The sequence below is a fragment of the Aurantiacibacter zhengii genome (assembly GCF_003584125.1).
Classification (GTDB): domain Bacteria; phylum Pseudomonadota; class Alphaproteobacteria; order Sphingomonadales; family Sphingomonadaceae; genus Alteraurantiacibacter; species Alteraurantiacibacter zhengii.
This window is the reverse complement of record NZ_QXFL01000001.1, coordinates 511,661-568,101: the sequence shown is the minus strand read 5'-3', so window position 1 is coordinate 568,101 and position 56,441 is coordinate 511,661. Positions and strand designations below refer to the sequence as shown.

The following is a 56,441-nucleotide window of genomic DNA, read 5'->3' as shown; positions in this document are numbered from 1 at the left end:
CGGATCACCACTTCGCCGTTTACGGCAACGGGGCGGTCCTCGATGCGGTGCAGGCCCAGCACGGCAGACTGTGGCGGGTTGATGATCGGCGTCGACATCAGCGAACCGAACACGCCGCCATTCGAGATGGTGAACGTGCCGCCGCGCATGTCTTCCATGGTCAGCTCGCCTTCCTTGGCGCGCTTGCCGAAGTCGGCGATGGCAAGCTCGATCTCGGCAAAGCTCATCTGGTCGATGGAGCGGACCACAGGCACGACCAGCCCGTTCGGCGCGGAGACCGCTACCGACAGGTCGACGTAGTCGTGGTAGACGATCTCGTCGCCATCGATCTGGGCGTTGACGGCGGGCACGTCCTTCAGTGCCAGTGCCGCAGCCTTGGCGAAGAAGGACATGAAGCCCAGCTTGATGCCGTGCTTCTTGGCGAAGGTATCCTTGTAGGCCTCGCGCGCTTCGATCACGGCGGTCATGTCGCAATCGTTGAAGGTGGTCAGCAGCGCCGCTTCTTCCTGCGCGCCCTTCAGCCGCTTGGCGATGGTCTGGCGCATGCGCGTCATCTTGACGCGTTCCTCGCGGCGCTCGCCCTTGGCAGAAGAAGCCGGGGCAGGCGAGGGGGAAGGGGTCGGGGCAGGCGCGCTATCGCCCGAGCCTTTGGACCCTGATTGCTTCGACTGGGCAGCGGCCAGCACGTCTTCCTTCGTCAGACGGCCATCCTTGCCGGTGCCCTTGATGGTTGTGGGATCAACCCCGTGTTCCAGCACCGCACGGCGCACGGCGGGGGACATCGTGGGCGCATCGCCGCCCTTCCCGGCATCCTTGCCGCCATCGTCGGGCAGCTTTTCCATTTCCTTGGCGCTTTCCTTCGCCGCGGCGTCGCTTTTGGCAGCGGCGGGCTTGGACGAAGACTTTCCTTCCGCGCCTTCCTCGATACGTGCGATCACGGCGCCCACTTCGACGGTTTCGCCCAGCTCGACAGTGAATTCCGCCAGCACGCCATCGACGGGCGAGGGGACTTCAACGGCCACCTTGTCGGTTTCGAGGCTTGCGATCGGCTCGTCGGCCGCCACGGCATCGCCGGGCTTCTTCAGCCACTCGCCAACGGTGGCTTCGGTGACCGATTCACCAAGCGTGGGGACTTTTACTTCGGTTGCCATGCGGTCGTTTCCTTGGCTCTCTAGCTCTTAGTTCGTGTTGCGCGTCTTGCGCGAAGCGGCAGTCTTGCCCCGTTCCGAAAGACCGAGTGCGACCGAGACCAGCGCTTCCTGCTGGGCCTGGTGGCGCTTGGCATAGCCGGTGGCGGGCGATGCCGCTTCCTCGCGCCCGGCATACCGGGGGCGCATGCCATCGTGGCCGGCGGCGGTCAGCGCATCCTCGATGCGGTTCTGCACGAAGAACCACGCGCCGTTGTTGTGCGGCTCTTCCTGGCACCAGACGACTTCCTCCAGGTTGGTCATGCGCTTCATGCGCACGGCCAAGGGTTCGCCGGGGAACGGATAGAGCTGCTCGATGCGCACGATGGAGACGTCGTCCACGCCTTCCTCGTCGCGCTTTTCCATCAGGTCATAGGCGACCTTGCCCGAGCACAGCACCAGGCGACGTACCTTGCTATCCTCGATCTCCGTCTCGTCGGAGAGGATGCGGCGGAAATGGCTGTCGGTCTGGAACAGGCTTGCCTCGCTCTTCGCCTTGGGGTGGCGCAGCAGGCTCTTGGGGCTCATGATGATGAGCGGCTTGCGGAACGGACGCAGCATCTGGCGGCGCAGCACATGGAAATAGTTCGCCGGGCTGGTGATGTTGCACACCTGGATGTTGTCGTTCGCGCACAGTTGCAGGAAGCGTTCAAGGCGGGCCGAGGAGTGCTCCGGTCCCTGTCCTTCGTATCCGTGGGGCAGCAGCATTACGAGGCCGTTGGCACGCTGCCATTTCACCTCGCCCGCGGCGATGAACTGGTCGATCATCACCTGCGCGCCGTTGGCGAAATCGCCGAACTGCGCTTCCCACAGAACCAGCGTCTTGGGATCGGCCAGGGCAAAGCCGTATTCAAAGCCCAGCACACCGAATTCGCTGAGCGTGGAATCGTATACCTCGAACTTGCCGTGGGGCAGGGCGGCGAGGGGCACGTATTTCTCTTCGCTGTTCTGATCGACCCAGATCGCGTGCCGCTGGCTGAAGGTGCCGCGACCCGAATCCTGTCCCGACAGACGCACGCCGAAGCCTTCGGTTACCAGACTGCCGAAAGCCAGCGCCTCTGCCGTGGCCCAGTCGAAGCCTTCACCGGTTTTGAACATCTCGCGCTTGGCATCCAGCACGCGGCCCAGCGTCTTGTGAATGTCGAGATCGTCGGGGACGGTCGTCAGGGTGCGGCCCAGGCTGTCGAACAGCTTCTTCTCGATGCCCGTTTCGGCATTGCGGCGCGCGGATTCCGGATCGGCAGGCTTGTGCAGGCCGCTCCAGCGTCCGGCGAACCAGTCGATCTCATTCGGCTTGTAGGTTTTGGCCGCCTCGAACTGTTCGTCGAGGTGGGCGATGAACTGCGAGCGGATTTCGGGAGCGGTGCCTTCTTCCAGCACGCCTTCGCTTTTCAGCCGCTCGGAATAGATTTCCGAAACGCGCGGATGGCTCTTGATCTCGTCGTACATCAGCGGCTGGGTGAACTTGGGCTCGTCGCCCTCGTTGTGGCCGAAGCGGCGATAGCACCACATGTCGATCACGATGTCGCGCTTGAACGTCTGGCGATACTCGATGGCCAGCTTGCAGGCGAAAGTCACCGCCTCCGGGTCATCGCCGTTGACGTGCAGGATCGGGGCCTGCACGCCCTTCGCCACGTCGGACGGATAGGGGCTGGACCGCGCGAACTTGGGGCTGGTGGTGAAGCCGATCTGGTTGTTGATGACGAAGTGGATGCAGCCGCCGGTGTTGTAACCGCGCACGCCGGAAAGGCCGAAGCATTCCCACACTACGCCCTGACCGGCAAAGGCTGCGTCACCGTGGATCAGCACGGGCAACACCTGCTCGTGATTGTCCAGATCGTCGCGGAAGGCCTGCTGGGCGCGGGTCTTACCCAGCACGACGGGGTCAACCGCTTCCAGGTGCGAGGGATTGGGCACCAGGCTCATGTGCACCTTGATGCCGTCGAACTCGCGGTCCGTGCTGGTGCCGAGGTGGTACTTCACATCGCCCGAACCGCCGACATCGTCGGGGTTGGAACTGCCGCCGGAGAATTCGTGGAAGATCACCTTGTAAGGCTTTGCCATCACGTTCGCGAGCACGTTCAGCCGGCCGCGGTGAGCCATGCCGTAGATGATCTCGCGCACACCCAGCGCGCCGCCGTACTTGATGACCGCTTCCAGCGCCGGGATCATCGATTCCCCGCCGTCGAGGCCGAAACGCTTGGTACCGACGTATTTCTTGGCGAGGTACTTCTCGTACTCCTCGCCCCGGATCACCGCCTGCAAGATCGCCTTCTTGCCTTCCGGCGTGAACTGGATGGTTTCCTCGGGGCTTTCGAACCTGTCCTGCAGGAACCGCCGTTCCTCGGTATCGGCGATATGCATGTATTCCAGGCCCACGTGCCCGCAATAGGTGATGCGCAGCGCGTCATAGAGGTCGCCGACCTTGACCCAGTCGAAGCCGAAGGCACCGCCGACGTAGACTTCCTTGTCTTCCTGCCCGGCAAAGCCGTGCCATGCGAGCGACAGCTCTTCCGGCTCGGCCGTGTGCGACAGGCCCAGCGGGTCGAGCTTTGCCGCCAGGTGGCCGCGCACGCGGTAGAGGCGGATCAGCAGCATGGCCTGAATGGAATCGCGCGCCGCCGCCTCGATCGAAGCGGCATCGGTCGGCTTGCCCGCCTTGGCAGCGGACTGCTTGACCACTGCGACCATGTCGGTCGGGTCCATGGCCTGCGACCAGCCGCCCGCATCGTCGGTCAGCGGCCAGCGCGGGTTGCCCCACGACGGGCCCGGCTGCGCGCCTTCCTGTGGCGGCAACTCGGGGAGGAAATTGTCAGGCTCTTTACCCATCATGGGCCTCGCATTTCTTGAACCGCTATGCCCTGAACGGGCAGGTGGTTACGCCAGTTCCTTCAGCAGGGCATCCAGCGTGGTGCCAAGCTCGCTGGGGCTGGGGGAGACGCGGATGCCCGCATCTTCCATTGCCGCGATCTTGCTTTCCGCATCGCCCTTGCCGCCCGACACGATGGCACCGGCATGGCCCATGCGCCGTCCCGGAGGGGCGGTGCGACCGGCGATGAAGCCGACCATCGGCTTGCGGCGGCCCTTGGCAGCTTCCTGCTTGATGAACTCGGCAGCCTCTTCTTCCGCGCTGCCGCCGATTTCGCCGATCATGATGATCGACTTGGTGGCATCGTCGTCGAGGAACATGTCGAGCACGTCGATGAAGTTGGTGCCGTTGACCGGGTCGCCGCCGATGCCGACAGCGGTGGTCTGGCCAAGGCCAACCGCCGTGGTCTGGTGCACGGCTTCGTAGGTGAGCGTGCCGGAGCGGGAGACCACGCCGACGCTGCCCTTCTGGAAGATCTTGCCTGGCATGATGCCGATCTTGCACTCTTCCGGAGTCAGCACGCCGGGGCAGTTCGGGCCGATCAGGCGCGACTTGGAGCCAGTCAGCGCGCGCTTCACAGTCACCATGTCCATCACGGGAACACCCTCGGTGATGGTGATGATCAGCTCGATCTCGGCCTCGATGGCTTCCAGGATCGCGTCGGCCGCGAAGGGCGGCGGGACGTAGATGCACGAAGCGGTCGCGCCGGTGGCTTCCTTGGCCTCGCGCACGGTATCGAACTGCGGCAGGCCGAGGTGCTCGGAGCCGCCCTTGCCGGGGGTGACGCCCGCAACCATCTTGGTGCCGTAATCCAGCGCCTGCTGCGTGTGGAAAGTGCCGGTGTTGCCGGTCATCCCCTGCGTGATGACCTTGGTATTCTTGTCTACGAGGATGGACATAATCTTCCTTCGGCTAAATTAAGAGTGCAGCGGCAATCGTAGGGCATGCGACGACTACTAAGTAAATTACCAGAAATTCTAAAGTCCGACCCCGCCATCGCTTACGTTCGAATATGCCGAGTAGTGGTGGAACAAGCAGGACAAGGACGAAAGACGGTGCAAGCCAAAGTATGCCATAAGCAAAGGCGAACGAGATGATGGCGCCTAACCCGTAGATGAGGACCGCATCCTTGTGCGAAGAGGGTCCTATTCGTTTGGGGTAGCCAGACTTCGCCATCACGCCAGCGAGCTATCCAGCCCCTTGCAGGCTTCGAGCAGTTCCTTGACCGCATCGACGCTGACCTGGAGGTTGTTCTTCTCTTCGTCCGAAAGGTCGATTTCGATCACGCCTTCGATACCATCGGCACCGATCACGGCGGGAACGCCGACGTATAGGCCATCAACATCATACTTGCCTTCCAGATAGGCGGCGCAGGGCAGCACGCGCTTCTGGTCACCCAGGTAGGCCTTGGCCATCGCGATGGCGCTGGTGGCGGGCGCGTAATAGGCGGAGCCGTTGCCGAGCAGGCCCACGATCTCGCCGCCGCCCTTGCGGGTACGGTCCACGATCTCGTCGAGGCGGCTTTCCTCGACGCCCTTGATCTTGGCCATGTCCTTTACCGGAATGCCGTTGATGGTGGAGTAGGAGAGCACGGGCACCATGGTGTCGCCGTGGCCGCCGAGCACGAAGGCGTTCACGTCCTTCACCGAGGTGTCGAATTCCCAAGCGAGGAAGGTGGCGAAACGCGCGCTATCCAGCACGCCAGCCATGCCCACCACCTTGTTATGCGGCAGGCCGGAGAATTCGCGCAGCGCCCACACCATCGCATCCAGCGGGTTGGTGATGCAGATCACGAAAGCGTCGGGGCAGTTGTTCTTGATGCCTTCGCCGACGGCCTTCATCACCTTCAGGTTGATGCCCAGCAAGTCGTCGCGGCTCATGCCCGGCTTGCGCGGCACGCCTGCGGTCACGATCACCACGTCTGCACCGGCAATGTCGGCGTAGTCATTGGTGCCGGTGATCTTGGCGTCGAAACCTTCGATCGGGCCGCACTGCGACAGGTCCAGCGCCTTGCCCTGCGGCATGCCCTCGGCGATGTCGAACAGGACAACGTCGCCCATTTCCGCTTTCGCTGCGAGGTGGGCCAGGGTGCCGCCGATCATGCCGGCGCCGATAAGGGCGATCTTCTTGCGAGCCATGGAAACTCTATCCTTCTCGGGCGCCTTCAGCCTGCCTTTGGTGACTGCCCAGCGCCCACGCGGGACTCGCCACCTGGATTCGATATGGCCGCCCTAGGGCGCTGGAAAAAGCATTGCAACAGCCAATAGGCATTTGTTTTTGCAAACAGTTCGCAATAGCAATAGACGCGCGGAATACTACCTACGATCTCACCACAAGACGCGTGGCAATGCCAGCGGTTCCCCGCACTTTCATGGCAGGGAAACGCTATCGCGCGTCAACGGGAGTGGAGGTATTGGTGCGGAGCGAGCTTTCAGCCGCCAGCCTGCACCGGCAGGTCGATGCGGCTGGCCATGCGCCGATCCAGCGCACGGCAGATTTCCAGCCACCATTCGAAGCTCTGTCGGTCACCCGCATCGGCGGCAGAAAGGGCCTGCTGGCGCGCATGGTCGGCAGCTGCAAGGCCATGCTCGGCAAAGTGGCGCAGGGCCGCGTGCAGGTGCGTGCTCGCCACCCGCTTGCCCCGGTTGTCGTTCGCGGGCTGGAATCGCATGGCCCGCGCCTGCGCGCGCGGCATCCGGCAAGTGGTACGCTTGAGAGAGGCGGCAAAACGGATGGGCATGGGCTGGCGAACTTCCGAAGTTTCTGGTCTTGGCCGCGACGGGCGACGCACACTCCTATGCCACCTGCGCGCTAAGCGAAGGTTGGAAGGGATGGTTTCCGAAACATTGAGGGTGGGCGCAAAGCCCGGTCAGGGCCGTTCGATCCAGCGCCCGCTGTTGGCATATTCGCTGCGTACCGCGCCGGCCTTGGGCAACCGGTTGGCGGCAGACGGAGCGGGCTGGGGCGCTACCCCAGCGGCATTGCCACCCGTCGCCGATGTTTCGGAGACGTCAGGCACGGCGGACAGCGAACTCGCCTGGGCCAGCGCTACCGGGTCCGGACCCTGTGCCTGTGCAATGGCGGCAGGGGCTGCCCTGCCGGGTTGCGGTTCGCCGCCGCCATAGCGGAACGTGAAAGCGGCAGGCTCTCCCGCCGCGCCCGGCCAGCGGTAGAACACGTGCGCGCCGATCACCGTTGTGCGGGAGAGGCTGGGCGCCCAGTAAGGGTGCACGGCCAGCGTGTGATAGTGGGTGGATAGGCCGACGGGGTCGTAAACCGATCCCGCCAGCGCGGCGCGGGCAATGCGGCTGGCGCGCTCCCACCCGCCGCGAGACGGGCGACGCGCCAGCGATCCGTCGCAAGTGAAGGTGAACTGGCAACCCGTCCGCCGCGCCGAACCCTGGTAGACCACGCCGCATACGGTATCGGGCCAGGCGCTGTGCGCCACGCGGTTCAGCACCACCTGGGCCACGGCGCGCTGGCCTGCGTCGCTCTCGCTGGCGGCCTCGTAATAGATCGCGGTGGCCAGGCATTCCTGCGCGCGGACGATATCGCTGCCGCTGCCCATGGCGACCAGCGCGGCAGCGGCAGGGCCGATACCCGGCTGTGCGGGCTGGGCAAGGTCTGCTGTCCCGGTTGCGGTGCCTGCTGGCGTGAAAGCGGGGGCGGCGAGCGCCGGCGCATCCTGCAGGTAGTAAAAGGCCGACCCGGGAAAGCTCTCGCCGGGAGTCTCGAAGCCGAGCGGTTCCACCGTGCTGGCGGGCGCCTGCGGAATCTCGGGCTCGAACGCGGTTTCAGCAGCGATCGCGGGTACCGCCAGCGCGGCAGCCAGCACGCCCAGCCGGCGCAGGATCAGCGCGCGGCGCGACTGGCGCGCGCGGCGACGGCGGGCAAGCAACTGCTGCGGGGTTGGGCGGGAGGCGGTCTGGTCCACGCCCCGCCCATACCGCCAAGTGCTTGCCCAAACATCAACGCGATAAGAGGCGTTCCAGACAGGGACGCCGCTTACCTGACCGTTAACCATGACAACAAGCGCCATTGCATCTGCGAACACTCGCGCATAATGAGGCGCCGACGTCACGGGTTGTTCGTGAAAGCGAACCTAAGAGGGAAGCGGGTGAAACACCCGCGCTGCCCCCGCAACTGTGACCGGGGAGCGACCCGCTCTGTTGCCACTGTCGCTAAGTTATCTTGGGGGCGGGAAGGCGAGCGGGAAGCATCGATCCGGGAGCCAGGAGACCTGCCTGAGACGGTCGCTTACGCTATCGGGCGGGGTGTACCGAAAGCCAGCGGGAGAGCGCATTTCCGCGCTCCCTCCGTCACAAGCGACAGTTTCGCTTTTGATGGAGGAATTGTGTACAAATATCTGTTTTTCGGCGTTTCCCTCGTTGTTCTCGCGCGTCCGGCGTTCGCCCAGGACGAGACCAGCATCACCGTAACCGCCACCGGCACGCGTATCGAGGTGGAAGATACCGGCCAGGCCGTAACCGTCATCGGCGAGGCCGAGATCGAGGCGGTGCAGGGAGCGGACCTGACCCGCGTGCTGGAACGCGCGCCCGGCGTCACCTTCACCCGTAATGGCGGCACCGGCAGCTTCACCGGCGTGCGCCTGCGCGGTAGCGAGGCCGAACAAGTGCTGACCGTGATCGACGGTGTGCGCGTGTCGGACCCTGCGGCACCCACCGGCGGATACGATTTCGGCAACCTGCTGGCGCTCGATCTGGACAAGCTTGAGATCCTGCGCGGCTCCAACTCCACCATCTGGGGCTCGGACGCGATTGGCGGCGTGATCGTTGCCTCCACACGTGCGACCAGCGGTCTGCGCGCCAGCGCCGAATACGGCGCACGCGACACCGTCAGCACCGTGGTATCGGGCGGATTGAGCGATCCCGATACCGGCTTCCTCGGCCTGTCCGGCACGTGGTTCAGCACCGATGGGATTTCCGCCGCCGAATCAGGCACCGAGGCCGATGGCTTCGAGCAGTGGGCGCTGAACGGGCATGCGCGTTACTATTTCAACGACCGCTTCGAACTGTTCGCCCGCACCCGCTATGCCGAGGGCGAACTGGAACTGGACGGATTCCCCGCGCCGAACTTCACGCTGGCCGATACCGACGAGGTGCAGGAAACCCGCCAGTGGACCGGCTCTGCCGGGGCAGTGCTGGATACCGGCGCGCTGTTCGTCTCTGCCGCATACAGTTTTTCGGACACCGACCGTGACAACCTGGATGGCAGCGGGGCGGAGACATTCACCAGCCAGGGCCAGTCCGACCGGCTGGACCTGCGCGGCGAATGGCGGCCCATCGGCCCGCTGCTGCTGAATTTCGGGGCGGAGAACGAGTGGGCGCGTTACACGACCCTGTTCGATACAGGCGAGGATACCCGCAGTACCGGTGCCTATGTCCAGGCGGGGATCGAATACAACGCCATCTCCGGCCACATCGGCGCACGGGTGGACGATCATGCCGACTTCGGCACGGCCGTCAGTTTCGGTGCGGATGCCAGCTACGAGCTGTCCCCCGGATGGCGGCTGCGCGCCAGCATTGGGGAGGGGTTCAAGGCGCCCAGCCTGTACCAGCTGCATTCCGAATACGGCAACCTGTCGCTCGATCCCGAACAGAGCACCAGCTTCGACCTTGGGCTGGCCTACGGTGAGCGGACACTGTCCCGCCAGCGCGTTTATGGCGCAGTGACCGTGTACCAGCGCAATACCGATAACCAGATCGCGTTTGTCAGTTGCTTTGGCGAGACGACCGGTATCTGCACCAACCGTCCGTTCGGCACATACGACAATATCACCCGCACCCGCGCGCGCGGCGTGGAGGCGGAATTGTGGGCGCGGCCTGCCGACGGTGTGACGCTGGGCGCGATCTATACCCTGACCGATGCCGAAAACCGCGAAACGGGCCTCGCGCTGGCCCGCCGCCCGCGCCATGCGGCGACCTTCACCGGGGAGTTCTCGCCGATTGCAGCAGTGACGCTGGGCGCAGACCTGCGCGTGGTCTCATCCAGCTTCGACAATGCCGCGAACACGGTGCGCTTGGGTGGTTACGAGGTGATGACCCTGCGCGGCAGCTGGCAGGTAAGCGAGCAGGTGCAACTGTTCGGCAGGGTCGAAAACCTGTGGGACGAGCAATACCAGACCGCTGCCGGGTACGGCACGGCGGGCACCGGCGCACATATCGGGGCGCGGCTGGCGCTTTGAGCGGTTCGCTTCCTTCGTCATTCCGGCGAAGGCCGGGATCCGGGCTGGCTTCACGCTGGTGGCTCTGGATTCCGGCCTGCGCCGGGATGACGGTGAGCGGCTGCGGGAGTGCAAACCCGCACTCCGAAACCGATCGTCCCAGCATTGTCAGCCTGAACCCCTGCGCCGACGCCATCCTCGCGGAAATCGCTGCGCAGGGGCAATTGCTGGCCATTTCTCACTACAGCCACGATCCGCAGGCAAGTTCCATGCTGCCAGAGCAGGCGGCGCAGTTCGCCAGTACCGGTGGCACGGCAGAGGAAGTGCTGGCCCTGGCGCCAGACGTTGTGGTGGCCGATATCTTTATCCAGCCGTCCACCCGCCGGGCGCTGGAGCAGGCCGGTATCGATGTCGTCACCATCGGCATTTCCAGCACGCTGGAAGACAGCCTTGCACAGATCGACCTGCTGGGCGAAGCGACCGGCAACAGCGTCGAGGCAAAGCGCCTTTCCGACGAAATCGCCGCAAGCTGGGAAAGTCTTGCCTGGCAGGGAGAGCCTGTCACAGCGCTGCTCTGGCAGCAGGGCGGCATCGTGGGCGGTGAAGGGTCGCTCGCCAATGCGCTGCTGGAACACAGCGGCTTTGCCAGCCTTTCTGCCGCGCGCGGACTGGGACAGGGGGCCTACCTGCCGCTGGAGAACGTGCTGGCCGATCCACCGCAGGTGGTCATCACGGCAGGGGACGAGATCGCTTTCAATCATCCGGCCATGACCCGCAGCGTCGCCCATTACGACCTTCCCTCCTCATTGCTTTATTGCGGTGGGCCCACCATCCCGCGCGCCCTTGCGCGGTTGACCGAGATCAGGCGGCAGGTGCCATGAACCGCGCGAGCCTGATCTTCGCCGCGCTGGTGGCGATTGCTGTTCCTCTGTCTCTGCTGGCGGGCCGCATATGGGTCGATCCTGATGTGACACCCAATGCGGTTCCCATCCTGATGGAACTGCGCATGCCGCGTGCGGTCCTCGCAGTGGTGATCGGCGCGGGGCTGGGCGCGGCGGGCGCGGCGATGCAGGGATACCTGCGTAATCCGCTGGCCGACCCCGGACTTTTCGGCATCGCTCCCGGCGCGGCGCTGGGTGCGGTGATCGCGCTGTATATCGGTGTGGGCAGTGCGATTCTGTTGCCGCTGTTCGCCCTTGTTGGCGCGGGCGGGGCGATGGCCTTGCTGGCGCTGATTGCCGGGCGCACGGCGAACCCGGCGCACGGCATCGCGCTCTTCACGCTGGCGGGCATGATGATCGCCAGCCTGGCGGGCGCGCTCACGTCGCTCGCGATCAGCCTTGCGCCCAACGCCTTTGCCATGAGCAGCATCGTTACCTGGCTTATGGGCGCGCTGACGGACCGCAGCTGGGCCGACGTCATGCTGGCCGCACCATTGACGCTGGCGGGCCTTGCCGCGCTGTGGCTGGCGGGCCGCGATCTTGACGCGATGACCCTGGGCGAGCCTGCGGCGCGGTCGCTGGGTGTATCCCCCGGCCGCCTGATGGCGCTGCTGGTGGTGGGCACCGGGCTGACCGTGGGCAGCGGCGTCGCGGTGGCCGGGATCATCGGTTTCGTCGGCCTGATCGTGCCGCACCTTGTCCGCCCGCTTACCGACAAGCGTCCATCCAGCCTGATCGTGCCGAGCGCGCTGGCGGGAGCATTGCTCGTGCTGGTGGCGGACGTGGTGGTGCGTATCCTGCCGCTGGTGACCGAACTGCGCCTCGGCATCGCGCTTTCGCTGATCGGCGCGCCGTTCTTCCTGATGCTGCTGCTGCGCATGCGGAGGGCGGCGTGATGCTGGAAACACGTGCAATCGCCATTGCCGACCGGCTGGACAGCGTCACCACTGCGCTGCATCGCGGCGAGATCACCGCCATCTGCGGTCCGAACGGTGCGGGCAAATCCACCCTGCTTTCGGCGCTGGCGGGCCTGCTGCCTGCCGACAAGGGCGAAGTCCTGCTGGAAGGTACCGTGCTTTCCGCCCTGCCGCCGCGAGACCGCGCCAAGGCCATCGGCTACCTGCCGCAATCGGGCGAAGTCGCATGGGATGTGTCGGTCGCCAATCTCGTGGCGCTGGGCCGCCTGCCGCACGGTGACCAGGGCAAGTTCGCCGTCGCCAACGCGATGGCCGCAACCGCCATGTCGGACTTTGCCACGCGCCCGGTTTCCACCCTGTCGGGCGGCGAGAAGGCCCGCGCCCTGCTCGCACGGGTGCTCGCCGGCGAACCGCGATGGATATTAGCCGACGAACCTCTCGCCGCGCTGGATCTCTCGCACCAGCTCGGCCTGCTGAAAGTGCTGCGCGCGCAGGCCGACAGCGGCGTTGGCGTGGTGCTGGTGGTGCATGACCTCGCCTTGGCGATGAACCACGCAAACCGTGTGCTGGTGCTGGATTCAGGACGCCTGAAAGCAGACAGCGCCCCCGAGGAGGCGCTGTCGCTAGATATCATTCATGAAGTCTGGGGCGTGAAAGCACGCTGGCTGGGTGAACCGGGCCAGCGCGCTCTGGTCACGCAGGACTGAGCCACGTCCCCGTCTATCAGGGCGAACGGGGGAGGGAGAACAAATCTCCCTCCCGACATTCAGTTAGACAGCGCCTTCTGCACCATCGACGCCGTCGACATCGTCATCTTCCGGGATCAGGCCGCGTGCTTCCAGCAGCGGCTCGACACGCGGGTCACGGCCGGTGAAGTCGCGGAACATCTGCTCGTAGGTCTTGGAATGACCCTGGCCCAGGAAGGTGTTCACGATGTGGTCGCCCATCTCGCGGGTCATGCCGCCATTGGCCGCCACGTAGCTGTAGGCATCGTGGTGCAGCATCTCGGTCCACGTGTAGGCGTAGTAGCCTGCATCATAGCCGTGTTCGAAGATGTGACGGAAGTACGGCGTGCGGTAGCGCGGCGGCACCAGGTCGCTGCGCAGGCCGATGCGTTCAAGGGCTTCGCCTTCGAAGGCCATCACGTCGGTCGGCGCGGGCTGGTCCGGGTCGAGCGAGTGCCATTCCATGTCCAGCAGCGAGGCGGCGATGATCTCGCCGAAGCTGTGGCCCTGGTTGAACTTGCTCGCACGGTCGATGGCCTGCACCAGCTCCGCCGGGATCACTTCGCCGGTCTCGTTATGACGGGCGTAGCGTTGCAGCACTTCGGGAAGCGCGGCGAAGTTTTCGTGGAACTGGCTGGGGAATTCTACCCAGTCGCGCGCGGTGTTGGTGCCCGAAAGTGCCGGGTACTGCTGGTCGGCAAAGATGCCGTGCAGCGCGTGGCCGAATTCGTGGAACATCGTGGTGACATCGTCCCAGGTTGCCAGAGCCGGCTGGCCGGCGGCGGGCGGGGCGATGTTCAGCGTGTTGGTGATGACCGGCTTCAGGCCCAGCAAATGGCTCTGCTCGACGAAGTTGCTCATCCACGCCCCGCCGCGCTTGCTCTCGCGCTGGAACGGATCGAAGTAGAACAATGCCTGTTCCTCACCATCGTGGAAGACCGTGTAGACCTTCACGTCGGGGTGATAGGTTGGGATGTCGGTGCGTTCTTCGAAGGTCAGGCCGTAAAGCTGCTCGGCCATGTAGAACACGCCGTCTTCCAGCACGTTATCGACCACGAAATACTGCTTGATCTCCTCGTTATCGAGGGCGTAGCGCTCCGCACGAACCTTGCTGGCGTAATACTGCCAATCCCAAGGGGCGAGCGTAAAGGTTTCGCCGTCTTCCTCCAGGCGGGCCTGCAGAACGGCAGCTTCGCGCTCCTGCGTGGCGCGCAGGGCGGGGACCATCTCTTCCATGAAGCCGATGGCGGCATCCGGATCGGACACCATGCGATCGTACATCTGCCAGGCAGCGTGGCTCGGCTCTCCGAACAGCTGGGCGCGGCGATTGCGCAGCGCGATCACTTCCTGGATCAGCGGTAGCGTGGACGCTTCGCCCGACTGGTTGCGGGCGATGCTCGCCTTGTACAGCATTTCGCGCACATCGCGGTTGTCGAGCTGGGCGAGCTGCGGCACGCCGGTGGTGTTGCTGACGTTCAGCATGAACTCGCCTTCATGGCCCGCTTCGGCAGCGGCAGCGGCGGCGGATTCGATCTGGCCGTCCGACAGGCCCGACAGCATTGCCCGGTCATCCACGAAGATCGCGGCGTTGTTCTGCCCCGTCGTGATGCGCTGGGAAATCTGCGAGGACAGCGACGACAGCCGCTCGTTGATCTGGCGCAGCTCAGTCTGCGCGGCATCGCCCAGCAGTGCCCCGCGGTGAACGAACTCGTTGTAGGTGGTTTCCAGCAGCATGGCATCTTCCGGCGTCATGCTCATCGCGGCGCGGTTGTCGTAAACCGCCTTCACACGGGCAAACAGTTCCGGGTTCAGATAGATGCTGTCGGTCATCGCGGCGACCTGCGGGGCGAGTTCCTCGTCCGTGGTTGCGATGGTATCGTTGATGTTCGCGGAAACGATCTGGCTGAACGCGCCGTAGCTGCGCGAGAAAACCTGGCCCGAACGCTGCATCGCCACCAGCGTGTTGTCGAAGGTGGGCGGATTGGGGTTCTCGGCAATCGCTTCCATCTCGGCCAGCTGAATGGCGATCGCTTCCTCAATGATGCCCTGCCAGTCGCCGTCCGACACGCGGTCGAACTGCGGGGCGTGCATGAACAGCGGAGAAGGCTCTGCGAAAACGCTGGTCGCTTCGGGGATCTGCGGGTTGTACTCGGCGGTGCCGGGCAGGACATCTGTGGAGGTCATGTCGCCGTTGTCCATCGTTGTGCAGGCGCTGGCAAGCGCGGCGATCATGGTGGTGGCGAGAAGGGTGCTCTTGCGCATTCGGGCGTCTCTTCCTTTTGAAATTATGCAGCCCGCCGGATGGCCGGGCCCTGTTGTTTCGAGTGAAACTTGGCGCATAGTCCTACAGATTGAACCTGCCAAGAGCCTGAACGCACTCGTCAGGACGAGGTTTCCGCCTGTTCAATGGAAGCTCTAGCCGCTTCCGACAGCGCCTGCCGATTGATTGTCACGATGCGCGGCCTGCCGCCCGGTTCCCCGGGACGGAGCCAGAGCGCGCCGAGCTGGAAGAAGCCGCCCTGGTCGGGCACTACGGTCATGTCACCAAGGTCGAGCCCGCGCATCAGCGCAAGCATTTCGGGCGAGAACACCTCGGCAAAGTCGCGGCTGGCGAAATCGGTTTCGCGCAGGTCGCGGCGGTTGCCCTCGGCATCGATGTACAGCAGCGGTACGTCCAGTGCGCCCAGCAATTCCTCGCGGCTGTCACGCGCGGCGGCATCGCGCAGGGCCGAAAGGGTCGCTTCGTACTGGCTGGCGCTGGTGCCGGTCGCGCAGGATATCAGCCCGCCCTCGGCAAGGTCGTTCGCGCGGTCGAATTCACGGTCCGGCGCGGCCTGCTGTTCCCATACGACGACCAGGCAATCGCGGTCCTCCCCTGCGCGGACGACGGCCGTGCCCGCCTCTGCGGGGATATCGAAGTTACCACCGATTTCGCCGGATGCGTCGACGGGTGGCCCTTCCTGTGCCGAACACGCTGCCAGCAGGGCGGACGCAGGCAGCACAAGACCCGCCAGCGCGGCAACGATACGGGCCGGGGCGGGTCTTGCAATTCTGTTGGACTGACGGTGCGTCATGGCTGGCAAATGGCCGTTCGAAAGTGTTGGTTCAAGCCTGTGATCAGATGCTCGCACGGCCACGGGTATCTACCTCGATAGCGCGCGGATCTTCATAGGCGGCGTTCATGAAAATCGACTGGCGACGTTCGGACCGAATTTCGAGCCCCCGGGCGACCTGGCCACCGGCTGTGGTGTAATTCAATTCGTCCGCCATTCCGTCATAATTGGCGGTCTGAATCGCGGCGTTGAGGCCGGGGCTGCGCCTTTCCGACACGTTGCCTTCGCCGACGTTGTAGACGAGGTCAACCAGGGCATCAAACTCATGCTGGTACAACGGCAAGTCGCCGACGAGACGCTTTACGCCGCTTTCAGCCTTGCGCAGGTCGGCTTCAAGGAAGTGCAGCGCCTGATCGTATGTAATGCGGTCGCCGACCCTCAAGCCGTCGCTCGGTCGTACCAGGTGGCCGACGCCGACGGTAGGATAGCCTGCAACGTCACGGTAGACGGTGAGGCGAACGCCCTCTTCTTCCGCCAATGCTTCCTTCAGCGTGTCGCTCACTTTCAGCTGTAGGGCGTGAACGCGGGTCTGGGTCGGATCGATATCCTCGAAGCTGATCTGGTACTGCGGATCGAAGTGCGAAATATCGACAGCGCCTGTACTGAAGCCCATCACGGCGGCGGACATTGCCAGCGCCGTCTTGCGCTTGCGCATCCGGCCGCGCAGGTCATCACCTTTTGCGGCGCGATACTTGCGGCGCATCCGCTTGACAAATTCGCGCACCATCTGGCCGCGCATCCAGCTAAGTGCGGGCTGCAATTCCTTGCTCGCGTCCGATTTACTGGACGGCGAGGGGGTGGCAACACTTTTGCTTCGTGCGGGTCTGGGTGGATGGGTTGAACCATCGCGCGGGTTTTGCCGCGGGGCATGCGCGGCAATGGCCTGTGCGTTAATGGGGTTCTCGCTCGGTGCGGTGTTCGACATGCGAATCCTGTTGTGCCTGTGGCAACCGGCGCAGGTCGTAAAAGTAAAGCGGGCGGCGGTTGCCGTGTATCGTTTCACCCAATCAACGGACCGGCGGCGCTTTCGGTCCACGGTTCATCCGATCAGGCCCACGCTTCGCAAGTTGCTAAAGACCGCGTTTCGCCAACATGACCGTCCGCGAAACTTTCGAAATGTATGGCGCAACTCACTGAAACTTCGTAATTTCCGAATAGAGCGCACCGTTGGGTGTCAGGTCACTTTCAAACAGCGAAAAGCCATCGACTTGCCATGGACCGAGGCTTAGCGCGCCATTCGCATGAAGCCAATCGCCAATGGGCGCGCTGCCGCTGTTCAGCCGGGCGAGCGTGATGTGCGGGGTGAACCTGCGGGTCTCGGGCGCCAGCCCGGCGCGGCGGCAGGCCATTTCCACGCGCATCTGCAGCAGGTCCAGTTCCGCGCTGGGCGCCACGCGTGCCCAGATCGAACGGGCACGACCTTTTCCCTCGAAATGGCCGACGCCGGTTATGTGCAGGGGGAAGGGGACAAACAGCACGCTTTCCAGTGCGGCGGTAAGGTCGGATGCCATGTGGCGATCGACCTCTCCCACAAAGCGCAAGGTGACGTGCAGATTGTCGGCATCCTGCCACCTCGCACCGGGCAGGCCTTCCATCGTGTCGAGCAAGGCCTCGGCCACGTGTTCGGGCGGACGAAGGGCAACGAAAAGGCGGCGCGACGACATACATGGCACATGGTTATCGCGGGCGGGTTCGTCCAGCATTGCGGAAGCCGTACAGATACCTTCGACAGGCGCGCTGCCACAGGAATGACGAAGCCACGACAGCAGAGTAGCTGTCGCGGCTCCATCAATTAGGTCGGCGCGGTAACGCAACCGGGACTTCGACCGGGCAAGCGCTAGAAGCTGATGCCGGCACCCGCGCTGAAGCCACCCTCGCCGTGGGTGTCCACCGTGGCACCCGCTTTCAGGACACCCCGGCCTTCGTTGAAAGTGGTCGAGGCTCCGATGGCGAATGCGGTCTCGCCGCGATAGTGACCGATGGCACCACCGAACATGGAACGTCCGGGCTCCATCGTCTGCGGAATGCCTGCCACGGCCATCGCACCGGCGGTTCCCGCAAAGGCTTCTTCACGGAATTCCTCCAGGTCGAAGGCGACGTCGCTGATCTGCGCCGACAGCAGGCCGAACTGCTGGTCGGTGTAGCTTATCGAGTCGGCCAGCACATCGGCCATTCCCGCCTGCAACTGTCCCAGGTTGACTGCGTCGGTTGCAGCCGTTCCTGCGGCAAGGTTGTGCAGGGCCACGGGCTGACCGCCATTTGCACCCACCAGCGTCACGTCGTTGGTGATCGTGCCGCCGTTGCTGACCGTCGGATTGTCGGGGTCGGAGTATTGCACTGCCACCACCGTGCTGCCGGACAGGTTGTTGTTGATGGTCTCGATATCGGCCGTGTTCTGGTCGATGTCTGTGCGATTATCCGCCACGGCCGCATTGGTTGCAGCAAGCTGCGATCCGTTCACGGCATCGGTCGAACCTGCTGCAACATTGCCAGCGGCGACATTGGTGACGCGCACCGGATCGGCAGTCGCTCCCACGAATGCCACCGTATTGGTGGGCACATCGCTGGGTACTGAGGGATCGGCGTTGGCAACGTAGGTCACCGGCACATTATCCAGCCGTGTCTGGATGTTGGTGATGCTGCCTTCGTTGACGGTAACCCGCTCGTCGATACTTGCGATATTGGTGGTGTTGTTGGTGACCCGTGCATCCACATCGGCCAGGTCTCCTTCAACCACGGTTACCCGATCATCGATGTTGGCGATGTTGGTCGTATTGGTGGTAACCGCCGTATCGAGGTTGGCAATATTGCCCTCGTTGACGGTGACCCGCGCATCGATATCGCTCAGATCTTCCTCGACGATGGTAACCCGGCCATCGAGATTGGCGATATCGGTGGAGTTGTCGGAAACCGCCGTTTCGAGGTTCGCGATGTCACCTTCATTCACCGTCACACGTCCGTCCAGATCGTCGATGGCATCGCTGTTGGCGTCCACCTGCTGGTTCGTCGCGAACAGCTGGCTGCCGTTCACGGCCTCGTCTGACGTTGCGCTCACTTCACCATCGGTAACATTGGCGATGGTCGTTCCGCCAGCACCGTCCAGCGTGACCGAGGTGCGTGTCGCATCGTCGTAGGTCACGCCAAGCGCATCACCGCTTGTGTTGATCGCGGCAATGGCATCGGTGTTGGCCTGGATTGCGGCCGTGTTGATATCCACCTGCTGGTTGGTCGCAAACATCTGGGAGCCGTTCACCGCGTCGCTGGACCCTGCATTCAACGCGCCATCAGCAACATTGGTGACGGTCGTACCATCGGCGCCGCCCAGCGTCACGCTGGCCTGGCTCGCATCGTCATATTGAACCGCGGTGTCCTGAAGATCGGCAATGTCGGCGCTATTCACAGCCACATCGGCCTGGATGTCCGCGATGTCGCCGGTGTTCGCCGCAACATCGGCCTGCAGGTCGGATACATCCATCTGCAGGTCGTCGATGTCGGTGGTGTTGACAGCTACATCGGCCTGAATGTCCGCGATGTCGCCAGTATTCGCCGCCACATCGGCCTGCAAGTCGGACACATCGGTCTGCAGGTCGTTGATGTCGCCGGCGTTTACGGCGACAGACTGGTTGGTGGCGAAAAGCTGTGAACCGTTTACCGCCTCATCCGAAGTGGCAGAGACTTCGCCGTCCGCGAGGTTGGCGATCGTCGTGCCATCAGTGCCACCGAGGGTGATGGCTGCCTGCGTCGCATCGTCATATTCTACGACGTTTCCAAGCGAGGAGTCCAGCGCCGCAACTGCGTCAAGCGCGGCCTGAACCTGTCCCACCGTGGCCGCATCCGTGGCCTCGGTACCGGGTGCGACATTGGTGATCTGGCGCAGGGCACCGGCAGAACCGACCGACACCGATCCCACGGAATAGAACGTGCCCGTAAGGCCGGGAGCGGTATAGTTGGCAAGCGGACCGCGGTCGGCGACGGAGCCCGCACCCAGGGCGACGGAATTCACACCGGATGCCATGACACTTGCGCCTTCGCCAATCGCGATTGCTCCGGTTGCGCCAGCAGCCGTAGTGGCTCCATTGCCAAAGGCGATTGCGTCGATTTCGCCGGCACTCGCTATCATCCCATTCTCGCCCAGGCCGGTGATCTGGTTGCCGCCAATGGCGATCCCGCCTTCTTCGTTCAGGGTGATGGCGTCGGCGGTAAGGTTGCACTGGTCCGACGGGGCGATGAGATTGCCATTCGTATCGAGCACGGTGAGGCTGATCTGTTCGCCTGCGGCAATATCACCCAGGATATCGTCGATTTCGAGATCGAGATCGGTAATGTCCAGTGTATCGCCCGGCCCGAAGATAGCGCCTACCAGCGGCAGGGCACCAACCACGGCGTCGATTTCCAGAATGTTGTCGGTAAGAGTGGAGAGTCCGCCTACCAGCGGGTCGTTTGCTGCATCGACGATATCGGTGACAGCAGATGGATTAAGCGAGATCCCCGTGCAGACGTCGACAGCGGGTTGCAATGCTTGGGCCTGGACAGGCGCCGAGAGCAAGGGTGCCTGGCAAGCGGCAATGGCGATTGAACTGACCAAGGCCGTACGGCCGATATAGTTTTTGTTCTTCCTCATTTCGCATCTCCTGGATTCCCGCCCAAGATCTGCGTTCCCACCTCAAAAGCTTCGCTCGAAAGGTTAAAAATTGGTTAATCCCGAAGGGACTTCTTTACGGAAAAGCCATTTAGAAGAGTGCCTTATTGCGAAAAAAGGGCGGAAAACCGTACGTCTCCGGGAAAATGTCGTTGAGCGAAAAATATGGCCGTCATGACTGGAAATGGTGCGAAAATGACCTTGACGAACGAGAACATTTAAAGAACATGGTGATCGCACACGACCGCGTGGCTTCGTGGCCCTTGGTCCCACTGGACTCCTGTCCCCCCACTCCCCACTTGGACGGCCTATGGCTCTCACAAAAATCTCCGTCAAAGGCGCGCGCGAACATAATCTCAAGGGGATCGACATCGATCTCCCGCGTGACAGTCTGATCGTCATCACCGGCCTTTCCGGCTCCGGCAAGTCGTCGCTCGCGTTCGACACCATCTATGCCGAGGGGCAGCGCCGCTACGTGGAGAGCCTGTCGGCCTACGCACGCCAGTTCCTGGAGATGATGCAGAAGCCCGATGTGGAGCATATCGACGGGCTGTCGCCCGCGATTTCCATCGAGCAGAAGACGACCAGCCGCAACCCGCGCTCCACCGTGGCGACCGTGACGGAAATCTACGATTACATGCGCCTGCTGTGGGCGAGGGTGGGCGTGCCCTATTCGCCTGCCACCGGCCTGCCGATCGAGGCGCAGACGGTGTCCAACATGGTCGACCGCGTGATGGCCTTGCCCGAAGGCACGCGCCTCTACCTGCTTGCCCCCGTGGTGCGCGGCAGGAAGGGCGAATACCGCCGCGAACTGGCCGAATGGCAGAAGGCGGGTTTCACCCGCGTGCGCATCGATGGCGAGATGTACGCAATCGAGGACGCGCCTGCGCTCGACAAGAAGTTCAAGCACGATATCGAAGTGGTGGTGGATCGCCTCGCGGTGAAGGAGGGGCTGGAAACGCGCCTTGCTGACAGCTTCGAACAGGCGCTGAAACTGGCCGAGGGGCTGGCCTATGTCGACTTGGCCGATGGCGTTGTGCCGGGGCGCGAGGATGAGGCCGACAGCGGCGGCAACCTGAAAGGCGCAGGCATCCCTGCCAACCGCATCGTGTTCAGCGAGAAATTCGCCTGCCCCGTCAGCGGCTTCACCATCGAGGAGATCGAGCCGCGGCTGTTCTCCTTCAACGCCCCGCAAGGCGCCTGCCCGACGTGCGACGGCATCGGCGAAAAGCAGCTGTTCGACCCGCAACTGGTGGTGCCGAACGAGGAACTCAGCCTGAAGAAGGGCGCCGTGGTGCCCTGGGCCAAGAGCAATCCGCCGTCGCCCTATTACATGCAGGTGCTCGGATCGCTGGCCAAGGAATACGGCTTCGACCTGACGACGCCGTGGAGCGAACTCTCGCCCGAGAACCGCGACGTCATTCTCTACGGCACCAAGGGTAAGCGCGTGCCGCTCACTTTCAAGGACGGGCGCAAGGAATACACCGTGCAGAAGGCGTTCGAGGGGGTGATGGGCAACCTCAACCGCCGCATGGCGCAGACCGAAAGCGCATGGATGCAGGAGGAGCTGAGCAAGTTCCAGACCGCGCAACCGTGCGAGACCTGCGGCGGCGCGCGCCTGAACGAGAAGGCGCGGGCAGTGAAGATCCCCGGACCCGACGGCGTCACCGACATCAGCCAGCCCACCCGCTATTCCGTGGCGGACGCGCTCAAGTGGTTCGAGGCGCTGCCCGGCCACCTTACCGACACGCAGAACCAGATCGCCAAGGCCATCCTGAAGGAAATCGTCGAGCGGCTGGGCTTCCTCAACAACGTCGGCCTCGACTACCTCAACCTCGACCGTACCAGCGGCACGCTGTCGGGCGGGGAAAGCCAGCGCATCCGCCTTGCCAGCCAGATCGGCTCCGGCCTGTCGGGCGTGCTCTACGTGCTGGACGAGCCGAGCATCGGCCTCCACCAGCGCGACAACGACCGGCTGCTCGAAACCCTCAAGCGCCTGCGCGACCTCGGCAACACCGTGATCGTGGTGGAGCATGACGAGGACGCCATCCGCACGGCGGACCACGTGGTGGACCTTGGCCCCGGCGCGGGCGTGCACGGCGGCGAGGTGGTGGCGCAGGGCACCCTGAAACAGGTGCTGAAGGCCAAGAACTCGCTCACCGCCGATTACCTGACCGGTCGCCGCAAGATCGAGGTTCCGCAAAAGCGCCGCAAGGGCAACGGGCACAAGCTGACGGTCCATGGCGCGCGGGCGAATAACCTGAACAACGTGACCGCCAGCCTGCCGCTGGGCACCTTCACCTGCGTCACCGGCGTCAGCGGCAGCGGCAAGTCCAGCTTCACCATCGACACGCTCTACGCCTCTGCCGCGCGCACGCTGAACAACGCCCGCGTGGTGGCCGGCGCGCACGACAGGGTGACGGGGCTGGAATACTGCGACAAGGTGATCGAAATCGACCAGTCGCCCATCGGCCGCACCCCGCGCTCCAACCCCGCCACCTACACCGGCGCCTTCACCAATATCCGCGACTGGTTCGCAGGCCTGCCCGAAGCGCAGGCGCGCGGGTACAAGCCGGGCCGCTTCAGCTTCAACGTGAAGGGCGGCCGGTGCGAGGCGTGCCAGGGCGACGGCCTGATCAAGATCGAGATGCACTTCCTGCCCGACGTCTACGTGACGTGCGAGGAATGCGGCGGCAACCGCTACAACCGCGAGACGCTGGAGGTGAAGTTCAAGGGCCACTCCATCGCCGACGTGCTGGACATGACGATCGAGGACGCGGAGGAATTCTTCAAGGCCGTGCCCCCCATCCGCGACAAGATGCACATGCTGAACGAGGTGGGCCTCAGTTACGTGAAGGTGGGCCAGCAGGCCACCACGCTTTCAGGTGGTGAGGCGCAGCGCGTGAAACTGGCCAAGGAACTGTCGCGCCGCAGCACCGGCCAGACGCTGTATATCCTGGACGAGCCGACCACCGGCCTGCATTTCGAGGACGTGCGAAAGCTGCTGGAAGTGCTCCACCGGCTGGTGGACCAGGGCAATTCCGTGGTGGTGATCGAACACAACCTCGACGTGATCAAGACTGCCGACCACGTGCTGGACCTGGGTCCGGGCGGCGGCGTGCGCGGCGGCGAGATTGTGGCGCAGGGGACGCCGGAGGAGGTTGCTGGCGTGGAGGGGAGTTATACGGGGGCTTATTTGAAGCCGATGTTGGGAGGTTAGTAGGTCGGAGCGGAATGAAGCAAGGTGCTGAGCACATACGTTGCAGAAGTGCGGGGGCGGAATGCTTACTGGTGCCTTAGTGCCACAGATAAAACCCCATCATAACAGTCATCCTTCTCGGACTTGATTCCAAATGTTTTTGTGGCAGATGCGTCAGAGAATACAGGGAGAGGCATTTGTCGACCTCAAAATATGCTGAAACACTACCGGGGGAGTGTCCGCCAGAAGACGCTGTCAGTGAGCCGCTGGAACGCGTGTACCGGCTTACAAAGAGTGAAGACCTTTCCGAGACTGATTTTCACTCTCACGCTCAACTGGGCAGGGTCAAGACTGCTCAATACAAGGTTACAGACTGCCAGTGGGCTTCGTGCTCCCTTTTTACGACACCAGATGCCGCTTTGGCGATCAAAGGTTTGCGCCGTCGCCATCCTTGGATCACGGAACTTTCAATTCCAGCAGCCGCAGGTAAGCATAAGCTTCGTGGGGAACACGTCGATTTTTGGCGATACGCAGACTTCGACGTTTTGAGCGCCATCGAAAGTCATCGAAAGCACGATAATGACGCGTAAGGCGCTTCCAGGCAAAGTTATCCAAATTTTGCTTTGGTATGATATTCCCGAAATCCTACTCGTTGAGATAGGCAAGAACGAATTCGTTCTTGCTGTTGCCTCGGGCTGCTCTGATGATCCGGAAAACGCGTACTATGGAGCTTCTTTTTCGCAGCGACAGTTGATCGAGTATCAAGATCAAAAATTTGATCTGAGATATGCGCTCTCTAGGCCAAAATCACGGCGCTACTGGAGGTTCGAATACAGTCCCGATGATCCTAGTGTCACGGTCGAACCAATCATTTCATCAAACGAAAGCTTGAAAGCAACGATCCCTGATGCGGGAGTGTTCGCGAGAGTTCATTCAAAAATAGAAATAGTCGACAACTTCGTTCCTGACAGTGAAGAGCGTTTCCAACTGGATGGCAATTGGGAACTCGGTGAGTTTTCGCAACTGTACGGAAAAATGGAAGATGTCTATTATATCTTAAACGATATACGTCGATGGAAGCTACTTAGCCAAGGGTCGTCCCAAAAGACCGCAATTTCGAGCGCGTTCGAGAAACCTTGGCGTGGCGGTGGAAGCTACAGAAGTTTCTACGCAGACGTAGCTAACGACAATCAAGAATATAGTGAACTACGTATGGGGGGGATAAGTTATCACTCTCCGGGGTACGTCACCATTAAGGCAAAGCGAGTTGCATTTGATCAATTCTTGCAAAGTCTTGAGCAGTACAGTGAAAGTGTAAAACTAAGTAAGAAAGCTTATAATAAGCTGTACAGTACCATGTCTCAGAATCAGCTTCTTGGTGCACACCGACAAAAGGTTCTCACTGATGCCATTCGTGATCGGATGGTTAAGCGTTCTGAAGAATTATCGTCTTTTCTCGACGGAGTTTCTTACCAGTCTTTGGTCGAGATGGCGCAGGGCGATAAGGTGGTAGCTTCGAAGGTGCTACTGAGTATCTATCGCCGCATAGAGAGCCTGTATAAATTCTTTGACGAGGGACGAATTGCGCATCCGGATATTGAGTTGGGAAATTGATTACCAATAGGTGTATCCTAAGAGCGCGCGATCTGAGAAATTCGCAAATCTCTGAGCTGCATGATCGGAGATTCTGACCAGCTTTGGGTGCGCCAGACAAGCAAACCCTCAATCACCAAGTCCACCAAACTCAGCCTCCGGCACCTCCCGCCCCATCGTCCAGTTCCCCTGCATCCGCACTTTCGGGTTGGGCGCGCACCAGATTTCGCCGTTTTCGTCCAGCGCCGTCACCCAGATCAGGTGGTGTTCGGGTCCGTAGTCGATCACGCCCATGGCGAGGCCCTTGCCGCGGTCGACGATGAATACGGGCAGCGGCGGGTTTAGCTGGGTGAACATGGCGGGGGTCCGTCCGGTTTTCGCAAGAGTGGTGGAACGGAAACGCGCCAGCCTCGCGCATGGGCCGCGTCTTGCTTTTTGCTAAGTGCGCCGGGGTGACGGTCGGGGATATGAAGGCGCTTTCCTACTGGCGCGGCGCTGTGGCTCCCTCTCGCGGTTTACCTGACCCCAGTACGGAGCTGCCCATGTCCCGCCACACGCCTGTCGACCGGTTTACCCTTCCCAAGGACATACCGGACCACATTCCCGAGAGCCTTTCGGGCGTTATTCCCTCTCCCACCGATCCGCACGAACCTGCGCCTGCGCCCGCCGACGCCGCTGAGGCGGCGCGGGGGTACGTGATGCGCTCTGCCGCGGGGCGGGGGTGGGCACCCGAAGCGCCCGACCCTGCGCCCGTGGTGATGGTCCACGGCCTGCCGCATACGCCGGAGGACCTGGCCGTGCTGGTGCGGGGGGAAGGTGCCCACCCCGCTGCGACTAAGCCCGCCTCCAGCGGGCGAAGTCTCGCTCCCCTCCCGCAAGCGGTAGGGGATGATCAGAGCGCAACCGAAACTCCCCTCGCGCAGCCCCCTGCTTCCGCAGGGGCAGGTATCGGGGCCGGGGGTGGGCGATCCCCGCAACAAGCCTCCAAACCCGGCCCCGCGCCGTTGCTCACCCCGCAGTTGCAGGCGGCGTTCTGCTCGGCGCTGGCGGAGCATGGCAACGTGCGGCTCGCGTGCCGGGCGGTGCAGGTCTCTCCGCAGACGGCCTATCGCGCGCGGCGGGCTTCGTGGCCGTTCCGGCAGTGCTGGGATGCGGCGCTGGTGCTGGCGCGCGACCATGCCGAGCAGGTGCTGGCCGACCGTGCGCTCAACGGGGTGGAGGAAAAGGTCTTCTACCATGGGGAGGAGGTGGCCACGCGCACCCGCTATTCCGACCGCCTGCTGCTCGCCCACCTGGCGCGGCTCGACAAGCGGGCGCAGGAGCGCGAAACCTGCGACGATTGCGAGGCGCCGCTGATGGGGGAGGACGACTTCGACGAGGCGATAGAGGCGCTGGGCGAGGGCGAGGCGCAGGAGGCCGGGGGACCGGGCGGGATTTTCACACCAGGACAGTGTTCCATGTGTTCCACATTCGCCGCGAGGGAGCCAAAACCGCAGGCCGCCACGCCGGCGGAAAAGCGCCTCTGGTCCATGCAGGCCGCGCTCCCCCGCCATGCGCAGGAGCAGAGCGGCCTCTCGGACGAGGAATGGCACCGCGCCGAGCCGCAGCGGCTGGCGGCCTACGAATGCTGCGAGGACGATTGGTGGCTGGCGGACAGCGAATCGGCTGCAGACGTGCGCGGGGCGTGACGGCGCGGGCGTGCGAATGTCGTTGGTCGGGCGTATATGTCGCTGGTCGGGCGATGGCAGTCCCTTGTCGAACATGACTTGTGCTGTGCGAAAAAGCGAAAACGCGGCCTTGCATCGGCGGCACGGTTGTTGTTGTATCGTGGGCAACCAGTTCAACAGCACCGGGGGGTCTGCAGTCCATGGTCAGCGTCGCACAGGCGAACCAGCGGGAGTTCACCGTCAAGCCGCTCTTCGCGGAGCCGTACTTCGTCACCAACATCGCCGATGCCATCAGCCCGAAGCAGGTGGCATTCATCAAGGCGCTGAAGATGCACGAGAACCAGGTGAACCACATCTCGGACGAGCTGTACCTGTTCCGGCGCCCCGAAATGGCGAGCGTGGCCGAAGCTGTCCGCGCCGCGCTCGACACCTTTGCGCGGGAGGTGATGGGGATCTCGCAAAAGCTGGAAGTCACGCAAAGCTGGGCGCTGCGCAATCCGCCCGGCGTGGGGATGCACGGGCACACGCATTCGAACTCGGTGGTGTCAGGCTCGCTCTACTACGCGCCGATGCCCGATCCGCCGGGCAATATGATCTTCGAGCGGTACAACGGCTATCGCCAGCTGGAATTCGCGGTCGATCAGGCCAGGACCAACATCTACAACACCACCCGCAACGCCGTGGTGCCGAAACAGGGCGACCTGGTGCTGTTCTCCAGCGCGGTGCATCATTACGTGGAGCCGAACCCCGGCAAGGTCGACAGGCACTCGATCGCCTTCAACACCTTCGTGCGCGGTACGATCGGCAACTTCCGCGATGTGAGCGAACTGGAGGTGTAGTGCCTAGTTGTCGAGCAGCTCGAGCTCGACCCGGCCATGGCCCGAACGCACGATGCCGATCTGCTCCGCCGCAGCGCGCGACAGGTCGATGTCCCGCCCCCGCGTGAACGGTCCGCGATCATTGACCCGTACGACGACGGAGGCACCGTTGCGCGGGTTCGTCACCCGCACGCGGCTGCCGAAGGGCAGCGTCTTGTGGGCGGCGGTAAGGTCGTTCATGTCGAACGCTTCCCCGCTCGCCGTAGGGCGACCGTGAAAGCGACGGCCGTAGTAGCTCGCAACGCCGGGCCCGATAGGAGTGGCGCTCGGCTCGGCAGGCTCGATAGTGGTAATGTCCACCGCGTGATCGGGCAGGGCAGGCTCCGCCGGCGTATCGAAGCGCGCAAAGGCGGTTTCGAACTGCGCCTGCTCGCTGGGCTGGAACGCAGGCTGATCCTGCCTAGCGGCAGGAGCAAGGTCGGCAGACATCTGCGTGCCGACAGGCGCGTCCTGCGCAAGGCCGATGCCGCCGCCGCCTAGCAGTATCAAGGCAGCAACAGGCGCCAGCCAGCGCGTAATAGCGCGATTGGGATTTGTCCCGTCCATGGCGGCTGAGATAGCCCAATGCGGTTAAAACACCGAGTCCCTGGGCGGGAGGTAGCCGCTTCGGCGGGGCGGCTTACCGTGAAATGGGGCGAAAATGCGACGAACTGCATCGCGCTTAGGGAACGGCTCGACAATTTTGGCCGGATAAACGAAAATGGGGTCGGTATTGCTACCGACCCCACTCTCACCGGCGGTGGGTTTCCGAAGAAACGCTTATCGCCTGGCGTGTCTCCATCTGTTCCTCCCCCCGAAGGGTTTGGCCATCAGGATATGTCGCCCGGCGCTCGCGCCGGTGCCGAACCGGTGCCTGGACAGTCAGGGGGCACAAGGCCACTCCCGACAGGTCTGGCTGCCTGTCCGAGCCGGGGCTGTTACCCTGGTGTCTCGAGCGGTCCGCTGTGCAGCAAGCTGCGCCGTGAACCATTGACACCGGGGTCCAATACTCCGGCCATCCGATGATAGGTCTTCGCGGTCTCAACAGTCCGGGATGGTGTTGCCCGAAGGCTCCGCTGTCCCGTTCCTACTCCGCAATGACACTGTCATCGCGTCGAGTTCGCTTCGGTTTTCGTCTTCCTGATTCGGCAGGCGATCCAGGGAGCTAATCCGTCTTCGCTCTCGATAAATTGAGAATGCGCGCAGGGGCCGAGTCGGGCAAGGGCGCGATGGTCGACTTATCCACTTTCGAGCGAAATGCCAGTGGACAAGGGTGGATAAGTCAACAGCTCGGCGTAACAGGCGAAACTATCCCCGGTTTTCTCGCGAATGCAGCATGGAGGACGCGATTTCCGGTCAACGATCCCGCTGAGCAAGCAGTCGCAGCCGCAGGGCGTTCAACTTTATAAAGCCTGCGGCATCGGCCTGGTCATAGGCGCCGGCATCGTCCTCGAAGGTGACGTGCGCTTCCGAATACAGCGAATTGGGCGACTTGCGGCCCACGACCATCGCGTTGCCCTTGTAGAGCTTCAACCGGACGGTGCCCGCCACCTTTTCCTGGCTGAGGTCGATGGCGGCCTGCAGCATCTCGCGCTCCGGGCTGAACCAGAACCCGTTGTAGATGAGTTCTGCATACTTCGGCATCAACTCGTCCTTGAGGTGGGCGGCTCCGCGATCGAGAGTGATCTGCTCTATACCGCGATGGGCGCGGGCATAGATTTCGCCGCCGGGTGTTTCGTACATCCCGCGTGATTTCATGCCCACGAAGCGGTTCTCGACGAGGTCTAGCCGGCCGATGCCGTGCTTGCGGCCAAGGTCGTTGAGCGCGGCCAGCAGCGTGGCAGGGCTCATCGCATCGCCGTTCAGCGCAACGCCGTCACCCTTCTCGAATTCGATCGTGATGTATTCCGGGGTGTTGGGCGCCTCTTCCGGATGGTCGGTGCGAGAGTAAACGTAGTCGGGCGTCTCCTCCCACGGATCCTCCAGCACCTTGCCTTCGGAAGAGGTGTGCAGAAGGTTGGCGTCGGTAGAAAAGGGGCTCTCGCCGCGCTTGTCCTTCGGCACGGCGATCTGGTGCGCCTCAGCCCAGGCGATCAATGCCGTTCGGCTGGTCAGATCCCACTCGCGCCAGGGGGCGATGACCTTGATATTCGGGTCAAGCGCGTAGGCAGACAGTTCGAAGCGCACCTGGTCATTGCCCTTGCCGGTAGCGCCGTGTGCAATCGCATCGGCGCCGGTCTCGTGAGCGATCTCCACCAGACGCTTGGAAATCAGGGGTCGGGCGATGGAAGTGCCAAGCAGGTAGTCGCCTTCGTAGCGCGCATTGGCGCGCATCATGGGAAAGACGAAGTCACTGACGAATTCCTCGCGCACGTCCTCGATGAAGATGTGTTTGTCCGGAATGCCCATGGCGCGTGCCTTGGCGCGGGCGGGTTCGATTTCCTCGCCCTGGCCCAGATCGGCGGTGAACGTCACGACTTCCAGGCCGCGCTCCGTCTCCAGCCACTTGGCGATGACGCTGGTATCAAGGCCGCCGGAATAGGCGAGAACGACGCGTTTGATTTCGGACATGGACGAATCCCGTTGAAGAAAATTGCGCCGCGGCGGTTAGCAGCGCATTCCGCTTACGGCAAACGGGAGTAGCGATCAGGGAATTTCGCGCGCCCGCAGCTGCGGGTTCTTTTTGCCGATATAGTTCAGCCAGGCCTTCGGTCGGCGGAGGTATTCGTCGGGTACGTCGGCATCCAGACCCACCACGCGGGCCAGCGCAGCGACAAAGTGGATGCAGTTGTTCTCGTCGAGGTCGTAATACTCGCCGGGGTAGTCGCGCCAGGCTAGTACGGTGGCCAGCAGGCGGCGGTACTGCTGGTCCGTTACCGTGACCGTGAAGTGCCGATTGGTCGCCGCGATGGTGCGCTCGGTCTCCGTCATGATCATGTGCTCCGCCGGGCCCGAGGCAATTGCCTGAGATGTGTAGCGGGCCGAGAAGCCATAGTTCGCATTCACTCTCGTCCCGTCCGCAAGCTCGCCTTCCAGCACGACGAAGGTGTGCGGGTAGCGACCCCAGAGAACCGATCCATTGAAGGAATGAAACGAGACCTGCACATCGGCCTGCGCGGGTGTGGCCAGGCTCATTGTCGCCAGCACCAGCATCAGGGCGGTAAGGGCGCGGGTGAAGAGGCGGGGCAGCGGATTGCGGATCATACGGGTGTCTTGGCCTCTGACTGGCGGATATCCTTGAGCAGGCCGGGGAAATACAATGCCAGCCCACCTGCGCGCAAGAGGTAGCTGGCCGTCATCGCAATCCAAACGCCGGTGTTGTCATAGGGACGCAGCAGCAAGTCGATGCCGATATAGATTGCCGTGGCGGCGACACCGGCATTGCGCAACGCCCGTCCGCGGGTCGTGCCGATGAAGACGCCGTCCATCATATAGCTGGGCATCCCGATGAGCGGTATCAGCGCGGCATAGGGCAGGAATGCTCTCGCGGTGTCGCGTACCTGCGCATCCGTCGTGAGAAAATCGATGAGCGGGCCTCCCAAAAGCAGGAAGCAGACTGCCAGCGCGGCGCCGCTCAGGAGCGAGAATTCGCCGGTCAAGCGTATCGCACGCAGGAACCGATCTCGATCACCCCGACCATAGGCGCTACCCACGCGCTCTTCCGCCGTGAAGGCGAAGGCATCGAGGATGAAGGCGGCGAAGCTGACGAACTGTAGCAGAACGTGGTTCGCCGCCAGCGTCGCCGCCCCCAGGCGTGCGCCCGAATTGGCAAACCATGTGAAAAGGATGAGCAGGGCGACAGTGCGGATCATGATGTCGCGGTTGACAGCGAACAGCTTCGTCAGGCGGGCCCGGTCCGTCAGCAGTCTGCGCGGTGTGCGGGAAACGATGGCGAGCACGCCGGCACCCGCCACACGCGCGACGATCAGGAGACCCAGGGCAAGCGCGATAAGCTCCGCGCAGGCGGTCCCCAACCCGACGCCGAACGCGCTTAACCCCATGCCCCAGACAAACCACACGTCGAGCCCGATATTGGCCAGGTTCATCGCGATCTGCAGCGCCAGCGCCTCTCGCGTGCGGCCAAGGCCCAGCAGCCAGCCATTGATGGCATAGACGGCGAGGGCGGCAGGCGCGCCGATAAAGCGGCCCTGCATATAGCCGGAAGCCTCGGCATCGACCGGCGGCGTTCCGCTCATCACCGCCAGTGCTGCCTCGCGGATCGGCCAGCTCGCCGCCAGCAGAATGAAGCCGAGACCGAGACCGATGGCGAGAGCGCGCAGCAGCAAAGCCTCCACTTCTGCGCGGTCGCCCGATCCCTGCGCCTGGGCGGTCAGCCCGGTCATGCCCATGCGCAGGAAGCCGAAAGTCCAGAACACCAGCGTGATGATCGTCGCGCCCAGCGCCACGCCCGCCAGCGCTGTCGCATCCCCGGTCCGGCCGATCACGGCGGTATCGACAATGCCGACCAGCGGCACCGAGGCCTGCCCGAGCATGATCGGCCAGGCCTGCGAAAAGATTGCGCGGCGGGTGAGGGGCGACGACGTGCTCACGCGTCAGGTAGCAAGCAGCTTGCGCTCGGCCTCTTCGATGTAGTCACGCGTAAGGGGGAGGGCGTAGCGGTTGCGGCTGTACTGCACCTGAAAATTGCACAGTCCGCCCCATTCGAACGTCGATGTCGCTGCCGCAAGGTAGTAGGTCCACATGCGGAAGAACCGCTCGTCGAACATCGCGACGATCTTCTCGCGATGTTCCATGCACCTGGCATACCATTCGCGCAGCGTCTTGGCGTAATGCACGCGCAGCACTTCCACGTCGGTCGCCATCAGGCGCACTTTCTGGCTGGCTTCCATCATCTGGCTGAGCGCAGGGATATGGCCTCCGGGGAAGATATACTTGCGCGTGAAGGCCTCTGCCGCCACCGGGCTGCCGAAGCGACCGATGGTGTGCAGCAGCATTACCCCGTCGCCGCTCAGCATCCGGGCGCAATCGCGATAGAACGTCTCGTACTGCGGCACGCCGACATGCTCGAACATGCCGACAGAAACGATGCGGTCGTATGTCTCGCCGCGTGCGGCAAGGTCGCGGTAGTCGACCAGCTTGAACGTCACCCTGTCGGAAACGCCCGCGGCCTCGGCCCTTTCGCGGGCGAGGGCAAGCTGTTCCTCGCTCAGCGTGATCCCCGTCACTTTCACGTCGGTACGGCTGGCAAGGAAAATCGCCATGCCGCCCCAGCCGCAGCCGATATCCAGCACGTGGTTGCCCGGCTCAAGCATCAGCTTGGCGGCGATATGGGCCAGCTTCGCCTCCTGCGCCTCGCCCAGCGTCATGCCGTCGCGCGGCCAGTAGGCGCACGAATACTGCATGTGTTCGGGATCCAGCATCAGCTTGTAGAGATCGTTGCCGATATCGTAGTGATGCGCGACATTGTCCTTCGAACTGAAGGGGTTGTTCACGCTGTCCTTGATGTAGGCGAGGCGCTTCAGGACCTTGCGATGAGGCGCAGTCCGGCCGAAGCCGCCCTTCGCCTCCCAAGGGGCGTTGCGCCGCGCCAGTTCGATCAATTCCATGATCCCGCCGCGCTCTATGATGATGCGGCCATCCATGTAGGCCTCACCCACGCCCAGCTTGGTATCCAACGCGATGTCGCGGATCACCTTGCTGTCGGCGAGGCGGATTTCGACATCGGGATAGTCTGGATGCGGCGTGCCGTAGGTGGAGGTGCGGCCATCGTGCAGGGTCAGCTTCAGCGTGCCGTGCGTGATAGCCTTGCCGATCAGCCGGTCGATCAGGGTCTGGCTCATTCTTATTCCTCGGGTCTTATTCTGCCGCTTCCTTCAGCGCAGGGTCGAGGTGCCAGCGCGGCGGCTTTTCCACGTCACGCAGGCGGGCGCTTTCCTCGTAAACGTAATCACCCGTCATCGGGATGGCATCGCGTTCCTTCACGTACTGGATCTGCCAGTTCACCAGCGTGCCGTGACGGAAGCTCTGCTCTGCCCCGGCAAGGTAGAACTGCCACATGCGGAAGAATTCCTCGTCGTATAGCTCGACCAGCTCTTCCTCGTGCATGGTGGTGCGGTTGTACCATTCCTCCAGCGTGTGGCTGTAATGGAAGCGCATGGCCTCCACATCCATGACCTGCCAGCCAGCCTTCTCGCTCTCTGTCACCAGTTCGGACAGGGCCGGGATATAGCCGCCGGGGAAGATGTATTTGCGCGTCCAGGCGTCGGTGAAGCCTGGAGGGCCCGCGCGCCCGCAGCAGTGGCTGAACATCACGCCCTTTGGCGCGAGCAGCTCGTGCGTTTTCTTCATGAATTCAGGGTAGTGCGGAGTGCCGACATGCTCTAGCAGGCCGACAGAGCTGATCCGGTCGAACGTGCCTTCCACGTCGCGATAATCCATCAGCGCGAACTTCACCTTGTCGGAGACACCCGCTTCCTTCGCGCGCTCCTTGCAGAAGGCGATCTGGTCTGGTGCCAGCGCCACGCCGAGTACCTCCGCGCCGTAATGCTTGTTGAGATAAAGCGCGAGACCGCCCCAGCCGCAGCCGATATCCAGCACACGCAGCGGGCGATCCATCTCGCGCGCCTGCTGCATGTACATCTTGGCCGCGATATGCGCCTTCTTGTCGAGCTGCGCCTTCTCCAGCGAGTTCGACGTGTCGCGGTAGTAACCCATGGTGTACTGCCGGTCCTCGTCGAGGAACAGCTCGTACAGGCGCCGCGTCAGGTTGTAGGTGTGCTCCGCGTTCTTGCGCGCCTTGGTTTTCAGGTTGACGCTGTCGATCTTCGCCGCGGTCTTCTGCGCCAGGCGTTTCAGAGTGCCCTGTGGCTGCAGGGCCTTGTCGCCGTGCACTTTCGCCTGGCTGGTAACATACAGCACCATGTCACGGATATCGTGGGGTTCTTCGACGACAAGCCAGCCCCACATGTAGGCTTCACCCGCGCCGACCTGCGGATAGCGGGCGATATGGCTGCTGGCCTTCCTGTCCGTCAGGCGCACCTTGATCGGCTCGCCGTATTCGCCGTTCACGTCACCGCCCGGACCGTATTCGTAAACCTTGCCGTCGTAGTCGGTGATCACGAGCTTGCCCGCCCGGATCAGTTTTTTCAGCATCTTGTCCAGCAGCCACATAAGAAGCGATATCTCCCGAAATTCGTTTCGTTCGAAAAGGGTGTGCGGACCGTTTGGCGCACTGTCAATTCCGGGGTAGGTTTCGTGGTCATGAGCGCGAACCAGACCCAGCCGACGCAGATCAGTGTGCAGACGTTCCTCGACGGGATCGATCACGAGCGCAAACGCGATGAAGCGCGCCACTTGGATGCGCTGTTCCGCCGCGTCACTGGGAAGGAGCCGGTCATTTGGGGGCCGTCGATGATCGGCTATGGCCAGTATCACTACAAGTACGACAGTGGCCGGGAAGGGGATTTCCTGCGCACCGGGTTCTCTCCGCGCAAGGCGAAGCATTCGCTATATCTGATGGGGGGCTATTGCGACGAAGCTACAGGCAGAAAGAACGACGAACTGCTGGCGCGGCTCGGCAAGTATTCGAAGGGCGCGAGCTGCCTTTATGTCAACAAGCTGGCAGACGTAGACCTAGACGTGCTCGAAGAACTGGCTCGCCTCAACTGGGACGCCATGAACCGGGTCTATCCGCCTGGCTGACGGAAAGCGCCGTCAGATCCCGGCATACCATTGGTAGCCGCGATCCTCCCAATATCCGCCATTCCCCCCTTCGATATCGTCAAGGCTGGCTACCGCTTCGATACCGGTCAGGTACTTGGCATGTTTGTAGCCAAGCTGGCGTTCAATCCGCAGGCGCAGGGGAGCACCGTTCTTCACCGGCAGCGCTTCGCCATTCAGGCGATGGGCAATGATCGTTTGCGGATGGAAGGCATCGTCCATGTCGCAGCTTTCGTAATAGTCCCCGCCGTTCAGTTTGTCGGCGCAGCGGAATACGATGAAGTTAGCTTCCGGCTGGACGCCTGCTGCCTCCAGGATGGTGGAAAGCTGCGGGCCGGTCCATTCACCGATGGCGCTCCAGCCTTCCACGCAATCGTGGCGGGTGATCTGGATTCGTTGGGGCAGGGCGCGAATATCCTGCAGGGATAGTGCGCCCGGATTATCCACGAGACCACCGACGGACAGTTGCCAGTTGGCAAAGCCCTGCGCCTCCGCCTCGCGATAGGCTTCGGTATCGACTGAAAGACTGCCGTTGCCGCGAAAATAGGGTGAGAGATCGGAACGGCTATATTCCGGGGCCATCGCAATGCGACCACCGCCCAGCGTGCGGTGCAGGCCGCGGTGCCACCCTTGCGCCCCTTCCACCACCTTGCCGAACCAGTCCGAATTGCCGATTTCGTTGCAGCCGGCCACGAAGGCCGCGAACCCCGCGACGAGGAAATTGCGACGCTGCATCATTCCTTCCCTCCGGTAATCATGTCCCTGATCTGCTCGATCGGTCCCGAAGCCAGCACCAGCAGCACGTGGACGACGAAAAAGGCGAACAGCCCCCATGCGGCCAGGAAATGGATCGAACGTGCGCTCTGTCTGCCGCCGAACACGTCGGTCAACCATGGCCAGGCGGCCTCCATGCCGGGGCTCATCGCCATGCCGGTGAAGATCATCAGCGGGATAAGGACCAGGATGGTCCCGGCATAGGCGATCTTTTGCAGGATGTTGTACTTGCCTTCGCCGTGATCGAAATTGAATTTCAGGTGTTCCCTGACGTCGCGCCAGATGTTCGCAGGCTTCCATTCGCGTGCGCGGGCAAAGATGTCGCGTTTCATGTGACCGTTGGCAAAGGCCAGGATCATGAAGGCGAGCAGGGAAAACCCGAAGACCAGGGCGAAGACCACGTGCCAATCGCGCGCCGTCGCCAAGCTGTAATAGTCGGGAATCGTGGCCCAGCCGGGGAAACGCGGAACTTCCAGCCAAGCCTGTTCCGGGGCGAAGCCGCTGTCGCCCCAATAGAGCCTTCGGTGCGCGTTCGAAATATTCAGTCCGCTCATGAAGAGTATGATCACGCTGATGGCGTTGATCCAGTGCCAGATACGCGTGGACAGCGCGTGGCGTTTTCCCGGCTTTTCCATCAATCGCTGCCTTCTCTTGCAAGATAGATCACATCGCGCGGCTGGTTCAGCAGGTGCTGGCCGGAATCGACGTAGAGTGACTGTCCGCTGGCAAGCGTTCCCTCTGCAAGGAACAGCGCGGCGTCGGCCACTTCGTCAGGCTGGGTATGGCGTTCCAGGAGATTCAGCCGATGCGAGCGTTGCGCTTCCTCGCTGCTCTGATCGTGACTGGGCAGGATCGCACCGGGCGCAAGGGTGTAAACGCGGTCTTCGCCATCGTGCGCCATCGCCAGCATCCGCGCGGCAATGTCGGCTGCGGCCTTGCTCATCGTATAGCTGAAGAAGTCCGGGTTGAGGTTGGCAAGCTTCTGGTCCGTCACCTGCACCACGCGGCGGCCGGCCCGGCTGCGCGCATTGGCGAAAAAGGCTTGCGCCAGCAGGGCCGGAGAGGCGGCATTGATCTGCATGGCCCGCCGGTTCGTCTCGATATCGATCGCGGTTACGTCGTCGGGATCGAAAATAGACGCGGAGTTGATGAGGCAGCGCCAGTCGTCCAGTTCAGCGGCCAGGTTGCGCACCATGCCTTGCGCTGCCTCTGTATCGAGAAGGTCGCACTGCGCCACCTGTGCGCTGGGCAGATCGGCAGCGAGTTTCTGCGCCGCTTCTAGCGAATTGTTGCAATGGATGACGACATGCCAGCCGGCCTTCGCAAAACGCCGGCTGAATGCCGCGCCTACGCGTTTTGCGCCGCCGGTTACGAGGACTGCCTTGCGCGTCATCGCTCAGCAGAGAGGACCGTGATGGGAAGATGTCTCATTCCGCAAGGTTAGAGCCTGCGGCTGGTGAGACAAGCAGGCTTTTGGTGCCGGTCTTTGCGCTTCATTCCGGCAGCTTCTCGTGCAGGTCGGCCAGCCATACATCGGCCACAGCATCGCTGGGCGCGCGCCAGTCCCCTCGCGGAGACAGGGCGCCGCCACCGCTGACTTTCGGTCCGTTGGGCAATGCGCTGCGCTTGAACTGGCTGAACTGGAAAAAGCGCTTGGCAAAATTTTCCAGCCACTTGCGGATGGCGGGCAGGTCGTAAGCGTTCTTCAGCGCATCGGGAAAGGCATGCGGCCACATCCCGTGGTCGATATCGCGCCACGCATGCCAGCACAGGAAGGCAATGTGGCTGGGCGACTGGCCATAGCGGATCGTGTGATGGAGGAAGAAGTCGTTCAACTCGTAGGGGCCGATAATGCTCTGGGTACTCTGGATTTCGCCGGTCGAATCGGCGGGCACGAGTTCGGGGCTGATCTCTGTATTCAGCACGGCTTCCAGCACTTCGTCGCTACCGGGATCGAACTGCCTGCTGCTGACGGTCCAACGGATCAGGTACTGGATCAGTGTCTTGGGCACGCCCGCGTTCACAGCATAGTGGCTCATCTGGTCGCCCGCCCCGTAGGTGCACCATCCCAGCGCCAGCTCGCTGAGATCACCCGTGCCGATCACGAAGCCTTTGTGATGGCCTGCGAGGCGAAACAGGTAATCGGTGCGCAGGCCAGCCTGAACGTTCTCGAACGTCACATCGTATACCGGTTCGCCATCGGCGAAGGGGTGACCCATATCGGTCAGCATCTGCCGGGCCGCGGGCCTTATGTCGATCTCCTCCGCCGTGCAGCCGAATGCCTTCATCAGCTTCCACGCGTTGGATTTCGTTTCGTCCGAGGTCGCGAAACCCGGCATCGTGTAGGCGCGAATGGTGGAGCGGGGCAAGCCAAGCGTGTCGCACGCCTTGGCGGCCACGATCAGCGCGTGGGTGGAATCGAGCCCGCCCGATATGCCGATCACAAGGCACTCTGATTGCGTCGCCTTCATGCGCCGCATCAGTGCATCGACCTGGATGTTGAACGCTTCGTAGGCGTCCTGGTCCAGCATGTCCTGCCGGTTGGGCACGAAGGGAAAGCGGCGGATCGGTCGGCGAAGGCCGATGTCGCCCTGGTAGTAAAGGTGATCGAAACCGATGGTGCGATAAGTGTCCTCGGGTCGCCCGGCATCTTCGGCCGCATCGTTGAACGTGCCCATGCGCATCCGCTCGTTCAGGATACGGCGGGTATCGACGTCGGTCACGCACAGTTCGGGCTCCAGCTCGAAACGCACGCTCTCCACCATCAGGTCGCCCAGTTCGTAGACCATGCCCTGGCCGTCCCACGAAAGGTCCGTCGTGCTCTCGCCGAAACCGCTGGCGGAATAGGCGTAGGCGCAGACCCCGCGGCTGGAACTGGCGCGACTGAGAAGGTGGCGTTCGTCCGACTTGCCGATCGTGATGTTGCTGGCGGAAAGGTTTAACACGATCGTGGCCCCCGCCAGCGCCGCCATCGTGCCTGGCTGGATGGGGCTCCAGAAGTCCTCGCAAATCTCGATGCCAAAGGTGAAGCCGGGCAGGTTCTGGCCAGCGAAAATCAGATCGACGCCGAAAGGCACTTCGGCGCCGTTGACCGGAATCCACAGGTCGCGGCAGTTGTTACCGCGCGCGAACCAGCGCTTTTCGTAGAACTCGCGATAGTTGGGCAGGTAGCTCTTGGGCACAACGCCCAGCACCTCGCCATGGGCGATCACCACCGCGCAGTTGTAGATACGGCCGTTGCGGCGCAGCGGCGCGCCGATCACCAGCACCGGCGTCAGGTCTTCGCTAGCCTCGCGGATAGCCTCGATATGGGCCTCCACGCTTTCCAGCAGGGCGGCCTGGATGTGCAGGTCGTCGAGCGCGTAGGAGGACAGGCACATCTCCGGATACAGCAGCAGGTCGACGTGCTGCTCGTGCGCCATCTGTGCCTGCTCGATTATCGCCCTTGCATTATAGGCAACATCCGCAGTGCGAACCCTTGGCGTGCTGGTGGCAACGCGCACGAACCCGTGCGTATGCATGTCGAAAAAGGGGTGCGTCTCGGCACTCATGCGCCGATTTCCCGGGCCATGAGGTCAAGCGCTGTATCGAGGGCCGCGATCCGCACACCCTGGCGGCCCTGGGGGCCGAAATGACATTCCTTGTGATTCATTGTGCCACCCTTGCTGCAACAGGCCAAATGGACAAGCCCTTCCTCGCCATCATCATCGTCTCCCGGTGGACCGGCGAAGCCGGTAATCGACAGGGCCAAATGCGCCTCACCGCGATCGAGCGCACCCCGTGCCATTGCTATGGCCACCTCGCGGCTGACCGCGCCGCAATCATCCACCATGGCTCGGTCGAGGCCCAGGAGGTCGCACTTGGCCTGATCGGAATAGACGACGAAGCCGCGCTCGAAGATATGGCTGCAACCGGGGATATCGGTAAGCAGGGCAGCCAGCAGGCCACCTGTACAACTCTCGGCTACCGCGATCGGCATCTCAGCATCGCATGCCTTTTGCAGTACCTTGCGGGCCTTGTCCTGCAATTCATGCGGCAAGGCCGGACCAAGCGTTTCGACCATCAGTTTTCTCCAGCACCCAAAAGTTGGCGTTTAACGAAAAGCCGACCGTCGGGGTTCCTTCAGGAGGAGGAACTGCCGCGCGCGCAGCCCATTGGAAACGGAGAAGGAAGGGGAATCGTACATGGCACTTCAACGCTCCATGGGGCTGGGCAATCTCATTTTCTACGGTACCGGCACCATCCTTGGCGCGGGTATTTTCGTGGTCATCGGCGAGGTCATGGGAAAGGCCGGGCCGGGTGCGCCGCTGGCCTATGCCGTCGCTGGGCTGGTAGCGGTGTTCACCGCGCTATCGTTTGCGGAAATCGGTGCGCGCATACCCACTGCCGGCGGCGCGATCGACTACGTGGAGGAAGCTTTCGGCACCGCGTACAAGTTGCCCTCCGTTGCAGGGTACATGCTGATTGTCGCCAACATCGTCTCAGGCGCGACCATTGCGACGGGTTTTGTCAGCTACCTCGGCAGTTTCATGGATGTGCCGCACTGGCTTGCGACGCTGGGCATCGTCGGATTGGTGGGCGGCATTTCCATCGCCGGGATGAGGCAGAGCGCGTGGTTCATGACCATAACGACCGCTCTCGGCCTCGTCACACTGGTCGCAATCCTCTGGCTGGCGCGTGACGGGCTGATGGCGTGGCCGGGCAAACTGGCCAGCGGCGAGGCCTTTTCCGGCAGCCAGGCGTGGAGCGGGATCCTGGCAGGCGCGTTCCTTGCGATCTATTCCTTCATCGGCTTCGGCGACATGGCACAGACGGCGGAGGAACTGAAAGAGCCGAAACGCAACCTGCCGCGCGGCATCGTGGTGACCATCGTGATCGTTTTCGTATTCTACCTCGCCATCGCGGCGGCGCTTGGCGGGCGCGACGACATTGCCGACATCGCCGCAGCAGACGCCCCGCTGGTCTATGCCGCAGTGCAGGGCGAGGGAACGCTCCAGACGGTACTGGTGATCGCCAGCCTGCTCGTGATCGTGAACGGTGCGCTGACCCAGGTGGTTGCCGCCAGCCGCCTGCTGATGGACATGGGCCGGGACAGGCGAGGCGGCATGCCGGGATGGATGGGACGCGTGAACGAGACGACGGATACCCCCGTCGTGTCCACGCTGTTGGCTACCGGCATCGTGCTGGCGCTTGCCCTCTTCATTCCGCTGGGCACACTGGCCAGTGGCACGAGCCTGGCAATCCTGATCGTTTTCGCGATGGTCAATGCTGCGCTCTGGCAACTCAAGAGGCGAATCCAGCCGGACGATGTGCCGAACCTCTGGAAAGCCGTGCCGATCCTCGGGCTGACGTTCTGCGTGCTGACTATTGCGGGGCAGGTAATCCTTTGGACGACCGGCCTAGGCGGAGGCTGAACAAGAAACGCCGCCGTTCCGGAAAACAGGAACGGCGGCGTCTTCCAAATCAGCCTTGGCTCAGGCGTTAGCGGCAGCGTGCGCTACCCCGGTCGATTTCGCGGCCGAGCACTGCACCCAGCGCGGCGCCAAGCAGTGTTCCGACGGTGCGGTCACCGCGGGTATCGATAGTGCGTCCGACCAGTGCGCCACCGGCAGCACCGATAATCAGGCCGGTCGTCCCGTTCTCGCGCTCGCAGTAATAGCGGCCATCGCGGCCCTGCCACACGCGGTCGCCACGGCTCACGCGGCGCGGTTCGTAATAGCGGCCACGGTCGTCATACACGCGGTGGCGACGCTGGTCGCGGCGATCATAACGGTCATGCCGGTCGTAACGGTCATGACGGTCGTTGTCGCGGTAGCCGTGCGCGGGGGCCCAGGAGGGCGGTCCATGCTGTGCAACAGCAGGGGCGGCGGGAATGGCCAGCGAGGCGGCGGCGATTGCAAGAAGTGTCTTTTTCATGGGCTTTACCTTTCCGATTCGACATCGCTCGGGTGTCTGAGAGCCCTTTTCGTTCATGAAGGTGATACCGAAGATGAACGGCTTGTTGGGTTTTGTAATTTGCGACGAGCCGTTTTCGATCATGGTTCAGTCGAGCTTGCGCGCCGTTATGGCGATCCAGTCGCGAACGGTGCCGTCGGCGCCGCTGCCTTCCCATATCTCGGTCGAGACTATGTCGAACCCGGCCTCCCGGTAAGCGGAGACTATCCACTCTGGGTCGGGGAAATTGTGCAGGCGGCCCAGAAGGCAGCGCCCTTCCTCGTCCCCTAGCTTGAAGCTCGCATAGTGCCACCCGCCAAAGCGCAGGGCGCGAAATATCCGCGCCAGCATGGCGGGCACCTGCGCGCGCGGTACGTGCAGCAGGCAGGCATGCGCCCAGATCGCGTCATAGGCCAGTTCCGCATCCAGATCTTCGAAGAGCATGACCCGCGCAGCGAGATCGAACCGCTCGTTCGCCTTGCGCACCATGGCCGGTGTGCCGTCGGTGGCATCGATGGCGAAGCCGCGTTCTGCCATGCGCGCCGCGTCCCGTCCTCCGCCGCAGCCCAGTTCGAGCACGCGGGCTCCGGGTTGGAGGCGATCGAGAAAGGAATCGAGGTGCCGCGAAGGTGCCTGCCCGAAGCTCAACGTGTAGTGCGGCGCGCTGCGCTGATAGAAGGCGAGGGTGGCTTCGTCGCTCATTCAGGCTGCATAGGTGCACGGTAGCGTGGCGCGACATCCCGCAGCATTTCACCGCGAGCGAAGCGGAATACCACCAGTACCAGCCCCACGGTCAGCACGAAATCGGCGAAGGTGGAATAGAACAGCCAGAAATCGGTCGAGGTGTAGAGTGCGACGACAAGGTTGGCTCCGGCCATTACCGCACCCATCAGGCCCATGCCAATGCCCAGCCGCGCAACGTCGATGTCGCCATAGGGAAGATACCGCTTCAGACGGTTGGCGAGCCTTTGGCCGCCCGTCACGCCGTCGCCGAAGAACAAGGCTGCGGTGAGCAGTCCGATTGCAGTGGTGCGGTACTTCACCGCCTCGTCGCTCTGGAACATGAAAGCGAGGCCCGCCGATACCAGCATCATGACGATGCCGAACATTGCCAGCCCGCCCAGCAGGTCAACCTTCGTCATTCGCTGGGCTATCAGGAGGACGATGCCTGCGCCCGCGCCTACAAGGGCAGCCGTCGTCAGATCGGTAAGCTTTGCGACAGCGAAGAAGAGCAGGCCCAGCGCGATATCGACGGCCAGCGGCACCTTGTTCCGCTTCCACGCCTCCGGGTCGTAACCGTTGCTGGTTTGCTCGGCCATGCTGTGGTTCCAGGCATCGCGCACGGCGCTTCCGAAGGTTTCGCCCTTCATTGCCAGGGCCTGTTCGCGGTACTTTTCGGGATAGGCGATAGTGCGACCGGGATGGCTTTCATGCACGACAGCGCCGTCACGCAGCACCCGGATACCGACATTTACTGCGCTGATGTAACCGGCCTCGACTTCAAACTGCGAACCATCGGGCAGGGCGTGCGAGAGAAGGTGATTGCGCACAGCCTCCGTACCTCCGATGGGCGTGGCATCTCTTGCCACGATCTCGTCGCCCACCCGCAGTTCTGACGCAAGGCCATCGCTTCGCGCGCGGACCGTGACCCGGCAGGAAAAACCATCGAGAGTGAAGGGGCGGCGATAGCGCCAGAATGTCGTCCCCCTACCCATCGAAGCCGCTCAGCCCGCCTGGACCGCCGCTTCTGCTTCCTCGCGATCACGCTGCGCACGGCTTTTCTTCTCGGCAGTCGTTTTCAACTGACCGCAAGCCGCATCGATATCGCGACCGCGCGGGGTGCGCACGGGGGCGGAGATGCCGCCTTCGAACACGATGTCGGAAAAGCGCTTGATGCGTTCGGGCGTGGAGCACTCGTAAACCGCGCCGGGCCACGGGTTGAACGGGATCAGGTTTACCTTCGCCGGCAGCTTGTAAGCTTTGAGCAGGCGGACCAGTTCGCGTGCGTCTTCGTCGCTGTCGTTCTTGTCTTTCAGCATCACGTATTCAAACGTGATGCGCCGGGCGTTGCTGGCACCGGGGTAGTCGGCGCAGGCCTGCAGCAGCTCTTCCAGCCCGTACTTCTTGTTGATCGGCACGATCTCGTCGCGCACGTCCTTCGATACCGCGTGGAGGGAGACTGCGAGGTTCACGCCGATCTCTTCGCCGCAACGCGCCATCGCGGGCACCACGCCGCTGGTCGACAGTGTGATGCGGCGCTTCGACAGGGCCAGCCCGTCGCCATCCATCACCAGTTGCAACGCGTCGCGCACGTTGTCGAAATTGTAGAGCGGTTCGCCCATGCCCATCATGACGATATTGGTGAGCAGGCGGCCATCGGCAGTATACTCCGCTTCGCCCTCGTCACCCAGATCGTCCATCCGGCCCTTGGGCCATTCGCCAAGGCTATCGCGCGCCAGCATGACCTGGCCCACGATCTCGCCCGGCGTCAGGTTGCGCACCAGTCGCATGGTGCCGGTGTGGCAGAAACGGCAATTGAGCGTACAGCCGACCTGACTGGAAACGCACAGCGTCCCGCGGTCCGCATCGGGGATAAAGACCATTTCGAACTCGTGCCCGTCGCTGGTCTTCAGCAGCCACTTGCGCGTTCCGTCGGTGGAGTGCTGGGCCTCCACCACGTCCGGGCGGCCGATCACGAAGCGTTCGGCCAGCCACGGGCGCATGGTCTTGGCGATGTCTGTCATCGCCTCGAAATCGGTGACGCCACGATGGTAGAGCCAGTGGAACACCTGCTTTGCACGCAGCTTGGCCTGACGCTTGTCGAGGCCAGCACCTTCGAACAGGGCGGTGATATCCTTCTTCGGCAGACCGATCAGGTCCACGCGTCCATCCTCGCGCGGCGTGATGTCACGCGCGACGGGAACCGGATCAACCTGTCCGGGAATGCTCATCAGTGTCGTATCGGCCATGGGAGGCAGCGATATAGGGATAAGCGCGCGCTTTGGGAAGCGGGCGCAGTTTTCCCGGTTCCCGATGGAATCTCGCTACCCACCGATGAGTCGGGAGATTTGAACGATAAGCCGGGAAACTCGCAAGATTTCACGCTGATCTGAGACCGTTAAGGGATGAAGCGTGAAAGATTGCTTCGTCTTGCAGGCCACAGCGAAACGTTCCCGTCGTTCATCGAACGAATATGGCGGTTCATCGAGCAATATTGTTGCGGAAAAACCACACCTCCGTTGTTGTGCAGGGTTAATGAAACGAAGCCTGCAGGTGCTTCATTCTGGTGGTCCAAGCGCGGACGAAAACCGCGCTCCAAGTGAATGGAGTAATAAAAATGAAAAAGGGTATCGCACTTATTCTCGCATCGGCTTCGGCAACGGCTCTGGCCATTCCTGCCGCCGCACAGGACAACTCGGCGTTCACCGGTCCGCGCATCGAAGGCATCGCCGGGTATGACATCAGCAAGGCCGGCAGCGATGTCGACAACGAGTTCAACGATGAGGACGACCAGTCGATCGACGGACTGCTTTATGGTGTCGGCGTTGGTTACGACGTAGCTGTAGGCGGCATCGTGCTGGGCGCGGAAGCGGAGCTGTCCAAGTCCACCGCCGATACGGAAATCGTCGATGGCGACCTGGAAGACCTCGGCTTTGGCGCGCAGCTCGATACGGGCCGTGACATCTATGTCGGCGCGCGCGCCGGTATCCTGGCCGGTGATAACATGCTGCTTTACGTGAAGGGCGGCTACACCAACGCGCGTTACAACCTGCTGGCCGACGATGGCACGACCGAGCTTGAAACGAACCTGGACCTCGACGGCTACCGCGTGGGCGCCGGTGCCGAATACGCCATGAGCGAGAATACCTTCGTAAAGCTGGAATACCGCTATTCCAACTATAGCGAAGGCGAATTCGACTTCAACGACGATGACTTCTTCGATGATGACACCGGCGAAAGCGACCGCTTCGACGCCGATCTTGACCGTCACCAGGTCGCCGTAGGGTTCGGCCTGCGCTTCTAAGGCGCGTCACGATTGACCTGAAGAGGGCCGGCGGGAGCGATCCCGCCGGCCCTTTTTCATGTCTATCGCCGAGCAGCGCAGCCGACGCGGGCGGCATCGATGGCCGTGGCAGCGCCTTCCAGCGAATAGCGGTCGGTAAACCGGTTGCCGCGATTGTCCGTCGCGCTGATGGTCATGCGGCTGGCGGCGCGCATGGCCGTGCGGATCGCGGCATCGTCCCCAGCGCCGGTCGCCCAGGCGTCACCGCCGCCGCCGGCCAGGTCGAAACGCTGTCCACCAATAGCCAGGCGCAGGCGCGGACTGGATGACAATTCGCGGCTCAGCCGGAAATGGACCTGCCCGCGGACTTGCCGTTCGGGCCATATCCCCACGCTGGCGAAGGGATCGAAGTCGCGGCGATCCCGCCCAGTCTCTGCCGCTGCGATGGCGTAGCATCGCGGCACCGCGGGATCGCGAAATGCGCCCCATTGCCCGAACACGCCAAGGCTGTCTTTCGCCATGACGGGGTATGCCAGGGCCAGCAGGGCAACCGTGATCAAGATGCGCTTCATACCTATTATATAGGCGCCTTTTCCCCGGCGATGGAATCCCGAAAATCGTACCATCCGAATCCGGTTTTTCTGGAATTTTCGCGGGATTTCTGCGATATGAATGGAACGGGAAGGGGCATCCGGAAAAATTGACCCAAACTTGGAAAGGACGCCCTCGGCTGCTCGCCGGGAGGTGAGCGATACGATGAGCCTGCTTGCCGATTATAACCTGCCATTCGCGATCGCTTTTGGCCTGATGGTTCTTGCGCTTGTGCTGCAGGTAATCGGCATTGGCGATTTCGATTTCGGCGGGGATGTCGAACTCGACCTGGACCTCGAAGCGCCGGATTTTAATGCAGACGCCGTGGAGGCGCCCTCTGCCGGGTTCGGCGGAGCCTTGCTGACCCTGCTGGGGCTGGGCCGGGTGCCGCTGATGGTGTGGCTGATGGTATTCCTGCTGCTGTTCACCGTGGTGGGCATGGGCATCCAGGTCTTTGCCACGGATCTTACCGGCAATCCGCTCTACCCGTGGCTGGCCGCGCTGTTTTCCGGCGGGGCGACGCTGCCGCTGACGGCAATGCTGGTGCGTCCGCTGGGCGGGTTGCTGCCGCAGGACGAGACCAGCGCCGTAGGGCTTGGCAGCCTCGTCGGTCGCCGAGGAACCGTAACCACCGGGAAAGCCGAACGCGGCTCTCCTGCAAGAACGAAAGTGCGCGACCGTCATGGTCACGCGCATTACGTAATGCTCGAGCCACATGAGGATGCGAGCACCATTCACGAGGGGGACGAGGTATTGCTCGTGCGCCGCGAGGGTAGCGTCTTTTTCGGCGTACCCCTGGCAGAGCGCAAGCTGGCGCCGGTGTCCTGACACATAGATAACGATAGGAGAAGAAATGGAAGGTTTACTGGATCTCGGCTTCGTGACGCTGGTGGGAGGGGCAATCGCCGTCCTCGTCATCATCATCTTCCTGCTGAAGATGTACCGCCGCGCATCAAAGGAAGTCGCCTTCGTGCGCACCGGTGTGGGCGGGGAAAAGGTCGTGATGAACGGGGGCGCACTCGTCTTCCCGATCTTCCACGAGACCATGCCCGTCAACATGAACACGCTGGTTCTCAGCGTGATGCGCCGCGACGGTGAAGCGCTGATCACGCTCGACCGCCTGCGTATCGACGTAAAGGCGGAATTCTACGTCCGCGTGAAGCCGGACGCCGAAGCCATCGCCATGGCCGCGCAGACGCTGGGCCAGCGCACGATGCAGCCCGAAATGCTGAAGGACCTTGTCGAAGGCAAGTTCGTGGACGCGCTGCGCTCCGTCGCGGCGGGCATGACCATGAACGAGCTGCACGAACAACGCGCGGATTTCGTGCAGAAGGTGCAGCAGGTCTCCTCCAACGACCTTGCCATGAACGGCTTGGAGCTGGAGTCCGTGTCGCTGACCGGTCTCGACCAGACCAGCATCGAGCACTTCAACGCCAACAACGCCTTCGACGCCGAAGGTCTCACCAAGCTGACCGAGCAGATCGAGGCGCGCAAGAAGCTGCGCAACGATATCGAGCAGGACACGCGCGTGCAGATGGAGACGAAGAACCTCGAGGCGGCGCAGAAGAGCTTCGAGATCAGCCGCGACACCGAATACGCCCGGCTGGGGCAGGAGCGTGAAGTGGAAGTGCGGCGTGCCGCGCAGATGTCCGAAATCGCCCGCGAACAGGCCGAGCGGCAGCGCGAAGCCGATGCCGCCCGGATCGAGGCGAAGAAGCAGGTCGACGCGCAGCAGATCGAGGCCGACAGGTTGGTGGAAGAAGCCCGCATCGACCAGGTCCGTGCTCTCGAGATCGCTCGTCAGGAACAGCAGATCGCGGTGCAGAACAAGTCCCGCGAGGAAAGCCAGGCGAAGGCCGATGCCGACGAAGCGCGTGCCAAGGCCGTCGCTGCCGAGGAACAGGTCGCCACGGCCCGCGAAAGCGAGATTGCCGAGCGTCAGAAGAAGATCGAGCTGATCGAGGCGGCAAAGCAGGCCGAGCGCGACGCGATCAAGATCCGCGTCGATGCCGAGGCAGACAAGGATGCTGCTACCAACCGCGCCGAAGCCGCTCGCCTGGCGGCCAAGGGTGAGGCCGATGCCACCAAGCTGCTGGCCGAGGCCGACCGCGTGAAGTTCGAAGTGGAAGCTGCTGGCCAGCGTGCCGTCAACGAAGCGGCAAATATCCTGTCGATGGAGCAGATCAGCCTGCAGACGAAGCTGGCTTTGCTCAAGGTCCTGCCGGAAGTCATCCGCGAAAGCGCGAAGCCGATGGAAGCGATCGACTCGATCAAGATCGTGCAGGTTGATGGCCTTACCCAGCGCTCCGGCGCACCGGGTTCGACAACCAACGGATCGGGTGCAGGCGGTGGCTCTGGCAACCTTGCCAACGATGCCGTGGCCGCAGCACTCGCCTACCGCGCGCAGGCGCCGGTTCTCGACGGGCTGATGAAGGAACTGGGCCTCGACGGCAGCTCGCTTGGCAAGCTGGTGGAAGGTGCGGCCAATGGTCCGTCCAATGGTTCGTCCGGGGCCGACTTCAGCAGCGCGCCTGACTTTTCGGACGAGAAGGCCACCCCCTCGCTGTTCGAAACCGACTCCGAGAGCGAAGACGACGAGGCCAAGTCCGCCAAGTAAGCTTGGTCCGGCATTAACATCGGGGCGCGCGTGGATTGATGCCATGCGCGCCCTTTTTCATTCGGCCATCAGCGCGTCGATTTCGTCGATCTGGCGTTGCAGGCGGCGGGCACCCCACTTGTTGAGCAGGTAGACCGCGACGAACACGCCCACCACCGCGGCCATCACGAACAGCGCATCGGCGGGCGGCATCCGCCAGGCATCGGGCGGCAACGACAGCAGCGGCGCGGCCATGATGACCGCCATGCCAGGGATGAGCGGCAGCAGGTACCAGGTAAAGATGCTGTCCAGCGCATCGCGTTGCCGCGCCAGCTCGCGCCGCTGGAATTCCAGTACCGACATCCGGCCCCCATGTTCGGGCGGGGAAAGCGGCCTGCCTCGTCGATACAGCTGCCACATCACCACGCAGGCACCGCCCGCCACCAGCGCACTGCCCATGCGCAAGGCCAGCAGGGGTGCGGTAAGCGCGCCCATGGCGAACATTACGATCACAAGAATTCCGGCGGCGTATTCCACAAGGTTGCGTCGCCTGATCACGCGCCGGAATCCGTCGGCCCGCGCGCGCAGTTCGTCCAGCGAGGGAAGCGGCGCGCTGTTATCGGCAGCCTTCCAGCTGTCTCGAGCGATCTGGTCGGACATCATTGACTGTCTCCTTCGTGTGAAAGGGTATCGGCAAGCAGGTTTTTCAAGCGGTGGATCCGGGTGGCAACCGCGCCAGCAGACAAGCCTGTCACCTCCCCGATTTCGGCGCCGGTCAGGTCTTCCAGGTAAAGCAGCATTACTTGTCTATCGGCAGGCTTCAGCCGGTGCACCGTAGCCAGCAGGCGGTGGCGCAATTGAACGGCTTCGGTTTGCGCGGCGAGATCGTCGCGAGCGGCCAGTTCGGTGATACCGTCAAGGCCCACTAGGGCTTCCGGCTTGCGCCGAAGCGCGGTCTGGACATGGGTCACGGCCACGTTGTGCGCGATGCGGTAGACCCAGCTCTTCACCGAGCATTGGCCTTCGAAATAGGCGAAGCTTCGCCACAGTTCGGCGTGGATATCCTGCACGAGGTCACGCGCCAGGTCCGCGTCCGCCTCGTAACCGCGCGCCAGCCGGTCTATGGCCCTGCCATATTCCTCCGCAGCGCTGCGATAGGCATCATCCTGCGATAGCGGTGCCTTGTGCAAAGTGTTTTCCCCTCGTGCCATGCAAGGGTAGTCCGCCAGGATCCGAAAGTCTTACAGCGGTGCAGAAAAATTTTCGCCGTTAGGGATAGCTGATCGCCACAACTTCCCATTCCTTTTCGCCGCCGGGCAGGCGAACGGTGCGCAGGTCGCCCACTTCCGCACCGCGCAACGCGCGCGCGATGGGGCTGGACCAGCCGACCTTTCCGCCGCTGGCATCCTGTTCCTTGTCCCCCACGATGGTGAGCGTGCGTTGCTCGTCATCCTCGTCGGCTATGGTCACGGTCGCGCCGAAGAACACGCGGCTCTTGTCCGGCTGCTGGCTGGGGTCGACCACTTTCGCGTGCTTCATGACCTTTGCGAGGAAGGCGAGTTCGCGGTCGATCTCGCGCATTTTCTTGCGACCGTAGAGGTAGTCACCGTTCTCGCTGCGATCGCCATTACCGGCCGCCCAGCTGACGATCTCCACAATCTCGGGGCGCTCCTTGCCGAGCAGGTGATCGTAACGTGCTTTGAGCGCGGCGAGCCCTGCGGGGGTTATGGGCTGGGTCTTGTCTGGTGTCGGCATCGTGCGCCCCATAGCCTTCCGAACGAAAACCGCCACTCCATCACACGGTCGAAAGCGTGCAAGAGAAGTCAATCTTCGCCAATGAGATCGAGCCAGGCGACGACATCGTTGTCGGTTTGCATATAGAGACCTGCCTGAACCTCCTCCGGTTGCCCGCCTGCGACCTGCATGGCTTCGCTCAAGGGCCCGTAAAACAGCGTTTCGATAGCGCCGCCTTCTGCTGCCGCGTCGAGGAAGTAGAGCCTCACACTTGCATCCAGATAAGTCGTGCGCATCAGTCGTCCCGCTCCAGCTTTGCTCCGTCCAGAAGACGACTGGCTCGCGCCTCGTCGAGCCGTGAAACGCCGCGCTGTTCCTTCGGTACGCCGTGACGGATACGGGCGTCCGCCGCGGCCTTATCCTTCGCGGCGCGTTCCCGGCGCTTGCGAGCCATGCGCAGGTTTTTCACCTTTGCCATCGTCAGAGGTCCGTGGGGATCTGGAGTTGGGAGGCCAATTGGATTTCCTTCTCGCCACGGCCCAAGGCGCAGCGTCTGGCGCGGAGTGAATAGGATACAGGGACATTAGCCCATCTCACCGAATGAAATAGCTCGTTTTCGCGATCCCGAGCGCCTTATTCGGTCATGCGCCTAAGACCATCCTCTGCAAAAGCACGCTGCGCTTGGTAATGCATTAACATTTTTGTCCCAGTATCAAGGAGATGGACAAGGCACGGAAACTTTCGCACTGTGGCGTATGTCGCGAAGGCGCTGCGCTACCCTTTGCGATAACCACGGCGTTCCAACCTATTTTCGACATGCGCAACAATGGCGTCTTCGCCTACGAAGCGCTGGTGCGGGGCGAGAACGGAGAAGCTGCGGGTGAAGTGTTAGGCCGCGTCGATGAGAAAACCCGCTATAGCTTCGATCAACTCTGCCGGGTCAACGCGATCAAGAACGCAGTGACCGCTGGCATTCTTGAAACTGATGCGAAACTATCGATCAACTTCATGCCGAATGCCGTCTATTCGCCCCTGGCCTGCATCCAGCTGACTTTGAAAACCGCGCGTGAAGTGGGTTTCCCGCAAGACCGGTTGATCTTCGAATTCACCGAACACGAAAGGCTCGACGTCCCCCACGTCACCACAATCGTGGAAGCGTATCGGCAACTGGGGTTTGCCACCGCGATCGACGACTTCGGCGCGGGGTTTTCGGGCCTCAACGTACTCGCCAATCTCGGCACCGACATCATCAAGCTGGATATGGAACTGGTGCGCGGGATCGATACCAGCGAACCACGCCGACAGATCGTGCGCGCCATGACACGCCTATGCACGGAAATGGGCAGGACGGTCATCGCCGAGGGTGTCGAAACCCCCGGCGAACTGGCTGCCGTGCGATCATGCGGGATCGACCTGGTGCAAGGCTTCTTCCTGGCAAGGCCCGCAGTCGCAAGCCTGCCTGCCCTGGACATGGGCCAGGACAACAGGCTGCGGCTGGCATCATGAAGCGCCCCGCGACCGCGGTTCCCTTCTAGCGCAGGAAGTCCGTCACGAGGCGCGGTTCGCCGGCGCGGCCCGTACGCTCGGGATAGAGGTGTTCGTACACCACCGCGTTTTCCACCACGCGCTGCACGTAGTTCTTCGTCTCGAAGAAGCCGATCTCCTCGATCCAGCGCAGCCAGTCACCCGTCACGCGCGGATCGCCGTTTTCGCGCAGCCAGCGATTCACGTTGCCCGGACCGGCGTTGTAGGCCGCGATGGCGAGCGGATAGCTGCCGTCGTAATAGGAAATCAGCCGCTCGATGTGGTTGGAACCCAGCATCATCGAGTATTGCGGATCGTCGATCAGGCGACTGGCCGAATACTGCACGCGGGCGCGGCGGGCCTCTTCCTGTGCCGTGGCGGGCATGAACTGCATCAGACCGCGTGCGCCAGCATGGCTGATGGCGTTCTCGGCAAACTGGCTTTCCTGCCGGGCCAGCGCGTGGATCATCGTCCAGTTGGTGCCGGGAGGGGTGTCGAGCGTGGGATAGCCGATCTGGGTGAAGCCCTTGTGCCCGTCTTCCATGGCGGAATCGGCGAGGTTCACGGCGAGGTCGCGGCGGCCGATATCGCGCGCGAGTTCGGCGACGAGAACGTGTTCGCCCACGGTCTCGGCCTGGTCGGCGATGGATCGGTAGAAACGGATACCGGTGCTCCACGGTGCATCGCGGGCGACTTCGGAAACGGCGCGGGTGATCGGCTGGTTAAGGAACGCCTGGCGTTCAGCCTCTGTCGGCGCACCTTCTGGCGACTGGTTGAAGCTGGGCACGTCGCGGCCCAGCCGGTTGAGCGCCATCAGGCCGTAGAACTTGTCGGCGTAGTCGGCGGCCATCTCGTAGTGGCGCGTCGCTTCCGCCGTGTTCCCGGCGCGGCGATAGGCCTCGCCCGCCCAGAAGAAGCCCTTGGAACGCGTCTGCGGCGTTCGCGCGGCGGCGCCGTACTGATAAAACAGCGGCGCGGCGGCGGCTCCGTCACCCAACTGCCAAAGGGCGTTCGTGCCACCCAGCCACATCAGCGAGGTGTAATCGTCACGCAAGCGATATTCGCCGATCGAAATGTCATATCCCGGCTCGAACGCCTCGATCGCGCGCGTCGCCACGCGAACGGAGTCGCGCGTGCCAGCGGCGCGGGCCACCGCGAGAAGTTCGGTGATCCAGGCGGTCTGGTCGAAGGGGAGGGAGGCGAGTTGCGGGCCGTCCACGATGTTGCGTATCGCCTGCGGAGTCTGGCCTTCCTGACGCAGCTCCCGGCTGCGGTTGTAGAGATAGCCGGGGTCGGCCATCGCTCCGGGCGCGCTGGTGGCTCCATCGCCGCCCTGCAGGATGGCAAGGCGCGCGGCAAATAGGTCGCGCTTTGCAGGCGACGTGCGGCTCAACTGGCGCGCGGCACCCTCGGGATCGCGCTGCCAGAGCAACGCGTCCATGCGCGCATCCTGGTCCGCCTGCGAGAAATTGCTGCCGTACATGGCAGACAGCGCGGCCTCCGCCGTGGGGCTCATCTCGCCGCCACGCCATGCTTCCAGCGCCCAGCGTTCGGACGCGGCGCGGTCTTCACCCATCAGCGCCAGCGCGTAGTGCGCCTTGGCATAGTTGGTTACGGGATCTTCGTTGGCGAAGAAACGCAGCAGGACTCCGGGCTCGGTGAATTCCGAGCGCAGTCGCTGTTCGGCACGGGCGCGCAACGTGGTCTCATCCGGGAAACCGGGGTTCGCAAGGAGGAAGCTGGCGTATTCGGTGAACGGCAACTGGGCCTGACGGTCCTCCCAAAGTCGTTCCCAACGGGTGATTTCCCGCGCCATCGGCCCGGGCTGCTGGGCCACGAGCTGGGCGCGATTGCGATCCCATTCGGCGGCATCCTGCGCGAAAGCAGTGGAAGGAGCGGCCAGAGCCGCGACGAGTGCTACAAGGGGAAGTCGAACCATGCTGGACATTCTATGGGGCGCATCCTTATCAGGCGCTGAATACATAATTCCTCCGAAGGGGTAAGGCTATTGGGAAAGGGCGCTGTTCCGGCGCGATTTTCCATCGAGTCGTCTTTTCACACCAACGCACGAGAGGCGTAAAATGTTCTCAGGTTCGATTCCCGCGCTCGCCACCCCCTTTGCAGGCGACGACTTCGACGAGGAGGCCTACCGGCGCTTCATCGACTGGCAGATCGAAAGCGGATCGAAAGCGCTGGTCCCGTGCGGCACTACGGGCGAAAGCGCGACGCTGGACAATGACGAGCATCACAAGGTGATTGCCGTCTGCGCAGAAGTGGCGAAGGGCCGCGTACCCGTTATCGCCGGCGCCGGCAGCAACGACACCCAGACCGCGCTTTGGCATATCAAGGAAGCCCAGAACGCCGGGGCCGATGCGTTGCTGCTGGTCGCGCCCTATTACAACCGGCCTTCGCAGGAAGGATTGTTGGCGCACTTCAGCTATTTGGCGGAGCGTGCGGACCTGCCCATCGTTCTCTACAACGTGCCGGGACGCACGGTGACGGACATCGCGCCCGAAACGGTGATCGAACTGCACCGCCGCTTTCCGGAGAAGATCGTGGCGATCAAGGATGCGAGCGGCGACCTGTCGCGCGTCGTCACGCACCGGATGGGCGCAGGTCCGGACTTCTGCCAGCTTTCGGGTGACGACCCGCTGGTGCTGGCAGGCTATGCGCTGGGGCAGGTGGGCTGCATCTCCGTTACCGCGAACGTCGCGCCAAAGCTGTGCGCAGACTTCCACGCCGCGGCTGCCGAGGGCGATTTCGCCACCGCACGCGAGTTGAACGAGCGTCTCTACCCGCTGCACCGCGCGATGTTCGCCGATGCCTCGCCCGCACCTGCAAAATATGCGCTGAACAAGCTGTTCGACTGGTTCAGCCCCGACGTGCGCCTGCCGATCATGCCCTGCTCGGATACTGCTAGAAGGCAAGTGGACGAGGCAATGGAACTCGCGGGGATTTTGGAGTGAAGCTATCTGACGGTCGGACTGTCATAGAGGTCTTGGTTGAACTTGTCCGGCAGTCCTTCAAATTTTCTGGAAGGTCGCGCCGAACCGACGGATGGCTCTGGCTCGGTGCCGAGTTCCTTCTTGGCTTGTCATGTGCGTTTGTTTTCTGGAAAGCTCCTGTCGAGCAGTACATTACCGATGCAATTTACGTAGTCTTTATGGTCCCCATGATTGGTTGGACCGTTCGACGCGTTCATGATTGCAATCTCTCGGGGCTGTGGGCTCTACCTGTTTTTTTCGGATACTTTTGGTCTTTTTTCGTCTGGCCTATGGAGCCTTGGATGCTGATCGTGTTTACCATCCTCACCATTCTTCCCCTACTTGTGACACCAGACCATGGGCCGAACCGTTTCGGAAGCGATCCTCGCTCCAAAAGTTTCGCTGAACCCCGAAGGAATTGAGCCAATGATCCGCGCCGCCATCCTCACCGTCGCCGCCCTCGCGCTCACCTCCTGCGCTACCATGCCGGGCATCCAGCCACCCGCGCTCGACGTGCTGGCCCGCGATTATCTCGCGTTGCAATTGGCTATTGGCGAGAAAGACCCCGGCTACGTCGATGCCTATTACGGGCCGGAGGAACTCGCCACCCGCGCCGCGGCGCAGGACGACGAAACCACATTGCCAATGTTGCAGGCCCGCGTCACTGCGCTCGACGCGACACTGGGCCTGATCGAGACGCAACCCGGAACCTTGGAGGCAGAGCGGGTGC

The 56,441-nt window shown here is 62.8% G+C and carries 51 protein-coding genes and 1 riboswitch (2 of these 52 running past the window's edge); of the genes, 17 read left to right on the top strand and 34 right to left on the bottom strand.

Annotation, left to right across the window (positions count from 1 at the left end; all coding sequences use genetic code 11):
- The 6 genes from odhB to D2V07_RS02750 form a co-directional block, all read right to left on the bottom strand.
- Nucleotides 1-1,151, bottom strand: the 5' portion of a protein-coding gene (gene odhB / locus D2V07_RS02775; RefSeq protein ID WP_119584455.1) for a 2-oxoglutarate dehydrogenase complex dihydrolipoyllysine-residue succinyltransferase. The gene continues 124 nt to the left of window position 1, outside the view; the window shows 1,151 of its 1,275 coding nt (coding positions 1-1,151); it begins with the start codon at nt 1,149-1,151; the stop codon falls past the left edge of the window.
- A 27-nt stretch (nt 1,152-1,178) separates the two neighbouring features.
- A complete protein-coding gene (locus D2V07_RS02770; RefSeq protein ID WP_119584889.1) occupies nt 1,179-4,016 on the bottom strand; it encodes a 2-oxoglutarate dehydrogenase E1 component in 2,838 nt (945 codons plus the stop codon).
- Between the two features lie 48 nt (nt 4,017-4,064).
- Nucleotides 4,065-4,955, bottom strand: a complete 891-nt coding sequence (sucD, locus tag D2V07_RS02765; RefSeq protein WP_119584454.1) for a succinate--CoA ligase subunit alpha — start codon at nt 4,953-4,955, stop codon at nt 4,065-4,067.
- A gap of 276 nt (nt 4,956-5,231) precedes the next feature.
- Complete coding sequence (gene mdh / locus D2V07_RS02760; RefSeq protein WP_119584453.1) at nt 5,232-6,194, bottom strand: malate dehydrogenase; 963 nt, start codon at nt 6,192-6,194, stop codon at nt 5,232-5,234.
- A gap of 293 nt (nt 6,195-6,487) precedes the next feature.
- Nucleotides 6,488-6,727 (bottom strand): hypothetical protein, encoded by a 240-nt coding sequence (locus tag D2V07_RS02755; protein WP_233548214.1) that lies wholly within the window; start codon nt 6,725-6,727, stop codon nt 6,488-6,490.
- Between the two features lie 198 nt (nt 6,728-6,925).
- Nucleotides 6,926-7,990: a cell wall hydrolase gene (locus tag D2V07_RS02750; protein ID WP_233548213.1), complete on the bottom strand. Its 1,065-nt coding sequence runs from the start codon at nt 7,988-7,990 to the stop codon at nt 6,926-6,928.
- A 130-nt stretch (nt 7,991-8,120) separates the two neighbouring features.
- Nucleotides 8,121-8,318: riboswitch (cobalamin riboswitch) on the top strand.
- Nucleotides 8,319-8,410: 92 nt separating this feature from the next.
- On the opposite strand from D2V07_RS02750, the gene D2V07_RS02745 reads away from it, so the two are divergent.
- The 4 genes from D2V07_RS02745 to D2V07_RS02730 all read left to right on the top strand — a co-directional run bounded on the left by D2V07_RS02745 (nt 8,411) and on the right by D2V07_RS02730 (nt 12,805).
- The gene (locus tag D2V07_RS02745; protein ID WP_119584451.1) at nt 8,411-10,261 is read left to right on the top strand and encodes a TonB-dependent receptor plug domain-containing protein; all 1,851 of its coding nucleotides are present in this window, start codon (nt 8,411-8,413) and stop codon (nt 10,259-10,261) included.
- A gap of 86 nt (nt 10,262-10,347) precedes the next feature.
- Nucleotides 10,348-11,121, top strand: a complete 774-nt coding sequence (locus D2V07_RS02740) for an ABC transporter substrate-binding protein (protein WP_119584450.1) — start codon at nt 10,348-10,350, stop codon at nt 11,119-11,121.
- Nucleotides 11,118-12,077: a FecCD family ABC transporter permease gene (locus tag D2V07_RS02735; RefSeq protein WP_119584449.1), complete on the top strand. Its 960-nt coding sequence runs from the start codon at nt 11,118-11,120 to the stop codon at nt 12,075-12,077. Before D2V07_RS02740 ends, D2V07_RS02735 begins: the two co-directional genes overlap by 4 nt.
- Complete coding sequence (locus D2V07_RS02730; RefSeq protein WP_119584448.1) at nt 12,077-12,805, top strand: ABC transporter ATP-binding protein; 729 nt, start codon at nt 12,077-12,079, stop codon at nt 12,803-12,805. Before D2V07_RS02735 ends, D2V07_RS02730 begins: the two co-directional genes overlap by 1 nt.
- 63 nt (nt 12,806-12,868) lie before the next feature.
- On the opposite strand, the gene D2V07_RS02725 is transcribed toward D2V07_RS02730, so the two are convergent.
- The 5 genes from D2V07_RS02725 to D2V07_RS02705 form a co-directional block, all read right to left on the bottom strand.
- Nucleotides 12,869-15,085, bottom strand: a complete 2,217-nt coding sequence (locus D2V07_RS02725) for a M3 family metallopeptidase (protein WP_158586752.1) — start codon at nt 15,083-15,085, stop codon at nt 12,869-12,871.
- Between the two features lie 119 nt (nt 15,086-15,204).
- Nucleotides 15,205-15,897, bottom strand: a complete 693-nt coding sequence (locus D2V07_RS02720) for a hypothetical protein (protein WP_233548212.1) — start codon at nt 15,895-15,897, stop codon at nt 15,205-15,207.
- A gap of 43 nt (nt 15,898-15,940) precedes the next feature.
- Nucleotides 15,941-16,861, bottom strand: coding sequence for a lysozyme (locus D2V07_RS02715; protein WP_233548211.1), 921 nt, complete (start codon nt 16,859-16,861; stop codon nt 15,941-15,943).
- 205 nt (nt 16,862-17,066) lie between these two features.
- Entirely contained in the window at nt 17,067-17,600 is a 534-nt protein-coding gene (gene thpR, locus D2V07_RS02710) for an RNA 2',3'-cyclic phosphodiesterase (RefSeq protein ID WP_119584881.1), read from the bottom strand.
- Nucleotides 17,601-17,773: 173 nt separating this feature from the next.
- Nucleotides 17,774-20,557, bottom strand: a complete 2,784-nt coding sequence (locus D2V07_RS02705) for a YadA family autotransporter adhesin (RefSeq protein WP_119584446.1) — start codon at nt 20,555-20,557, stop codon at nt 17,774-17,776.
- A gap of 328 nt (nt 20,558-20,885) precedes the next feature.
- Between D2V07_RS02705 and uvrA the strand changes: the two genes are divergently transcribed.
- Nucleotides 20,886-23,795 carry an excinuclease ABC subunit UvrA gene (gene uvrA, locus D2V07_RS02700; protein WP_119584445.1) on the top strand — a complete coding sequence of 970 codons (2,910 nt, stop codon included), beginning with the start codon at nt 20,886-20,888 and terminating at the stop codon, nt 23,793-23,795.
- 558 nt (nt 23,796-24,353) lie between these two features.
- The gene (locus D2V07_RS02695; protein WP_119584444.1) at nt 24,354-25,388 is read left to right on the top strand and encodes a hypothetical protein; all 1,035 of its coding nucleotides are present in this window, start codon (nt 24,354-24,356) and stop codon (nt 25,386-25,388) included.
- Between the two features lie 108 nt (nt 25,389-25,496).
- On the opposite strand, the gene D2V07_RS02690 is transcribed toward D2V07_RS02695, so the two are convergent.
- The gene (locus D2V07_RS02690) at nt 25,497-25,724 is read right to left on the bottom strand and encodes a hypothetical protein (RefSeq protein ID WP_119584443.1); all 228 of its coding nucleotides are present in this window, start codon (nt 25,722-25,724) and stop codon (nt 25,497-25,499) included.
- A gap of 185 nt (nt 25,725-25,909) precedes the next feature.
- Here D2V07_RS02690 and D2V07_RS18360 point away from each other — a divergent pair, with 185 nt between their 5' ends.
- Together D2V07_RS18360 and D2V07_RS02680 are read left to right on the top strand one after the other, a co-directional pair.
- Complete coding sequence (locus tag D2V07_RS18360) at nt 25,910-27,055, top strand: hypothetical protein (protein WP_147366885.1); 1,146 nt, start codon at nt 25,910-25,912, stop codon at nt 27,053-27,055.
- Between the two features lie 179 nt (nt 27,056-27,234).
- Nucleotides 27,235-27,873, top strand: coding sequence for a putative 2OG-Fe(II) oxygenase (locus tag D2V07_RS02680; RefSeq protein WP_119584441.1), 639 nt, complete (start codon nt 27,235-27,237; stop codon nt 27,871-27,873).
- 3 nt (nt 27,874-27,876) lie between these two features.
- Here D2V07_RS02680 and D2V07_RS02675 read toward each other — a convergent pair whose 3' ends face one another.
- The 6 genes from D2V07_RS02675 to D2V07_RS02650 form a co-directional block, all read right to left on the bottom strand.
- Nucleotides 27,877-28,401, bottom strand: a complete 525-nt coding sequence (locus D2V07_RS02675) for a septal ring lytic transglycosylase RlpA family protein (protein ID WP_233548210.1) — start codon at nt 28,399-28,401, stop codon at nt 27,877-27,879.
- 846 nt (nt 28,402-29,247) lie between these two features.
- Nucleotides 29,248-30,462 (bottom strand): argininosuccinate synthase, encoded by a 1,215-nt coding sequence (locus D2V07_RS02670; protein ID WP_119584439.1) that lies wholly within the window; start codon nt 30,460-30,462, stop codon nt 29,248-29,250.
- Between the two features lie 75 nt (nt 30,463-30,537).
- A complete protein-coding gene (locus D2V07_RS02665; protein ID WP_233548209.1) occupies nt 30,538-31,095 on the bottom strand; it encodes a hypothetical protein in 558 nt (185 codons plus the stop codon).
- Nucleotides 31,092-32,441, bottom strand: coding sequence for an MATE family efflux transporter (locus tag D2V07_RS02660; RefSeq protein WP_233548208.1), 1,350 nt, complete (start codon nt 32,439-32,441; stop codon nt 31,092-31,094). Before D2V07_RS02660 ends, D2V07_RS02665 begins: the two co-directional genes overlap by 4 nt.
- Nucleotides 32,442-32,444: 3 nt before the next feature.
- Nucleotides 32,445-33,692, bottom strand: a complete 1,248-nt coding sequence (locus D2V07_RS02655; RefSeq protein ID WP_119584437.1) for an SAM-dependent methyltransferase — start codon at nt 33,690-33,692, stop codon at nt 32,445-32,447.
- A gap of 16 nt (nt 33,693-33,708) precedes the next feature.
- Nucleotides 33,709-35,022 carry an SAM-dependent methyltransferase gene (locus D2V07_RS02650; protein ID WP_119584436.1) on the bottom strand — a complete coding sequence of 438 codons (1,314 nt, stop codon included), beginning with the start codon at nt 35,020-35,022 and terminating at the stop codon, nt 33,709-33,711.
- 90 nt (nt 35,023-35,112) lie between these two features.
- Between D2V07_RS02650 and D2V07_RS02645 the strand changes: the two genes are divergently transcribed.
- Nucleotides 35,113-35,553 carry a DUF1801 domain-containing protein gene (locus D2V07_RS02645; RefSeq protein WP_119584435.1) on the top strand — a complete coding sequence of 147 codons (441 nt, stop codon included), beginning with the start codon at nt 35,113-35,115 and terminating at the stop codon, nt 35,551-35,553.
- A gap of 12 nt (nt 35,554-35,565) precedes the next feature.
- Here the strand turns inward: D2V07_RS02645 and D2V07_RS02640 are convergent, their stop codons facing one another.
- The 5 genes from D2V07_RS02640 to D2V07_RS02620 form a co-directional block, all read right to left on the bottom strand.
- Nucleotides 35,566-36,306, bottom strand: a complete 741-nt coding sequence (locus tag D2V07_RS02640; RefSeq protein ID WP_119584877.1) for a molybdopterin-dependent oxidoreductase — start codon at nt 36,304-36,306, stop codon at nt 35,566-35,568.
- Complete coding sequence (locus tag D2V07_RS02635; protein WP_119584434.1) at nt 36,306-36,980, bottom strand: cytochrome b/b6 domain-containing protein; 675 nt, start codon at nt 36,978-36,980, stop codon at nt 36,306-36,308. Before D2V07_RS02635 ends, D2V07_RS02640 begins: the two co-directional genes overlap by 1 nt.
- Complete coding sequence (locus tag D2V07_RS02630; protein WP_119584433.1) at nt 36,980-37,738, bottom strand: SDR family oxidoreductase; 759 nt, start codon at nt 37,736-37,738, stop codon at nt 36,980-36,982. Before D2V07_RS02630 ends, D2V07_RS02635 begins: the two co-directional genes overlap by 1 nt.
- Before the next feature lie 100 nt (nt 37,739-37,838).
- Complete coding sequence (locus D2V07_RS02625) at nt 37,839-39,896, bottom strand: NAD(+) synthase (protein ID WP_119584432.1); 2,058 nt, start codon at nt 39,894-39,896, stop codon at nt 37,839-37,841.
- Nucleotides 39,893-40,408 carry a CinA family protein gene (locus D2V07_RS02620; RefSeq protein ID WP_119584431.1) on the bottom strand — a complete coding sequence of 172 codons (516 nt, stop codon included), beginning with the start codon at nt 40,406-40,408 and terminating at the stop codon, nt 39,893-39,895. The genes D2V07_RS02625 and D2V07_RS02620 overlap by 4 nt, the downstream gene beginning before the upstream one ends.
- 121 nt (nt 40,409-40,529) lie before the next feature.
- On the opposite strand from D2V07_RS02620, the gene D2V07_RS02615 reads away from it, so the two are divergent.
- Entirely contained in the window at nt 40,530-41,759 is a 1,230-nt protein-coding gene (locus tag D2V07_RS02615; RefSeq protein WP_119584430.1) for an APC family permease, read from the top strand.
- Between the two features lie 67 nt (nt 41,760-41,826).
- Here the strand turns inward: D2V07_RS02615 and D2V07_RS02610 are convergent, their stop codons facing one another.
- From D2V07_RS02610 to rlmN, 4 genes are all read right to left on the bottom strand, one after another.
- The gene (locus D2V07_RS02610) at nt 41,827-42,261 is read right to left on the bottom strand and encodes a glycine zipper 2TM domain-containing protein (protein ID WP_119584875.1); all 435 of its coding nucleotides are present in this window, start codon (nt 42,259-42,261) and stop codon (nt 41,827-41,829) included.
- Nucleotides 42,262-42,387: 126 nt separating this feature from the next.
- Complete coding sequence (locus tag D2V07_RS02605; RefSeq protein WP_119584429.1) at nt 42,388-42,981, bottom strand: class I SAM-dependent methyltransferase; 594 nt, start codon at nt 42,979-42,981, stop codon at nt 42,388-42,390.
- Nucleotides 42,978-43,994 carry a septation protein IspZ gene (locus tag D2V07_RS02600; protein WP_119584428.1) on the bottom strand — a complete coding sequence of 339 codons (1,017 nt, stop codon included), beginning with the start codon at nt 43,992-43,994 and terminating at the stop codon, nt 42,978-42,980. Before D2V07_RS02600 ends, D2V07_RS02605 begins: the two co-directional genes overlap by 4 nt.
- 9 nt (nt 43,995-44,003) lie before the next feature.
- Nucleotides 44,004-45,248 carry a 23S rRNA (adenine(2503)-C(2))-methyltransferase RlmN gene (rlmN, locus tag D2V07_RS02595; protein WP_119584427.1) on the bottom strand — a complete coding sequence of 415 codons (1,245 nt, stop codon included), beginning with the start codon at nt 45,246-45,248 and terminating at the stop codon, nt 44,004-44,006.
- Between the two features lie 368 nt (nt 45,249-45,616).
- Here rlmN and D2V07_RS02590 point away from each other — a divergent pair, with 368 nt between their 5' ends.
- Nucleotides 45,617-46,303 carry an outer membrane protein gene (locus tag D2V07_RS02590; RefSeq protein WP_119584426.1) on the top strand — a complete coding sequence of 229 codons (687 nt, stop codon included), beginning with the start codon at nt 45,617-45,619 and terminating at the stop codon, nt 46,301-46,303.
- A gap of 62 nt (nt 46,304-46,365) precedes the next feature.
- On the opposite strand, the gene D2V07_RS02585 is transcribed toward D2V07_RS02590, so the two are convergent.
- The gene (locus D2V07_RS02585; RefSeq protein ID WP_119584425.1) at nt 46,366-46,854 is read right to left on the bottom strand and encodes an invasion associated locus B family protein; all 489 of its coding nucleotides are present in this window, start codon (nt 46,852-46,854) and stop codon (nt 46,366-46,368) included.
- A 184-nt stretch (nt 46,855-47,038) separates the two neighbouring features.
- On the opposite strand from D2V07_RS02585, the gene D2V07_RS02580 reads away from it, so the two are divergent.
- Together D2V07_RS02580 and D2V07_RS02575 are read left to right on the top strand one after the other, a co-directional pair.
- A complete protein-coding gene (locus D2V07_RS02580; RefSeq protein ID WP_119584873.1) occupies nt 47,039-47,701 on the top strand; it encodes an OB-fold-containig protein in 663 nt (220 codons plus the stop codon).
- 25 nt (nt 47,702-47,726) lie between these two features.
- Nucleotides 47,727-49,490 (top strand): flotillin family protein, encoded by a 1,764-nt coding sequence (locus D2V07_RS02575; RefSeq protein WP_119584424.1) that lies wholly within the window; start codon nt 47,727-47,729, stop codon nt 49,488-49,490.
- Between the two features lie 57 nt (nt 49,491-49,547).
- On the opposite strand, the gene D2V07_RS02570 is transcribed toward D2V07_RS02575, so the two are convergent.
- The 5 genes from D2V07_RS02570 to D2V07_RS02550 all read right to left on the bottom strand — a co-directional run bounded on the left by D2V07_RS02570 (nt 49,548) and on the right by D2V07_RS02550 (nt 51,681).
- Entirely contained in the window at nt 49,548-50,129 is a 582-nt protein-coding gene (locus D2V07_RS02570; protein ID WP_147366884.1) for a hypothetical protein, read from the bottom strand.
- On the bottom strand, nt 50,129-50,680 hold the full coding sequence (locus tag D2V07_RS02565) for an RNA polymerase sigma factor (RefSeq protein WP_119584422.1): 552 nt from the start codon (nt 50,678-50,680) through the stop codon (nt 50,129-50,131). Before D2V07_RS02565 ends, D2V07_RS02570 begins: the two co-directional genes overlap by 1 nt.
- A 58-nt stretch (nt 50,681-50,738) precedes the next feature.
- Nucleotides 50,739-51,224 (bottom strand): transcription elongation factor GreB, encoded by a 486-nt coding sequence (gene greB / locus D2V07_RS02560; RefSeq protein WP_119584871.1) that lies wholly within the window; start codon nt 51,222-51,224, stop codon nt 50,739-50,741.
- 68 nt (nt 51,225-51,292) lie between these two features.
- A complete protein-coding gene (locus D2V07_RS02555; RefSeq protein ID WP_119584421.1) occupies nt 51,293-51,499 on the bottom strand; it encodes a hypothetical protein in 207 nt (68 codons plus the stop codon).
- Complete coding sequence (locus tag D2V07_RS02550; RefSeq protein ID WP_119584420.1) at nt 51,499-51,681, bottom strand: DUF4169 family protein; 183 nt, start codon at nt 51,679-51,681, stop codon at nt 51,499-51,501. The genes D2V07_RS02555 and D2V07_RS02550 overlap by 1 nt, the downstream gene beginning before the upstream one ends.
- A 242-nt stretch (nt 51,682-51,923) precedes the next feature.
- On the opposite strand from D2V07_RS02550, the gene D2V07_RS02545 reads away from it, so the two are divergent.
- A complete protein-coding gene (locus D2V07_RS02545; protein WP_119584419.1) occupies nt 51,924-52,709 on the top strand; it encodes an EAL domain-containing protein in 786 nt (261 codons plus the stop codon).
- Nucleotides 52,710-52,734: 25 nt separating this feature from the next.
- On the opposite strand, the gene D2V07_RS02540 is transcribed toward D2V07_RS02545, so the two are convergent.
- Complete coding sequence (locus D2V07_RS02540) at nt 52,735-54,675, bottom strand: lytic transglycosylase domain-containing protein (RefSeq protein WP_119584418.1); 1,941 nt, start codon at nt 54,673-54,675, stop codon at nt 52,735-52,737.
- Between the two features lie 133 nt (nt 54,676-54,808).
- Between D2V07_RS02540 and dapA the strand changes: the two genes are divergently transcribed.
- The 3 genes in view from dapA to D2V07_RS02525 are tightly spaced (at most 4 nt apart) and all read left to right on the top strand, a layout consistent with a single transcriptional unit that may run on beyond the window.
- Nucleotides 54,809-55,693: a 4-hydroxy-tetrahydrodipicolinate synthase gene (gene dapA / locus D2V07_RS02535; protein ID WP_119584417.1), complete on the top strand. Its 885-nt coding sequence runs from the start codon at nt 54,809-54,811 to the stop codon at nt 55,691-55,693.
- Nucleotides 55,690-56,133: a DUF805 domain-containing protein gene (locus D2V07_RS19105; RefSeq protein ID WP_119584416.1), complete on the top strand. Its 444-nt coding sequence runs from the start codon at nt 55,690-55,692 to the stop codon at nt 56,131-56,133. Before dapA ends, D2V07_RS19105 begins: the two co-directional genes overlap by 4 nt.
- 4 nt (nt 56,134-56,137) lie before the next feature.
- Nucleotides 56,138-56,441 carry the beginning of a hypothetical protein gene (locus D2V07_RS02525; protein WP_119584415.1) on the top strand. The gene runs 998 nt beyond the window's last position, so the window shows 304 of its 1,302 coding nt (coding positions 1-304); its start codon is at nt 56,138-56,140; the stop codon falls past the right edge of the window.

What these genes read in the sequence shown, in the direction of transcription:
- dapA (WP_119584417.1), top strand. Translation starts at nt 54,809, where the DNA reads ATGTTCTCAGGTTCGATTCCCGCGCTCGCCACCCCCTTTGCAGGCGAC.
- D2V07_RS02610 (WP_119584875.1), bottom strand. Translation starts at nt 42,261, where the DNA reads ATGAAAAAGACACTTCTTGCAATCGCCGCCGCCTCGCTGGCCATTCCC.
- D2V07_RS02720 (WP_233548212.1), bottom strand. Translation starts at nt 15,897, where the DNA reads ATGACGCACCGTCAGTCCAACAGAATTGCAAGACCCGCCCCGGCCCGT.
- D2V07_RS02540 (WP_119584418.1), bottom strand. Translation starts at nt 54,675, where the DNA reads ATGTCCAGCATGGTTCGACTTCCCCTTGTAGCACTCGTCGCGGCTCTG.
- D2V07_RS02590 (WP_119584426.1), top strand. Translation starts at nt 45,617, where the DNA reads ATGAAAAAGGGTATCGCACTTATTCTCGCATCGGCTTCGGCAACGGCT.
- greB (WP_119584871.1), bottom strand. Translation starts at nt 51,224, where the DNA reads ATGCCGACACCAGACAAGACCCAGCCCATAACCCCCGCAGGGCTCGCC.
- rlmN (WP_119584427.1), bottom strand. Translation starts at nt 45,248, where the DNA reads ATGGCCGATACGACACTGATGAGCATTCCCGGACAGGTTGATCCGGTT.
- D2V07_RS02755 (WP_233548214.1), bottom strand. Translation starts at nt 6,727, where the DNA reads ATGCGATTCCAGCCCGCGAACGACAACCGGGGCAAGCGGGTGGCGAGC.
- D2V07_RS02575 (WP_119584424.1), top strand. Translation starts at nt 47,727, where the DNA reads ATGGAAGGTTTACTGGATCTCGGCTTCGTGACGCTGGTGGGAGGGGCA.
- D2V07_RS02550 (WP_119584420.1), bottom strand. Translation starts at nt 51,681, where the DNA reads ATGGCAAAGGTGAAAAACCTGCGCATGGCTCGCAAGCGCCGGGAACGC.
- D2V07_RS02705 (WP_119584446.1), bottom strand. Translation starts at nt 20,557, where the DNA reads ATGAGGAAGAACAAAAACTATATCGGCCGTACGGCCTTGGTCAGTTCA.
- D2V07_RS02725 (WP_158586752.1), bottom strand. Translation starts at nt 15,085, where the DNA reads ATGCGCAAGAGCACCCTTCTCGCCACCACCATGATCGCCGCGCTTGCC.
- D2V07_RS02770 (WP_119584889.1), bottom strand. Translation starts at nt 4,016, where the DNA reads ATGGGTAAAGAGCCTGACAATTTCCTCCCCGAGTTGCCGCCACAGGAA.
- thpR (WP_119584881.1), bottom strand. Translation starts at nt 17,600, where the DNA reads ATGTCGTCGCGCCGCCTTTTCGTTGCCCTTCGTCCGCCCGAACACGTG.
- sucD (WP_119584454.1), bottom strand. Translation starts at nt 4,955, where the DNA reads ATGTCCATCCTCGTAGACAAGAATACCAAGGTCATCACGCAGGGGATG.
- D2V07_RS02645 (WP_119584435.1), top strand. Translation starts at nt 35,113, where the DNA reads ATGAGCGCGAACCAGACCCAGCCGACGCAGATCAGTGTGCAGACGTTC.
- D2V07_RS02630 (WP_119584433.1), bottom strand. Translation starts at nt 37,738, where the DNA reads ATGACGCGCAAGGCAGTCCTCGTAACCGGCGGCGCAAAACGCGTAGGC.
- D2V07_RS02655 (WP_119584437.1), bottom strand. Translation starts at nt 33,692, where the DNA reads ATGAGCCAGACCCTGATCGACCGGCTGATCGGCAAGGCTATCACGCAC.
- D2V07_RS02625 (WP_119584432.1), bottom strand. Translation starts at nt 39,896, where the DNA reads ATGAGTGCCGAGACGCACCCCTTTTTCGACATGCATACGCACGGGTTC.
- D2V07_RS02635 (WP_119584434.1), bottom strand. Translation starts at nt 36,980, where the DNA reads ATGGAAAAGCCGGGAAAACGCCACGCGCTGTCCACGCGTATCTGGCAC.
- D2V07_RS02715 (WP_233548211.1), bottom strand. Translation starts at nt 16,861, where the DNA reads ATGTCGAACACCGCACCGAGCGAGAACCCCATTAACGCACAGGCCATT.
- D2V07_RS02680 (WP_119584441.1), top strand. Translation starts at nt 27,235, where the DNA reads ATGGTCAGCGTCGCACAGGCGAACCAGCGGGAGTTCACCGTCAAGCCG.
- D2V07_RS02555 (WP_119584421.1), bottom strand. Translation starts at nt 51,499, where the DNA reads ATGCGCACGACTTATCTGGATGCAAGTGTGAGGCTCTACTTCCTCGAC.
- D2V07_RS02735 (WP_119584449.1), top strand. Translation starts at nt 11,118, where the DNA reads ATGAACCGCGCGAGCCTGATCTTCGCCGCGCTGGTGGCGATTGCTGTT.
- mdh (WP_119584453.1), bottom strand. Translation starts at nt 6,194, where the DNA reads ATGGCTCGCAAGAAGATCGCCCTTATCGGCGCCGGCATGATCGGCGGC.
- D2V07_RS18360 (WP_147366885.1), top strand. Translation starts at nt 25,910, where the DNA reads ATGTCCCGCCACACGCCTGTCGACCGGTTTACCCTTCCCAAGGACATA.
- D2V07_RS02545 (WP_119584419.1), top strand. Translation starts at nt 51,924, where the DNA reads ATGGACAAGGCACGGAAACTTTCGCACTGTGGCGTATGTCGCGAAGGC.
- D2V07_RS02695 (WP_119584444.1), top strand. Translation starts at nt 24,354, where the DNA reads ATGACGCGTAAGGCGCTTCCAGGCAAAGTTATCCAAATTTTGCTTTGG.
- D2V07_RS02605 (WP_119584429.1), bottom strand. Translation starts at nt 42,981, where the DNA reads ATGAGCGACGAAGCCACCCTCGCCTTCTATCAGCGCAGCGCGCCGCAC.
- D2V07_RS02565 (WP_119584422.1), bottom strand. Translation starts at nt 50,680, where the DNA reads ATGGCACGAGGGGAAAACACTTTGCACAAGGCACCGCTATCGCAGGAT.
- D2V07_RS02690 (WP_119584443.1), bottom strand. Translation starts at nt 25,724, where the DNA reads ATGTTCACCCAGCTAAACCCGCCGCTGCCCGTATTCATCGTCGACCGC.
- D2V07_RS02570 (WP_147366884.1), bottom strand. Translation starts at nt 50,129, where the DNA reads ATGTCCGACCAGATCGCTCGAGACAGCTGGAAGGCTGCCGATAACAGC.
- D2V07_RS02600 (WP_119584428.1), bottom strand. Translation starts at nt 43,994, where the DNA reads ATGGGTAGGGGGACGACATTCTGGCGCTATCGCCGCCCCTTCACTCTC.
- D2V07_RS02665 (WP_233548209.1), bottom strand. Translation starts at nt 31,095, where the DNA reads ATGATCCGCAATCCGCTGCCCCGCCTCTTCACCCGCGCCCTTACCGCC.
- uvrA (WP_119584445.1), top strand. Translation starts at nt 20,886, where the DNA reads ATGGCTCTCACAAAAATCTCCGTCAAAGGCGCGCGCGAACATAATCTC.
- D2V07_RS02650 (WP_119584436.1), bottom strand. Translation starts at nt 35,022, where the DNA reads ATGTGGCTGCTGGACAAGATGCTGAAAAAACTGATCCGGGCGGGCAAG.
- D2V07_RS02670 (WP_119584439.1), bottom strand. Translation starts at nt 30,462, where the DNA reads ATGTCCGAAATCAAACGCGTCGTTCTCGCCTATTCCGGCGGCCTTGAT.
- D2V07_RS02615 (WP_119584430.1), top strand. Translation starts at nt 40,530, where the DNA reads ATGGCACTTCAACGCTCCATGGGGCTGGGCAATCTCATTTTCTACGGT.
- D2V07_RS02730 (WP_119584448.1), top strand. Translation starts at nt 12,077, where the DNA reads ATGCTGGAAACACGTGCAATCGCCATTGCCGACCGGCTGGACAGCGTC.
- D2V07_RS02740 (WP_119584450.1), top strand. Translation starts at nt 10,348, where the DNA reads ATGACGGTGAGCGGCTGCGGGAGTGCAAACCCGCACTCCGAAACCGAT.
- D2V07_RS02620 (WP_119584431.1), bottom strand. Translation starts at nt 40,408, where the DNA reads ATGGTCGAAACGCTTGGTCCGGCCTTGCCGCATGAATTGCAGGACAAG.
- D2V07_RS02585 (WP_119584425.1), bottom strand. Translation starts at nt 46,854, where the DNA reads ATGAAGCGCATCTTGATCACGGTTGCCCTGCTGGCCCTGGCATACCCC.
- D2V07_RS02580 (WP_119584873.1), top strand. Translation starts at nt 47,039, where the DNA reads ATGAGCCTGCTTGCCGATTATAACCTGCCATTCGCGATCGCTTTTGGC.
- D2V07_RS02640 (WP_119584877.1), bottom strand. Translation starts at nt 36,306, where the DNA reads ATGCAGCGTCGCAATTTCCTCGTCGCGGGGTTCGCGGCCTTCGTGGCC.